Below are 57,371 nucleotides of genomic sequence, written 5' to 3'. Positions count from 1 at the left end.
ACTAGGCATAAACTTACCAAAAATGTTAATAAAAATAATCCAAAACAAAAATTTTGAAACTAAATTAGACTACCCTATCAGTAAAATCTATGTAAGATTTGTTGATGAAACTATCGATGATTTTGATGAATATAAGAATTTAATTCTAAATAAAGAAACAAAAGAAAAATGAAAAAAAAATACTCAAAGCCTATAATAACTAAATTAGATTTTACAATGGCATCCAAATATGGAGGCTCTTTTTTTAAACAAAAAATAAGAGAAACTATCGATGATGTAAGTATAAATAAATTAGTTGAAGAATTTGGTAGTCCCATCTTCGTTTTTTCACAACAGCAGATAGAAAAAAACACAAAACCCTATATGAAGCATTCAGCTCAAGATACCCGAAAGTAAAATTTAGCTGGAGCTATAAAACTAATTACCTGAATCAAATATGTAAAATTTTTCATAACCTAGGATCTAGTGCTGAAGTAGTAAGTGAATTTGAATATCAAAAAGCAAGAAACCTTGGTATCAGTGGCAAAGACATTATCTTTAATGGACCATACAAACCCAAAAAAGATTTAAAAATTGCTGTTAAAGAAGGCGCAAAAATACATATAGATAATTTATTTGAATTAAACGATTTAGAACAAATAGCTAATGAACTACAAATAAAAATACCTGTTGCCATTAGAATCAATATGGATACAGGCATATATCCTCAGTGGAGTAAATTTGGTTTTAATTATGAGAATGGCGAGGCTTTAAATGCCATCACAAGAATACATAAAAATAACAAACTTCTTTTAACAGGTCTTCATACTCATATTGGTACTTTCATACTAGACACAAACGCTTACAAGCTAGCAACAAAAAAATTAATGCAACTCAAGTATGAAGTAGAGCAAAAATTTGATAGCAAAATAGAATACATCGATATAGGTGGTGGCTTTGCTAGCAGAAATAATCTAAAAGGTATTTACCAATCTCCTGATGTTATAGTACCTACTGCTGATGATTATGCTTGTGCCATAATAAATACAATCTATGAACAAAACAGATCTCAAGATTTACCAGAGCTTTATTTAGAAACAGGTCGTCATCTAATTGATGAAGCTGGATATCTTCTTACATCTATATGTGGCTGGAAAAGACTACCCGATGGTAGAAAAGGATATACCCTAGATAGCGGAGTAAATAATCTGTACACATCAACTTGGTACAATTTCAATATCGAAACAGATAAGGATTATGGTGATATTACTGAACCTTCTGAACTAAATGGTCCTTTATGTATGAATATAGACATTATTGAAGAAAATATAATGTTACCACCCTTAGATAGAAATTCAGTTTTATCAATTTCTCCTATTGGAGCCTATAATTATACCCAAGCAATGCAGTTTATAAGATATAAGCCTGCTGTAGTTTTAATTGATATAGATGGTCAACCTAGACTAATTAAAAAAGTAGATAACCTTGAGACAGTTAATTTTAGAGAAGTTCCATAAATGATAAAATTAAAAAATTTCTTAAAACCTTATAGCTCTATACTTTTTTTGGATAGTCAATTAATTTTTTTGGTCGTAGCATTATCCTTATTTATAAACCCTTCTATGACACTATGTGGGATAATAGCAATCTTAGCAAATATTATTTTTATAAAAATAATTAATATCTCAAATAATAACCTAATAAAACATGACTCTTACGATTGTAACGCCCTATTAGTAGGTTTATCTATAGGTTATCTATTACCTCTTTCTATTACCACTATCTGCCTTGTAGCTACTTTAACAGTTTTAACATTTATTACTTGCTATATTTTTGCAAAAATATTTAATAATTACCAATTACCTATACTATCACTACCCTTCTCAATAGTTGCAATAACTATCTATATAGCCTCAATAAAATTCTTAGGGCCTAATAATCACTTATTAAAAGATCTAACAAGTTTTGATATTAATTTGCCTATAGCCATCAATAGCTTCCTAAAAGTTCTTGGAAGTATATTTTTTCTCCCAAGTAATATTGTCGGATTAATAATATTATTTGTAATTTTCATTTCATCAAGAATAATGTTTTTCACTGCTATATTTAGTTACTTTTTCGGAATTTATTTTGAGTTTATCCTAAGTGGATCCTTTAGTCTAGCACTAAACGATTTATATGCTTTTAACTATATCCTCACGGGAATAGCTCTCTATGGAATATTCTTAGTTCCAACATTTAGAAGCCTTTTAATAACACTTTTTGCAATAGCTTCAACAGTTATTGTAACTAACACTTTTGAAATAATCCTAAACTATTACGCTACACCAGTATTTACTCTACCTTTTAGCATCGTAACTATAGCTTTTGTATTCACCCTCAAAAGCTTAGGGTACAATGATATTAACTATACTATTAAATCAACACCTGAAAAATCTTTTTTAAGCTATCTAAATAGAATCTATAGGTTTGGACAAGCCCCTAAAATTAGCTTACCATTTAGTGGGAAATAGTATGTTTATCAAGGCTTTAATGACAAATGGACTCATAAAAGAAAATATCAATTTGCTTATGATTTTGTAAAAAAAGAAAATGGTAAAACATACGTCGGTGAGCAAAATTCTTTACAAAACTATCTATGCTTTGGTGAAAGTATCTTATCTCCTGTAGAAGGTTATATTGTTGACTATAGGCATGACTTAATAGATAAACTGTCCCTGTTATTCAATACCACTTTATAAAATATTTTTATTCCTTGCTTTTATGCAGCATCTAAAATACCAGAATATACTTCATCAGGAGTCATATATCCAATACTAGAATGTAGTCTTTCATCGTTGTAAATATCAATATATTCTTTGATACCTACTTTAGCCTCTTTCATAGTTATATATGATGCCGGATAAACATTTTCATATTTCAGTGTTCTCCAAAATCTCTCAATTGCAATATTATCTATAGATCTTCCTTTAGCATTCATAGATATATTTATTTTATTATCAGATAATATTTTAATATGCTCTTTTGCTGTATATTGAGTTCCTTGATCAGAGTTAAAGATATCAGGTTTACCATATTTAAATAACGCTTCTTTTAACACACTAGTTGTTAGATGTGTATCCATAGTATTAGAAATCTTCCAAGCTAGTATTTTCTTGCTATGCCAATCTATTATGGCTGCTAAATATGCATACCCACATTCTAGTCTAATATACGTGATATCAGCACTCCATACCTTATTAGCTTTATCTATAACAACCTGATTCGTCTCATTTTTAAATACATTAAGTAAGTATGGATATTTCTTGTGTTGCTTATTAATGACAGTTGTCTTTTTTTTAGGATACAATGCCTTAATACCCATAAATTCCATAGCACTTTTGATTAGCTTCCTTCCAACTAGAAATCCTAATCTATTTAGCAACTTTACTAGCCTTCTCGTACCATAATATGGATGTTTAGTATGTATCAAATCCATTGCATTTAATAGTCTAATATCATCATTACTACTAAATTTTGATATTGGTGTATAATAGTACACACTCTTAGATACAGATAATAGTTTAAGCTGATTATTTAAAGATAATTCTAGCTTAGTATCTACAGAGTTTACTCTATCATTTGATGATACCAAGCTTTTTAGCTTTCCCATTAAAAAATCCCTCTCTACTATTACCTCGACTAGTTTTTTACTTGTTGCATCTTTATCTTTTCTAAGCTCATCTATTTCCTGCTTATACTCCTTAACAACAGAGCTTTTATCAAATGCTAAGCAAGCATTAGATAAAAATTGCTGCTTCCAATTATGCACGTTTTTAGGAAGTAAATCATACTTACTTGCTATCTCATTAACTGTCATATCGCCTTCTAGCAATTCTATAATTACTTTAGCTTTAAAATCAGCTGTATACGTTACTCTTTTTTTACTCATTTATCTATTTCCTAATTTATCTAGTTAAGTTTAACATCTAGGAATAAAAATCTTTCTAAAATCAGTAGCTTTTTCTGGGAACATTATACTCTCTATCCATAGCTTCTTTGAGAGAACTACACTAGGAATATCAGGTTGAGTATTGTTTTTTACCGTATTTACTTCAATTATTGCTCATAAAGGCTATTTTGCCCTATCTATATTCTAAGGTTATATTTTATTAAGATCGTAATGCTAAACTAAAATAGATACACTTGAGTTTAAATAGTTTAGAATATCTATTAGTATAAAATTCTAAAGTATAAGTTTAGATGTAGACACTAGACCCATCAAAACTCAAAGAGGTATTTATGTCCTTTCACTCTATCCAAGATGAGCTTCTAGAGAACTATAAATCTAGAGTTGAACTTAAATATAAAATGCTAAATGGCCTTTTTTTAAGTACTCCTTTTGATAAAAAATATAATGCAAACTTTAAATTAGCGACATTCTCTAATATTTGTAAAAATGAGCTAAAGAATGGTAAAGATCCCATAGAAATTATTGAAAATATATACCCCGAGATGTCAGATGAGGAAAAGCTCGAAACATTTATAAAATTTATTCGTTATATAGAAAGACAAATTGTTCTAATAGATGCACTTGAGGAAGCTGCTTATGCCAAAACACATGACCTAAATGGTGAATATAGTATAACCAGATTAGTTAGAAGAGTTGAAAGACATGATAAGCAAAACTCTTTAACTAGGGCTTTAAAAGAATACAAAACAAGACTTGTACTCACAGCACACCCAACTCAGTTTTATGCAAAGCTAGTATTACCTATCATTCACGATCTTAAAAAAGCTATCATAGATAACGACATAAACAAAATTCAAGATATTTTCCTACAGATGGGGAAAACTAGGTTTAGTAATAAAACTAAGCCAACCCCTGAAGGCGAAGCAATATCAATCATATGGTACTTAAATAACATTTTCTATAACACCATTCCCAAAGTTCAAAATAAACTAACTAATGATAATACTAATATTGAAATTGGGTTTTGGCCTGGAGGTGATCGGGATGGTAACCCTTTTGTTACAGCAAATGTTACCAGAAAAGTCTCAAAACATTTAAGAATAAATATTTCAAATTGCTATAACAAAGATCTAAAAAGACTTATTAAAAAACTAACTTTTGAAAATGTTCACGATGAACTCACGAAGATTAGAAAAAAATTAAAAGCTAATAAGTATTTATCCGCACAAGGTTTTCTAAGTGAAATAATTAAAGTAAAAAATATTGTAGATACACAGTACGACTCGCTATTTGTTGATAGGCTTGATAATCTGATTTTAAAAATAAAAATCTTTGGTTTTCATTTTGCAAAACTAGATGTTCGTCAAAATGCTAAAATACATAACCAATTTTTCACTGAAATTTTTAAAGAAAACTACAATTTAGACTATCAGATACTAAAAGACTCAGAAAAAATCAAACTTCTAGTTAAGCTTGCTGAACAAAAAAGTCTCGTAAATTTAAAAACTAATAGTGAACTAGCTAAAGAACTTCTAGAAACTATTGCTACCATACAATATATCCAACAGCAGAATGGCTATGAAGCAATTGAGAGATACATCATCAGTAATGCTGATTCTACTGTAAGCATATTAGAGGTTTTAACAATATTCGAACTTTTCAATAAAAATACTAAAAATCAGGATAAAATAAAAATTGAAGTTGTTCCATTGTTTGAAACCATGGAAGATCTGAAGAACTCAACACAGATTCTCGATGATTTACTTAAAATAAAACTCTATACAGATAACTTAAAAGCTTGGCAAAATATTCAAACAATTATGCTCGGCTTCTCTGATGGGACAAAAGATGGTGGTTACTTTATGGCTAACTGGTCAATCCTTGAAGCAAAGCGCGCGCTTAGTAAATATCTTAGTTCTAAAGGAATCAAACCTGTCTTCTTTGATGGTCGCGGTGGCCCACCTTCACGTGGAGGCGGTGATATGTTTTTATTTTATAGAGGTCTATCAAATGTGGTTTCAAATCATGATGTCCAGGTAACTATCCAAGGGCAAAGTATATCTTCAAAGTTTGGTAACTCCGATAGTGCTCAATATAACCTAGAACAGATACTAACATCAGGTTTATATGGGAAACTAAATCTACATAATGCACATAAATTAAGTTCTACAGAACTTGCTCTTATAAATGAATTAGGTAAGTTATCTTTTGAGACATATATAGAACTCAAAAATCATCCTCAGTTTATAAACTACCTTACAGAAGTAACCCCTCTCAAATATATTAGTGAAATGAATGTCGGATCTCGTCCTTCTAAAAGAAACTCTGGCAATAAGATTAAACTAGATGATCTTCGTGCTATTCCATATGGTGCTGCTTGGACACAGATGCGACAAAGTATTTTAGCCTTTTACGGTCTTGGAACGGCTATAGATTCTGTAATTAAAAAGGATCAGAACAATTTAGCTTTAATCCAAAAGATATATAGACGCTCACTTATAATTAAAGGAATCTTTGATAATGCATTACAAAGCATTGCCCAAACAAACTTCAATATGACTAAACATATAAGTAAAGATCCTAAATATAGAGATTTCTGGCAACAAATATTTAATGAACATACTCTAGCAAAAGAGTATTTATTAACAGTAACAGGTAAAAATGAAGATTTCCTACATGCTAACCCTATCAAAGAAAGATCAATAAAAATGCGAGATGATATTACTCTACCTTTAGTTATATTGCAGCAATATGCTCTTAATTGTTTAAGAGATAATCCAAACCATAAAAATAAGAAGCTTTTAGAAACTATAATTAAAAAATCTCTAGCTGCGAATATAAATGCAAATCAAAACTCTATATAAGCCTTTTACTATCTTTAAAACCATCTATGTATGCTTTCAATTACTGCAGGAGCCATAAATTCAATGTCATTTAGATCAAACCACTTTATCTCAGAGATTTCAGCGCATGGTTTGATTGGCTTAGTAATATTACCGGCATAACAATGTACTGATACAGTGTCTGTTCTATCATGATTATCTGTAATAATTTCACCAAGATACTTTAGTTCAGATGATTGCATTTGTATATCTAACTCTTCATCAAGTTCACGGAGAATTGTTTGTAGATGAGTCTCACCCTCATCTATCTTACCTCCTGGGAAATACCAAATAGTATTATCACGCACCCTTACAAGAAGCATCTTGCCATCATTAACACAAAGTAAAGCTGAAGTTCTTATCATTATCTGCCTACCTATTTCTATATTTTTCATATTCCAAACAGATATGATTACAAAAAAATAAAAATATATCTAGCTAAAAATATTATAGATCCTTAAGCTTATACCAGTATAGTCCGACTATGATCGCCATTAATACCAAATATATAGCTATAATATTAGTGATAGTATGAGTATGCAGATACCCTTGGATAAATGAGGTTATGCTTGATATAGCCATATTTATAAAATACATAACTGCAGCTGCAGTTCCTGATATATGTCTAAACATTGAGATACCCTTACCCATAGAAAGTGGAAATACTACTCCACAGACAAAATAAACAGTCATTGTAGCTACAATAAGCAAACTAATACTATTCTGCATAAAATAACTAAATATAAAAAATAGTAATATTAAAAACATAAAAAAGTGAGTCACTGTAAAAAATATCTTACTTACAGAATAATAATCAAGTAACTTACGCGTAATTATCGGAGCTGGTAAAAAAGAGCATCCCAGAAAGATTGCTAACTTACCGAAATAGGTTGGTGAATAACCCATTACATCTTGGATCAAAAACGGTCCTAAAGTATTAAAACTTATCACCATAGAGTATGGCTACCCCCATTACTATGCATAGACTAATAAATTGTTTATTAGATACAACCTCAGCAATATTTATATATATTTGTGACAATTTTAACTCTGATTTTTTTACAATAGTCTCTGGAATATATATAAAAACAAGTATCGTTATTACGAATGTAATTATAGCAAAAAAATAAAAACCAGATTTCCAACCAAAGTACTCTTGTAGAAAACCTCCAATTATAGGTCCTATAATTGGACCTACTCCCCAAAGAAAACCAATGGTTGGGCCAAATCTCAAAAGCCTCTCAGGGGGTAAAATATCTGAAAAAATTCCTCGACTTAGCACCCCCATAGCTCCCATTAAAAACCCTTGAAAAAACCTTACTACCAATAGTACATATTCATTAGGTATTAACGGGGGTAAAACACTTACTATAATAAACAATACACATGAAGCTCTTAATAGGGTTCTACGCCCTATAGCATCAGTTATGATACCAATGATAAAATTTCCTAAAGCATAGCCTATCAAATACATTGAAATAACCATCTTTGAGGTTGATGCACTAATGTTTAATGAAGAGCTAATTCCAGGCAATGATGGAGCAAATAAATCAATACTCATCCCCATTAAGATAAAGAATGATAAGAGTATAATTATTCTTATTTTAATTTTATCAATATTGATAGTGGACATTATTTTTTTATTAAAAAGATCTAAGAAGATGACAATTCTATCAAAAATCAAGCTAATAATAGTTATTTAATACATAGTAATTATAAAATTTTGTATATTTAGCGTTAAATAAAATATCTTAAGCTACAAAAAAACCTTGTTGGAATTTTTTATATAAAATATAATATAATTTTAATAATTCTACTTTTTCTCTATGAATATAGTCAACTATGCTAAAACTCGTTATACAACTAAATCTTATAATCAAACAAAAAAATTAACAAAACAACAAATACAGCAAATAAAAGATATTCTTAGGTTTACACCATCAAGTGTAAATTCTCAACCTTGGCATTTTATCCTAACCACTTCTGATCAAGCAAAATCTAAAATTGCTAAAGCTGCTGAGAATATTCATCCTAAGAATGTAGTAAATATCAATGATTGTGCTTTAGCTATTGTACTTTGTTTTAAAACAAATATCGATGATAACTATCTAGAAAAGCTCTTAGATCAAGAAAGGAAAGATGGTCGCTTCCCTACTCCTGAATTTGAAAATATGCAAAGAGATGTACGTAAAAAAATTGCATTAGCATACAAAGATATGCCCCAAGAGTTACAAAACTGGGCAGAAAAGCAAGTTTACATTAGTCTTGGCAATCTCCTACTTGGATTAGCAGGCTTAAAACTACACGCCACCCCAATGGAAGGTATTGATCCACATATCATAGATGAAGAATTTAGCTTAAGAAAGAAAGGTTTTAAAACATCTTTAGTTGTAACAGTTGGCTACAGCTCAGAAGATGATTTTAATGCTAAACTACCTAAATCAAGACTTCCTGAAAAAGAAATATTTACTGAAATTTAGTTATTTAAATATTTTTTCTAATATTTTGATGTAAAATCACTCCTCTTGAGATCCGTATAATTTATCTATTTTTTTAAAATATTTAGAGATATATTAGGGGTTCTATTCAGGAAGGTACGGAATTTCCGCGAGCATAGCTGTAACTACTGATATATCTAGTTTACAGCTGACAAATTGATTTTAGAATTACTAAGCAAAGATTCTATAATCCCTTGTAAATCAAGGCTTTCAGTACCTTTGTTAAATTCATACATTCCAATCAAATTAATATGTTGCCACGCTACAGGTGAAAATCTTATGATTTGTTCACACTTATCTTCCATTCCTTTATCTTTATAATAGCTATAGATACCCGACAAAATCGATGCGTTATAGAAAATAATGCAATTTGCTATTAATCTAGCACTTTCATTATTGATGATTAACTCTTTTTCAGTTTTACCAGTAAGTTTACGTGAGCTAACCTTAGCAATTGCTGACCTTAACTGATGATATGATTCTCCTCTATTAAGAGATCTATGAACATTTTTTCTAATTTGTTCATCATCTATGTAATCTAACATATATAAACTCATTATAATTTTGTTAAGTTCCACCAAAGCACGCAATGTATCATTTGACTTATATGATGATAACTTTCTAACTATATGACTTTGGGTATTTTTCTTAAGTCCAAGAGTGGTTAAAATCCTAAGAATATTATCCCACTCTTTTATTATTAGCTTAGCATTAACCTGCTTCGATGGTTTGACAGTATATTTCTCATATATTTCTATCTTATCAAAAGAAACTAAGTTAATTTTAGCTTTTTCATCTAATTTAGTAAATCTTGGCATGAAACGATATCCAAAGAAATGTAATAGTGCAAAATTAAGTCTGTTTATACTATGCATATCACCAGATACCGCTGAGATTCTTACATCAGTAGTATTGCTGTTTAAAATATCAAATAAATAGTGGCTTTCATGTTCATTAGCACCAATAATTTTGGAGCACAAAGGAAGACAATTTGCGAATAATGTATATGCTGATATACCTTTTCCAAAGCCAAAATATTTTGATGAATGTCTTGCTTTAATAGTGTTATATTTAGTTTCCAGCTTCTGCCCATCAACACTAGCATGTATTCCATAGTCAGCTAATGTATATTTCTCAAAGATAGGTAACTTTTCTACTTTGTTCATAATTACATCGTTGGCTTCAGATAGGGTTTTAATACGAATAAAGTCATTAGACGCTGATTCTAACTCATGTTGCTTGATATCACTTATATCTTTCATCCTATAAATATCACTGCCTGTACCTTTAGCAACAATGCATGCGGATATTGCTGACTCCGTGGCATGATTCTTAGAATACTTAGGTAGGACATGAGTGAATTTTTTTATAAATCCAGAGGCTTTTATAGCGTGAGATATTACATCGCTAATGCTTACTGTTGCAAGGTTTTCATAGAATGGGTTATTAACTCCATCATCTATCTTCTTGTATGGTAATCTCCACCTTAACAACTCCCCCAGCTTATTATATTTAATTTTTATTTTCTTATTAACGCCAGTACTTATATTTTTATTAATGTCGTGGTATTTGCTACTTAACTCTTTTTCAAACTGTTTAAGAATAGTGTTTATATCCGTCTGAAGTAACTTATTTCCGAGCTTTTCAACCAATTTTGACTTATGTTTGTTCCAGTCATCATCTTGAATTAATTCATCATTTAATGATTTGTAGCTTAAGCTATCTGCTATGGTAATAGTACCGTTACTAATACCTTTTTCTATAAGCATGTATAACATAAACTCATAACGATCTGCATTTATTTTCTTGATTTTTTTACTGCTATTTTTGAGCCTTATTTTCTCAATCACATAACGCCTTAATGCTCTAGGTATAAAAGATATACAAAACTCATCAAAGGTATATTCTTTAAAAGAGTTATTGCTATTAAGATGTGCTTTAAAAAAGTTTATAGCTTCCGATAATTGCTTATCTTTAGATTTGAAATTAATAACCTTAAAACTTGCTCTAAGATTCTGTTTAATTGATGCTGATGATTGAGCATAATATTCCCAGCGGTGAAATTCAGCATTAAATTGAGGCTTCCTAAACTTTCTAATTAAATTGGGTAAGAATTCTTTTGGGACAATATCATAGGCTTTATGTCTAAGTTCATTATCCATTATATTTTTATTGCCAAGTAAGGCTAAAATATCTGCCGCTGAGTTTCTATCTTTATTTTCATCATATAAAAACTCTTCATATGCTTTATTTTGATGCTCATCAGCATCTGCTATATAACGATTAACTTTATGGTTGAAACTAAATATTAAATAATCATTTATTTTTTGATAACGATGGAAGGCATAACATATAAGGTACAATCGAGCTAAGTTCTTTTTTCTCATATGCTTTAAACAATATATAGTATGGTACTCTGCTAAATCAGCATAATATAAAATATTTTGTTCAGTTAAATCCAATTTCTTTATGATATGAATGGCTTTATGATATATTTCAATTAAAAACTGATGCTTCTCAACTGTACTTTTAATATCTCTAGTAGCAAAATCTTTTTGATCTTTTTTGATGATCGTTAATTGATAATAATCATCATTTTTTTCTAAGAGTTTTTGAAGCTCTACTCTTAATGGTTTATCCATTAACAAATATAGCTTATTACTCAACCGATTCTTTTCATTTTCTAAAGCTTGTGAAACAATTTCTTGAAGTACACTATACCCAGGTCTAACCACTTTATTTTGATGGCAAAAATCTAAAATTGAATCAAATATGTATTTTGGTACTACATGTTGTTTAGCTAGGTTCTTCGCATGTTTCTCTAGTTTTTTTCTAAAATTATTTTCATATGAGAACATTCCATATTTTTGTAGGATGGCTTGCCGATTTTGATATATAAAATGCTTACTTGGGCTTTTCATAGGGAACTTAGAGCCTGGATAGTAAGTTTCAATTATATGCCATACATCTTGCCTTACTCCATGTAGTGTAAAGCTAAAAAAATACTGGGATAATCGGAAATATTCCACCTGCAGTATATAATCAATTTTAGATGATAAGTCTACTAGAGAATTTAAATATAAATGATCAGCTTCATCCAACTCAAATAAGAAATCACGATCTTGCTTCTCTAATTTTGGGAGAGAGTATAAATTATCGAATTCATCTGCAGATAAAATTTTAAGTCTTGCCATATTTGATAGTTTTTGTACCAGTATAAACGTCCGTTAATTCTAAACTTTTTTGTTATAGATATATATTTATAATTACCTGGCTATATTGTATAATTATAAGTAATATTTTACATTAATCCTTACCAGTAGTTAAAATGTCTCAAATTATTGCTTATATTAGGGTCTCTACTAGCAAGCAGGATATCAAGAATCAAAAGCTTGAAATTTTTGAATATGCTAGAAAGCATAATTTAAATATAACCAAATTTATAGAAGTTGAAGTTTCATCAAAAAAATCAATTAAGAGCAGAAGGATAGAGGAACTATTAGAAAAGCTGAAAGAGACTGATACCTTGATTATTACTGAATTAAGTAGATTAGGAAGAAGCACATCTGAGGTTATTGACTTAGTGAATCAGCTTATTAAAAATAAAATACGTCTAATCGCTATCAAACAAGGTTTAGATATAACAGCTCATGATATGGCTTCTAAGGTAATGGTCACCATGTTTTCTCTATTTTCGGAATTAGAAAGAGATCTTATTAGTTCTAGAACAAAAGAGGCTCTGGCAACCAAAAAGTCACTAGGTATAAAACTAGGTAAGCCAAAAGGAACAATTCAAAGAAGTAAATTTGATGATGACATTGATAAAATCAAAGAGTTACTTTTATTAGGGCTTTCAGTTAGAAAAATTGCTAATTACTTAGGATTATCTAACCATATAGGACTAAATAACTATGTAGTTAGTCGTAAATTAAAACAAAATCTCCATGTATAAGATAACCTAAGTATAAAGTATGAAAACCCGAAGAACTGTAAAGCCTTTGTTTATAAGGGGTTATGAGATTATAGTTTTATGTTGATAAAATCAATTTGTCGGCTGTAAGCTATGTATAGCAGTAATTACAGCTATGCTCGCGGAAATTCCGTACCTTCCTGAATAGAACCCCTAAATCAAAACTTCCTAAAGAAAAAATCTTCACTGAAATCTAATCATTAAAACCTATCCGAGAAATATTTGATGGTAAATCATCTAAAAAACTGTCTCTCTTGATGAACTCACAAGCTTTATTATCCTAAAATTTTTGTTGACTACTGTAGATCATATTTATGGAGACAGCAAACCCTAAAATATAATTAAAAAGATTTTGATAAATATCTTTTTAAATAAAAAATGCTTACAAATATACAACATCTCTCACTAAAACTAAAATTCTAGGACAAGAGTATAAAATGCCTTTAGCATTTGCTCCAATAGGTTTACTTGGAATTCAACATGCTGATATAAAAAATGGTTTAACTGTACCACCAAAACCAACTGTTAAAAATCTTATTAATTTAAGTACAAAAATCCCTTGGTGTTTAAATATTCTAAAAAGCAAAAATAGAACCTTTGGCAATATTCTAAACCTCATAGAAAATAAAGATGGTTTTGCATCTTTAGGAAAATAGACAAATAAGCAATTTGATCTAAGCCTAAACTGACATAATGTTGAATGGGTAAAAAACAATGGAATGGACCGATGATTATAAAGGGTATTATGTGACTCAAAATACTGGCTTGATGCAATTATTCGTATCAAATCATGGTGATCGTCAACTAAACGGTGCTCCATCAAGTATATCTGTACTAGAAGAAATCATTAACTCTATAGGTACTAAGCTTGAAGTACTCACTGATAGCAGTATTCGTTCTGGACAAGACCTACCTAAAGCAAAAGCTCTAGGCGTTACGGCTGGCTTAATCGGCAGACCTATGGCTTATGGTGTTGGTGCCCATGGTGAAAAAGGTGCTCAAAACCTTTCATGAAGAAATAGATAACACTATGGTATTTTGTGGTCATACATGTATTGACAAATTGATACTGATAAGTACTAATTAAGACCTTCTACGGATGAGTTAACATCCACATATCTCTCAAACAAAAGGAGATCGTCATGCTAAATTCATTTCAGCATCTCACTATTAAATATTAATTTTATTGAGATCTGTCAAATAGATTCAGGATGACCATATGCTCAGATAATTGTTCTAACATAGTCTCATGCAAAACAACCTAAAATACAATAAGCCAACAAATGCTGAATAAAATATAAAACTATTACAGTTACTATCATTGGAACAATCAAGAACTTTTTATTTTCATCAAATATCGCAAAGATAATTGCAAATATAATAGATAATAATCCAGAAACCTTTATTGCTCCATAAATTGATGTCCAAATAAACCCATGTCCTTTTAAGATATTATAAACATGTTCAGATGACGTTAAATATACCGTTATATAGCCAATTATAAGACCCGATACAAACCAAAATATCGCCATAAATAAGTTTTTTAAAATATAATCAAGTAATATATATATCTTTTTCATACTTAATCCTGTGCCCTAAAAGTTTAAATTATCATATAAATAGGTTTTTTAGATTAAACTAGAAAGCAAATTGTTTCAATATAAAAATTAGTTAGATAACTTTTTATATAAGATATTATTCTAGATATAAAGAAATATAAGTGAAACTAAACTTATAATTTTGATAAATTATTTACGTAAATAGACTAAAGCCTTTTTCTTCTCAAGTGTTTTAATATAAAGTTCTTGATACTTAGCAAGTTTACATTTCTCTGCAGCAACTACAGCTTCTGGAGCATTTGAAACAAACCTTTCATTTGACAGTTTCTTCTGTACCCTCGCAACCTCTCCTTTTAGTTTATCTAGCTCTTTATCTAGTCTATCTTTCTCAGCTTCAATGTCGACTAAACCTTCTAATGGGATATTTAATTCAAGCCCTTCAATAATCTGCGATAAAGATGTTGGCTGATTATCATTAAACTCAATATTATTTACTCTAGCTAACGCTTTTATAAAACCTTCTGTTTGCGACAAATATTCTTTGTCTTGTTCAGCAACATCTTTAACAATCAAAGAGATCCCTAAAGATGGTTTAATACCTACTTCACTACGCATATTACGCAGAGTTGTTACAACACTTTGTAGCCATGTAATAATCTTTTCAGCCTCTGGTGCTTCTAAATCTTGAGTAACTACAGGGTAACCAACATCCATAATTGTTTCTTGAGCATTATCAAGATGAGTTTTTAGCTGTTTATAAATACTCTCTGTAATAAATGGAATTAATGGATGTGCTAAAGCGAGAATATTCTCTAAAACCTTAGTAAGCGTATATTTAACACCATTTTTTTGCTTCTCAGATAGTGAGCTATCTTTTAAAGCAACTTTTGCAAACTCAACATACCAATCACAATAGTTATTCCATACAAGATAATAAATAGTATTTGCCACCATATCAAAGCGATAGTTAGCAAGTTGTCTATGTATATCAGCTACTGCATTATTTAAAACACTCCAAATCCATTTATCAGCAACACCTAGCTCATAATTATCACAAACCTTGTAATCATCAAGATTCATCATCACGAATCTTGAAGCATTCCATAGCTTGTTACAGAAATTACGATAGCCTTCTACTCTAGCAGTATCAAAGCTAATATCACGTGAAGTAGACGCTAATGCTGCATAAGTAAATCTTACAGCATCTGACCCATAAGCATTTATTCCTTCTGGAAATTCTTTCTTAGTAGCTTTTTCTATTTTAGCTTTCATCTGTGGTTGCATTAGACCAGTTGTTCTTTTCTTCAGAAGATCATCTAATGTAATACCATCAATTAAATCTACAGGATCTAAAACATTACCTTTAGATTTCGACATTTTTTGACCTTCACTATCACGGATAAGCCCCGTGATATAAATATCTCTAAATGGTACATCATTCATAAAATACATACCAAACATCATCATTCTAGCAACCCAAAAGAATATAATATCAAAACCAGTCACAAGTACGCTTGTTGGATAATATTTCTCTAATTCAGAAGTCTTCTCAGGCCAACCTAAAGTACTAAATGGCCATAATGCTGCTGAGAACCATGTATCAAAGACATCGTTATCTTGCCTAATAGCCACATCATCAGCTAAATTATATTTTGCTCTAATATCTACTTCATTTTCACCAACATAGGCATTACCAGCATCATCATACCAAGCTGGAATTCTATGTCCCCACCATAGCTGTCTAGATACACACCAGTCTTGAATATCTCTCATCCAAGAAAAATATGTATTTTTCCAATTATCTGGTACAAATCTGACTGTACCATTCTCTACAGCTTCTATTGCTGGTTTTGCAAGCACATCTGCTTTAACAAACCATTGCTTAGTTAAATACGGCTCTAAAACTTCTCCAGTTCTATCACCAGTTGGCACTTTAAGAGCATGTGGATCAATCTTATCTAGAAGACCTAAAGCATCCATATCAGCTACTATCTGCTTACGCGCTACAAATCTATCTAAACCTTGATACTTTGACGGTACACTTGTGTTTAGTGCTGCATCATCAGTCAATATGTTTAACATTGGTAGATCATGTCTTTTACCCATCTCATAGTCATTAAAGTCATGAGCTGGGGTAATCTTGACACAACCGGTACCAAAATCTTTCTCAACATAATCATCAGCAATAATTGGAATCTGTCTATTTGTAAGTGGTAGATTTATCATCTTACCTACTAGATGGGTGTATCTTTCATCTTCTGGATGAACTGCAACAGCCATATCTCCAAGCATTGTTTCAGGACGAGTTGTTGCAATTATGATTTTCTCATCACTATCAGCTACTGGATATACGAAATGCCATAGTGAACCGTGGCTTTCTATCTGAGCAACCTCTAAGTCAGAAACGGCTGTTTTTAGTTTAGGATCCCAGTTTACTAGTCTCTCACCACGATATGCTAAACCATCCTCATATAGCTTGATAAAACATTTCTTAACTGCATCAGAAAGGCCATCATCCATTGTAAATCTCTCACGACCCCAATCTGGAGATGCTCCGATTCTACGCATTTGTGATGTGATAGTACCACCAGATAGCTCTTTCCATTCCCAAACTTTACTTACAAAATTCTCGCGACCTAAATCATGTCTTGATATACCTTGAGCATTAAGTTGTCTTTCAACAACCATTTGTGTCGCAATACCTGCATGATCTGTGCCTGGTTGCCAAAGCGTATCTTTACCTGTCATACGATTGTAACGAGTAAGGATATCCATGAGTATCATTTGAAAGCCATGGCCCATATGTAATGTACCTGTAACATTAGGAGGTGGAAGCATTACTGCAAACGTATCTTTTGATTCAGAATTACTACAAGCAAATTTACCTGCAGATTCCCAGTTTTGATAATTAGATTCTTCTATCTCTTTTGGATTGTAGTTTTTATTCATTTCTTGAGTCATTTATAACGCCGTAAATATTTAAGTTTATAGAGAAATTTAATGTTGGTAATTTTAACAATATTGTCCCTAAAAATATATATGTATAAAACTACAAATTAAATATTCTTTTAGAGTTTATGATATTTCCTAGAAAAACAGCAAGATCTTTGTCAAACTCATAAGTAGGTGTCTGTTTTATAGTTCATAAAAAATGACTACAAAAAAGTATAATGTCTCCAGAAAAAGCTACTGATTTTAGAAAGATTTTTATTCCTAGATGTTAAACTTAACTAGATAAATTAGGAAATAGATAAATGAGTAAAAAAAGAGTAACGTATACAGCTGATTTTAAAGCTAAAGTAATTATAGAATTGCTAGAAGGCGATATGACAGTTAATAATACCCCATGAAATTTTAACAACAATTTTGAGAATTTAGTTCCTAAAGTAGCTAAACTATAAATGAGCAATTTAGGATAAATGTAAATGAGTAATAAGAGAAAAATATATACCGTTGAATTTAAGACTAAAGTTGTCTTGGAAGTATTGAGGAAAGATCAAACAATCACACAGTTATCAGTAAAATATAATATTACGCCCAAAAACATAAATAATTGAAAAACAGCCTTTTTAGAAAATGCTGAGTTGGCAATGGATCCATCCAAATCAGTATCACAATATAAAAAAGACAATGCAAAGCTTATACAGATACATGAGGAGATTCCCTGCTACGGCTATATAAAAGCTCATAAGCAATTAATAGAAGATGGGTTTAGCATCTGTGAGAACACAGTACAAAAGTATCGTAAAGAGTTAGGCATCAAAGCTATATTGGCGGTGAAAAAACCAAACTTAAACTTATCTGAACCTAACAAAGAGCATGCTATTTATAGTTACAAACTAAAAGGTTTAAGCATATTGAGACCTAATCAAGTTTGGTCTACAGATATTACATATATTAAGACTGATGCTGGCACAGTTTATATGGCAGCTATTATTGATTGGTACTCTAAGGCTGTACTAAGTTGGGAGATATCCAACACTATGGATAGTAGTTTAGTTATGAAAGTTTTAAATGAAGCTCTGTATAAATATGGAGTACCAGAAATATTTAACACTGATCAAGGTAGCCAGTACACATCTAACATTCATATCCAAACATTATTGGATAAAAAAATTACTATATCTATGGATGGTAAAGGTAGAGCAACTGATAACATTTGCATCGAAAGATTTTGGAGAAGTGCTAAATGTGAGAGATTTTATTTAAATCAATATCCTGGCATTGTTGAACTAAGAAACGATGTGGATGATTATATAGATTTTTATAATAATAGAAGATTTCATGAGTCTATCAATTATAAAAAACCTATGGAATTTTATTACGATAACTTATTGGAAAAACGGGCGGCTTAGATGGGAACTAAATAATTGAAAATATTGTTTAATTTATTGGGGTAGTATAAATCAGCGAATTTAGATTCTGAGATAGCCGCGGCTAAAGCAGAAGTAAATGCTCAAGCTTCTTAATAAACTTAGAGCAATTTAGCCCCATTTTTCTTCGTATTCTTTCTTATTCCAACCAGTTATAGCATAACTTCCATCCACAACTAAAGGTCTCTTAAATAATAAAGCATCTGTAACTAATAATTTAAAAGCTTCTTCCTCAGATAAACTATTAAACTTCTCTTTTAACTCCATCCCTGTAAAAAGTTTACCCTTTGAGTTAAATAAATCGATAGTATCAAAATTACCAATTTGTTTTATTTTTTGCATTTCTTGCCATGTAGGCTTTTCTTTCCTTAAGTCTATATACTCTATTTTTTTACCCTTTCCTTCAAAAAAATTAAGAGCATTTCTAACACTTGTACAATTATTTATCCCAAATACTTTTATCATTATTTCTCCCTATAAATTGGACTTTGACCTACTAAAAGAAAAAGAAATCATCAACTCCATCAAACATTATCTCAACAGCAAAAGCACTTAAGAATAAGCACAGTAAATTAATTGTCATTTTCATAATTTAACATACCCCTTTCACGCCTAATACAACTAACCATTTTCATAAGCTTTTAAAATAATGTCAAGTCTTTTCAGCTAAATTTAAACTCTAAAAAAAGAACTTTTTTATACCGTCAAACATCATCTCAACAACTAATACTGTCAAAAATAGTCTCATTAGCTTAGCAATAATATCCAGAGGCAATAATTTTTGTTTCTGATGTTATAAAGTAAACATGGACAGCTGAAATTGTAGCAACTAATGATCCAGAACCTGCAATTAAAGGAATAGTAAAAGCAAAATTTTTTTGTTCTTTTTTACTTAGTGAATCTACCATATCTAAGTATATCCCAGAAATAGAAGAAAGATTTATTATAGCTAAAAAGTCACTATTAGCTTTATAATTATCGTTAGATGTACACCACTTTTACTAAATTAGTACAGATGGTATTTATCTATAACTAAAATGTGAACCCTACTCATAATATATTTGTTTATTTTTATAAGTTTCCAGAATAATATCTAACTCTTTTTTAGTTAGTTTATGTGATAATTTAGGTAAGTTATCGATCTCAAAAAACTCAACTCTATCAACTTCAAAATTAGGATTATTTTCACCCCCTATAATCTCGGCTAAAAAAACTAAGCTATAGACATTATAAATTTCACTTTGGGTATACTTATTTCGATCCATCAATGCTAAAAACTTTGTAACTTCAACATCATACCCAGTCTCTTCTTTTACCTCTTTGACACAAGTCTCAACTGGAGAAAGATCAATATCACACCACCCACCTGGTATAGTCCATTCATTTGGAGTATCTACATCTTGAGCCATCAAAAGCTTGTCTTCTTTAAATATGACTACTCTAACTCCTGGTTGAGGAGTTGGATAATGAGTTCCCAAATAAATATCATATGGTTGAATATCTGATCTTATATATTCATGAAGCATTTTGGCACTTAGCTCAAGAAGCTCATGATAGTTATCTAGTGCATATTCACATTTTGAATAAACCACTCCAGTATGAGCTATTGCTTGAACTTTTTTTATAAACTCAAAGATATTATCTTTATTCATTACTTTATCTTTTTCAAAATCAAATAAGATAATAATATATCATATAAATAGATTAAGATTAATGATAAGCAATAACTACTAGGAAAATATAATCAGTATGAAAATTGAACATATTGCAATTTGGGTCAGAGATATTGAGGCAATGAAAGATTTTTATTGTAAATATTTTGATGCTATTGCTAACAATAAATATATAAATGATACAAAGGGGTTTTGTTCATATTTTATTTCTTTTAATTCTAGCTCTAGACTAGAAATTATGCACTCAAAAAGTATGGATAATTTAAATTTTCAAAACTCTTTTCAAAAATTTGGGCTAATTCATTTTGCCATATCTGTAGGTAGCAGAGAAAAAGTTAATAAGCTTACTGCGCAATTAAAAAATGACGGTTATAAAGTAGTTGAACAACCCAGAACCACAGGAGACAGGTATTATGAAAGTATTATATTAGACCCGGAAAATAACCAAATCGAGATTACAATTTAAATAGTAAAGATTTGCTTAGTAACCTTTCTCCATCAATTCATAACAGTTTTAACCAACTAAATTAACAATAACTTTTCTCCAGAAAATAGTTGTATAACCTATCTCTTGTATTCATCTAACTTGCTAACACCTTTTATATCTTAAAAAATATCTTGAGCAAATCTTAAACCAACCTTATGTCTTCTAAAGACAGATAGTATAAAAAAATTCTGCGACATCAAAAACTTTAGCTAGGCCTTTAATAACCATAAAGCCAATAGATACTTGCTTGAGATATTTTAACCATAAACATTTTCAACACCTACAACCTCTGTTTGAATCTTATACAAGCCATTTTATCTGGGGATTATCCTGTTTAGAGATACAAACTCTGCTTCATATACCTGAGGTAAATTATAGTAGACATTATTATTACTATGATCTGTTTTTTTTAATAATGCTCATAAACTTAACTTAAGAAACTTAATCTTTGGTACTTTTATTGACTATATTTAGATCATTATCCTGTTTAGGCTTCCTAATAATTATCTTTGCTAATATGCCTATTACAGATATCGCCAAAATAACAAAGAATATTTTTATAATAAGAAATATTATCTCTTGCATAAATTAAACCTTTTTTATTTTAGACTTTTTTTAAAAAAATTCTGAAATTTCATATAGCTTTTGTTATTGAGGTTTACAAGCCTTTATAGCATCTTTTGTAGTTGCTTTATCAACGCATGACTTTGCTTGTTACATTTTATATAGCTTCTGTTGCATTTTTGTAATTCTACTTTGCATTTTTTCACTAATTTTTGCTTTTCTTGCTTCAAATTTTTGTTGCTGTTGATCACTAGAATTAGCATTCCCAGAATCTGCAAAAATTACAAAAGGTGCGAGTAATATAGTTGCTAATAATATTTTCTTCATTTTCAATATCCTCTTAGTTTTGAATCCAATATCAATAATATCACAAATAATCCACAAATTTATTTCTTAATCTCAGCTATTTTTGCTTTCCATAGTTTAGGACCTTGTTGATGTGCCGACACTCCAAGTAAATCAACTGCTACTGTTACAGGCATATCTTCAACCTCAAACTCATAGATAGCTTCCATACCAAGATCAGCAAATGCCACTACTTCAGCCTTCTTAATTGATTTAGATATTAGATAAGCAGCTCCACCAACACCCATAAAATATACAGCCTTATTTTTCTTAATAGAATCAATAGTTGCTTGACCTCTTTCAGATTTACCTATCATACCTGCTATACCAGCTTTTTCTAGCATGAAAGGAGTAAATTTATCCATACGTGTAGCTGTAGTTGGTCCAGCAGGACCCACAATCTCATCACCAACTGGATCAACTGGACCCACATAATAAATAAACCTATCGTTTAAGCTCACGGGAAATTCTTGGCCAGCTTCATACATATCTTGTAAACGTTTATGAGCTGCATCACGACCAGTTAAGATTTTACCACTTATTAAAACATTATCTCCTGACCTTAGAGACTGGATTTCATCTTTGGTGACAGTATCAAGATTTATTCTTTTAACATCATCATTTTGATCTTGCTTAATTATAGGCCAATCTTCTAACTTAGGAACAGGCAAATCTACAGCACCAGAGCCATCTAATGTAAAATGTATATGGCGTGTGGCAGCACAATTTGGAATAAGTGCTACAGGCTTACATGCTGCATGAGTCGGATATTCGTTTACTTTAACATCTAAAACTGTTGTTAAACCACCAAGACCTTGTGCTCCTATCCCTAAAGCATTAACACGATTAAAAATATCAAGCCTTAATTGCTCTGTATCATTTTGTGGACCATTTTTAATAATATCTTGCATATTAATCTCTTCACCTAGAGACTCTTTTGCTAAAAGCATAGCTTTCTCAGCAGTACCACCTATACCTATACCTATAATTCCAGGAGGACACCAGCCAGCACCCATAGTTGGTAACATTTCCTCTACCCAATCAACGATACTATCGCTAGGGTTTAATACCTTAAACTTTGATTTAAACTCTGATCCACCACCTTTAGCAGCAATATCAACTTCAATCTTATCACCATGAACTAAATCGATATGTACAATTGCTGGAGTATTATCTTTGGTATTTTTTCTAGCTCCATGCGGTGAAAAAACCATAGATGCTCTAAGTGGATTATGCTCATCATTATATCCTCTACGAACACCTTCATTTATAAGCTCTGTAATCGTTCTATCTGTTTTATCAAGCTTAGCTTCCATCCCGACTTTGACAAATGCACAAACCATACCAGTATCTTGACAAATTGGGCGTTTACCAGTTGCCGACATTCGTGAATTTATAAGAATCTGAGCCATCGCATCTTTTGCTGGTTTTGACTCTTCATGTTGATATGCTTCATACATTGCATCAACAAAATCCTTAGGATGATAATAAGAAATATATTGAAGTGCTTCTGCAACACTGCTTATTAGATCTTCTGTCTTAATAACTACCATTTTAGAAATCCTCTCATTGGAAAATATTAAATTTCAATGAATATTATAACAGTAATAATGCTGTTTTTAAGCTAGATTATTTTGTGATTTAATGAAAGATCTAATTAAGGATATTATATTATAACCAATAACGGCAACCAACAACCAATGTAAACCATTTACCGATAGCATTGTAACAATATTAACTCCAATAAATACACCAATAATTCCAAAACAACCTACTATTAAAACTTTCTTAATAGGTATTGTGTTATTTATTAAAAAAGCAATCGTAGTAACTGGTTGTTGAATAGCTCCTGCTGTTGTCATAATTGGAAAAGCTACTTTGGGGGACATTCCCAATAAAAACAATATTGCCTCAACTAAAGCAAATAGCCAACACCAAAGCAAACTAGAAATCCTGCAAAAAGCATCCCAACAAACCCAACAACAAGCTTAATACCTGATAGTTTTAATAGATTCCCTCCTACAGGCAAAATATTAAACAAGTTACCAAGTAATAAAAACACAACTCCCACAAAAGCAAATATCATTATAAGCCTAACGGCTGTAGCATTAATTCTTGAAGCAAATATCCCACCTATAAATAGGACTTTTGATGTGTAGTAATCTCTTCCACCTATCAGCTGAATCTCAAATACTATATAATTTTCAAAAATCTGCCTAATTTATATAGGAATTTAACAAATTAGTTTGATGATTTGTTAGTTCTAGAACACTAATTATTTCATTTTTAGACTTTTTCAAAACTATCTTAGAGTCTGGTATTTTTTGTTTTTTACCATACTCACTATTTTCTGATTTTTTATAAGACTGATAAGAAGCTCTTTTATTTAAAACTAAACTGTCCCTGTTATTCAATACCACTTTATAAAATATTTTTATTCCTTGCTTTTATGCAGCATCTAAAATACCAGAATATACTTCATCAGGAGTCATATATCCAATACTAGAATGTAGTCTTTCATTGTTGTAAATATCAATATATTCTTTGATACCTACTTTAGCCTCTTTCATAGTTATATATGATGCCGGATAAACATTTTCATATTTCAGTGTTCTCCAAAATCTCTCAATTGCAATATTATCTATAGATCTTCCTTTAGCATCCATAGATATATTTATTTTATTATCAGATAATATTTTAATATGCTCTTTTGCTGTATATTGAGTTCCTTGATTAGAGTTAAAGATATCAGGTTTACCATATTTAAATAACGCTTCTTTTAACACACTAGTTGTTAGATGTGTATCCATAGTATTAGAAATCTTCCAAGCTAGTGTTTTCTTGCTATGCCAATCTATTATGGCTGCTAAATATGCATACCCACATTCTAGTCTAATATACGTGATATCAGCACTCCATACCTTATTAGCTTTATCTATAACAACCTGATTCGTCTCATTTTTAAATACATTAAGTAAGTATGGATATTTCTTGTGTTGCTTATTAATGACAGTTGTCTTTTTTTTAGGATACAATGCCTTAATACCCATGAATTCCATAGCACTTTTGATTAGCTTCCTTCCAACTAGAAATCCTAATCTATTTAGCAACTTTACTAGACTTCTCGTACCATAATATGGATGTTTAGTATGTATCAAATCTATTGCATTTAATAGTTTAATATCATCATTACTACTAAATTTTGATATTGGTGTATAATAGTACACACTCTTAGATACAGATAATAGTTTAAGCTGATTATTTAAAGATAATTCTAGCTTAGTATCTACAGAGTTTACTCTATCATTTGATGATACCAAGCTTTATATTGTCGAGTAAAAAATGGGGATAAAGATAGCTCAACAGCAGTTTTAGCATTTGATGATGATAAAGCATCTATTAATTCAAATGTGGTATCAGCATAAGTTTCAAAGCTATCATATAACTCTTCTCTAAATGAATTTGTATAGGCAAGATTACCAAAAGGAAAGGACATATAATGATCTATTTCAAAATTATTTACATGGAGATTATTATAATTTATTCAATGCCCAGACATCAAAAGTCCCATATAAAACCGCCCAGTGTAGCTTCTAAAACAAGCACTACTAAAGTAACAAAATCAACATGTAGTGCACCCAAAAAGAAAACTGCATCAATAGCCCCTGGTATAATTTGAGCTCCATTTACAACCCCAGGAAGCTCAACATCTTTTACTAGTTTAAAAGTTTTTGCAATAGCGATATTAACAGCAAAACTACCTACACCTATAGTATCCGCCACAAAAGAAATTACTCCAGCACAGGCTAAAGCTATTTTTTGAAATAAAGTTTGCACTGGATACTGATCTTGACCTCTTAAAAGCTTATATAGCATATAAGCCATACACAAAGCAGATAGAACTATAACTAAAAAAATAACAATAAAATACATATTCACAGAAGTATAAAAAAATAATTAACGCAAATATTAAGCCTTTTTTACACATTTAGACAACAAAAAAATCAATAAATAATATTCAATAAAGTAACATAAATAAAACTACTTATACAAAAAAATATAAAAGCTATGATAATTCCATTAATAACATAATCTTTTGATGAAGCTAACTTATTGCTCTTAATGCTAAACTTATAAAGAGCTCTAGCTATCAATAAAGTAAATAGCAAAGCTACAATTACAGCCACTATACTTGCTAAAATCATTTTCTAAACATCCACATAATTAACTCTTTTATTAAACCATTTATTTACTATTTTTTTTGCAACATCTGGATTACTTTTAACTATCATTTCTGCTAGCTGAGCAACTCTTTCATAATTATCATAATATTCATTTATGTCAAAAGTTTTAAATGTTGAAACTCCAGACTGCTCTTTTCCTAAGATATCTCCCGCACCACGAATCTCTAAATCTTTTTCTGCAAGGTAAAAACCATCTTGAGACTCTCTAACTAGTGACAATCTTTTTTTACCAACTTCACTAATTTTATCACTATACAAAAGCACACAAAAACTCTCTTTTGCCCCTCTACCAACCCTTCCTCTAAGCTGATGAAGTTGAGATATACCCAGTCTCTCTGCATTATCAATTATCATAATACTCGCATTTGGTACATCTACGCCAACTTCTATAACAGTAGTTGCAACCAGCACATCATACTCAGCAGATTTAAAAGCATTCATTTCTTGGAGCTTTTCTTTAGACTTCATGCTACCGTATACAAGCCCCACTTTCTCTTGGCCTAGACAAACTGATAATTCTTTATATAAAGTTTTAACATCTTGTAAAAAATCAAGATCTTCAGATTCTTCAACAAGTGGACAAACCCAATAACTCTGCTCTTTTCTTACCACAGCATCTTTAAGCTTTGTAATTAGATTTTCTTTTTTGGCTCTATTTAGCACAATTGTAACAATTGGTTTGCGATTAGGGGGTAATTCATCAAGTATAGATAGCTTGAGATTACCATATAGTGTCATAGCTAATGTCCTAGGAATCGGAGTAGCTGAGATTATAAGTTGATGCGGAGCTAATTTATTACCATTAACTGAGGCTTTATTTATTAATGCTAAGCGTTGCTCAACACCAAATCTATGTTGCTCATCAACTACAACCAAGCCTAAGTTACAGTAATCTACTTTATCTTGGAAGATTGCATGCGTACCAACAATTACACATTTTTTAAAAATCTTTATTTTCTCAAGACTTTCTCGAGTCTGCTTTGCTGTCAACTTGCCAAGCAAAGGTACAACATCAATACCAAAGCCAGAAAAATAATCTAATAAAAAATTATAGTGTTGTTCAGCTAAGATTTCCGTTGGTGCCATTATTGCTGCTTGATATCCTGATTTTACAGCCGCATATAAAGTCATAGCTGCCACAATAGTTTTACCAGCACCGACATCCCCTTGAAGAAGTCTTATCATAGTGTTTTTTTGATCAATATCAGTCAAAATTTCATCAATTGCTCGAGACTGTGCATCTGTAAGGCTATAGGGAAGTTTATTAAGAAAGCTTTGCTTTTCACTCAAATTCAAAGAAAGTCTTGACGATAATGGCTTAGTCATATCTTTTTTAATACTTTCTTCAGCTAGTTTATAAGCTAGCATTTCTTCAAATTTAATCGATGATCTTGCTTTTTGTAAATACTTATCATCAATCGAATTTGTTAATGCATGAACATAGTAAAGAGCATCTATAAAACTCATCAAACCATACTGTTTCAAATATTCATAAGGTAATATATTTACAACTTTTTTCTCATATAAGATTTTAGATATCATCTTTGCTATAAGCTTATCAGAAATTTTTTTAACCTTATAAACTGCAGATAATTTCTGTTCTAAGGAGCTATTACCATTATTTACTACTGCCCACTCTGGGTGTACCATCTGTGGATTCAAAGATAGCTCAGCCTTATCAGCCTTACCATAGCATCTAATAAACTCCGCTTTTTCTAACATCGCTATTTGATTAGGATAAAACTTGAATAACATGATAGTACAAAAACCAGTTTCATCACTTACAATAAAGCGTAAAAACTTCTTACCAAACTTTTTATAGCTTACATTACTAACTCTACCTTCAATTAAAAATTTTTTATCGCTTACCAAATCCTTTATTAGCGTAATATGACGCGTATCTTTGTATTCTTTAGGAAAAATAGTTAATAGATCTTCTGGAGTATTTAAATTATATTTAGCAAGTACTTTTACAGTTGCATCACCAACCCCACTAAAATCAACAAATTCCATGAATTGTAACGAAAAAACAAAATTTATAAAATTCTAACATTTTAATCTTTAAATAGATAATCCAATTGCTAATATCGATATTTATTGTTAAATTTAAAACTAATAAATATCTATAAAATCTGTATAAGAATGAAAAAACTGCTACCTTTAATATTTATTTCAACTGGCATTATATGTCTATCAGCATGCGGTCAAACAGGTGATTTATACTTACCCAAAAAAGACACTAAAATCGCTTCTGGATCAACAATGCTAATTTCTGGATCTAGTGCAAAACAAAGTGCTCAAAATAATATATCAGAGATTCAAAAGCAACCTATTAATACTAGCTCAAATTCTCAAAATTAAACATCAACTACAACACAGCAAAATACTGTTCAACAACAAACTATTTCCAAAAACTATACATTAACTAAGCAAATACCTAGTGCTAAGATAGCTTCATCTAGTACCGTACAAAACTATCCACAAAATACTCAAGTTAATAATCAGCAATCTTATCAATCAAATAACAAAACCACAAAAGTTGATAATGACCTATCTCCTCCTGCAAGAGACTTTAACCCAAGCCCTAGTCAATTGATAAACTCCGGTGATAATTTTGCTTTTGATCAAAATATTCAAGATTCTTCAGAGGCAGGAGGCACTCCAAGCTAAAACATTTATAGTTAGATTAAAGCATCAACAAAATTTAACTTAGTTTTCAGTTTACTTTTTATGAAAAAAACACTAGAATTACCAAGATATTGTATTAATAATAGTTAAATTAATGCCCAGGAGGGTTTCTAATGTCTAAAGTTTGTATAGTTACAGGTAAAAGACCTGCTACTGGAAATAATGTATCACATGCTCAAAACAAAACTAGAAGAAGATTTTTACCTAATCTTCATACTCATAGATTTTGGGTAGAAAGTGAAAATAAATATATAAAACTTAAAGTTAGTTCTAAAGGTATGAGAATTATTGATAAAAAAGGTATTGACACTGTTCTTGAAGACCTTAGATCTCAAGGTCACAAAATTTAATAAGCTTCTAAAGGGAAATAAAATGAGAGAAAAAATAAGATTAGTTTCTTCTGCTAAAACAGGACACTTTTACACTACTACTAAAAACAAAAGAGAAATGCCAAACAAGATGGAAATCAAAAAGTTTGATCCAGTAGTTCGTAAGCACGTAATGTACAAAGAAGCTAAAATAAAATAATTATAATTTATCCTAATTTAAGGCCTTACGCATGAAGCAAGCTTTTCATTTTAAAGGTGGTAACTATACAATCAGTGCCATTAATATTAATGTTACTGAGTTTACTCAGATTGAAAGTTTATTAAATTCTAAAATTTCTCAATCTGAATCTTTTTTCCATAACACTCCTTTTGCTATAGACATAAGAGATATAGATGAAGATGAAAAGTGCATATTAAGCTTCTTAGAAAAAGTTATTGATACTTTTAAAACTAATGGAATGATTCCAGTGGGTTTTGTAGTTAATAATAAAGAGCTAAAATCTCAGTTAGCAAAAGCTGGTTATAATATCCTCAAAAATGGCAGATCCAAAGAAGCTATAGATAGTAAAGAGACTCATACATCTGCTAAAATAATCACTACGCCTGTACGTACAGGTCAGTCTATAAACGCTCGCGATACTGATGTAATAATAACAGCCAACGTTAATAATGGTGCTGAGGTCATTGCTGATGGAAGTGTTATAGTATATGGTCGAATAGGTGGGAGAGTTATCGCAGGTAGCTCGGGAAATAAAAATGCTAAAATAATCTGTAAAGATCTAAAAGCTGAACTTGTTTCTATTGCAGGTAAATATGTTACTCTAAATAACGAAACTATTGCCGATGATAAAAATACAGATGGGTATATAGTTTACTTACAAAATGATAAAATTCATATTGAAGGTTTTTAAATAATAAAGAGGCTTAAAAATGAGTGAAAAAAAACAAGGCAAAGTATTTGTAGTCACCTCGGGTAAAGGTGGTGTTGGCAAAACTACATCAAGTGCCGCTATTGCATATGCTTTTGCTAAAAGAGGCCTAAAAACTGTAGTTATTGATTTTGATGTAGGCTTAAGAAACCTAGATCTTATAATGGGTTGTGAAAGAAGAGTTGTTTATGACTTAGTAAATGTTGTTAAAGAAGAGGCAACTATAAACCAAGCAATCATAAAAGATAAAAGAGTTGATAATCTATACATAATACCAGCTTCACAGACTAGGGATAAAGATGCTCTAACTGAAGATGGTGTTGATAGAGTTATAGATGAGCTTAAAAACTCCTTTGATATTATTTTATGTGATTCTCCAGCGGGTATTGAAAAAGGCTCTTTAATGGCTATGAGATGTGCTGACGCGGCAATTATAGTCACAAACCCAGAAGTATCATCTGTAAGAGACTCTGATAGAATATTAGGAATGCTTTCTAGCAAAACGCTTAAAGCTCAAAAAGAAGGTGAATTCAAAGAAGTTCATCTAATACTTAATAGATATGACTCTGCTAGAGCTAAAGCCGGGGCTATGCTTAAAGCTGAGGATGTAAGTGAGATTTTATACACCCCTATAATCGGCATAATTCCTGAATCTAGAGATATTCTAGAAGCTTCTAATAGTGGTCATCCCATAACTTTCTTAGAGGACACTATTGCTTCTAAGGCATTTTATGATTCTGTAGATAGAATCCTTGGCAAAGATATCCCAATGAGACATACAGAACAAAAAATAAGTTTCTTTAAAAAATTAATAGGTAAATCTTAGTTATGTTAGCTAGACTTTTTGGATTAAATAAAAAACAAAAGAGTGCCTCATTAGCAAAAGAAAGGCTACAGATAATAGTTGCTCACCAGAGAAGTGAACTACAACCTAGATCCTCTAGAATAAGTAGTCATTTGTTGGCTGAACTTAAAGATGAGATTATTGAAGTTGTAAAAAAATACATTGCACTATCTGAAGAAAATATTAGAGATATAGATTTAAAAGTTGAAGATAGCAGTAAAAACTCAACTATAGAAGTTAATATACCTTTTAATTAATTTCTTAATCATGAGTGATATCAGCTTTAATAATGTCTCTTTTTATAGAGATGATCGTTGTATCTATAATGATATTACTTTTACTATTCCAGCAAATAAAATAACAGCTATCCTTGGTCCTTCTGGAGCTGGAAAAACCACTCTTCTTCAACTAATAGCCGGACTTATCAAACCAATCAATGGTACAATTAATATAAACAATGCTGTCATAAAAAGAAATAGTAAAGAAAAAGAACTTGAAAGACTGCGCCGTAAAATGGGATTCCTATTTCAGTCTGGTGCTCTTTTTACACATCTAAATGTATATGACAATATAGCATTTCCATTAAGGAAAAGTACAAACTTGGATGAGAGGCTAATAAGAAGTATTGTTTTACTAAAACTACAAGCCGTGGAATTAGTCCATACAATGAATATGATGCCAAGTGAGCTATCTGGTGGAATGGCTCGCAGAATTGCATTAGCTAGATCTATCACTATGGATCCTGATATTATGATGTATGATGAACCTTTCACAGGTCAGGACCCTGCATCATTTAATAAGCTTTTAGAACTAATAACTACATTAAATGAATCATTAAATATGACATCTATTATAGTTTCTCATGATATTCAAGAATCCTTAAGTATTTCGGATCACATTATCATTGTTGGCGATAAGAAAATTATCGTGAGTGATACACCGGAGAATATAAAAAACAGTTCTGATAAAAGAATTATAAATTTCCTAGCAGGCAAACCACTGGATAGCCATAATAAAGATCAAAATAATCTTAACAAAGCTTTCTTTGAAAAAGAAATTTTAAGGAATTAATAATGTCTATTTTCAGTAAGATTTATAAAATAACTATCTCTCTAATTTACGACACCCTAAAATCTATTCTTCTAATAATAAACATAGTCGTCAATAAATTCAGCATAAGAGATTGTATAGTACAAATTAAATATGTTGGTGTCGATTCTATTATAATTATAGTGACATCAGGAATATTTATTGGTTTAGTGTTAAGTTTGCAAGGGTATTATACACTAGCAAAATTTGGCGCTCACTCCCTACTAGGAGTTATGGTAGCCCTAAGCGTGCTTAGAGAACTTGGCCCTGTTGTAACTGCTATGTTATTTGCAGGTCGAGCATGTAGCTCTATTACATCTGAAATAGGGTTAATGAAAGCTACTGATCAGATAAACAGTTTAAAAGTAATGAATGTTAATCCCATAAGCTTTATTTTATCTACTAGATTCTGGGCATGTATGATTAGTGGACCCATATTATCGCTAATTTTTTGTACAGTAGCTATTTTAGCAGGCTTTGCATTGGCTGAGGCTAGTCTTGGTATAAGCTATGAAGGGTTCTGGAGTAATATACAATCATCAGTTACGTTATCAGATATATCAAATGGTATCATTAAAAGTGTTGTGTTTGCTTTTATAACAGCATGGATAGCTTTATATCAAGGATATTACTGTACAGCTAACTCAAACGGTATCGCCAAGGCAACCACAAGAACAGTTGTTTACTGCTGTATGAGTATCTTAGGAGCAGATCTTATTTTAACATCAATTATGTTTGGAGGAGTTTAATGAAGAATAAATATTTTGAGATCTCTGTTGGGATATTTATAGTAATAGGTGTTTTATGCTTACTCTTTCTAACGTTTAAAGTTAGTGATACATCTTTAAGGTCATTTACTGAAAAAGAATATACGATACAAGCCCAATTTAAAAATATTGGATCATTACGTACAAATGCATCAGTTAAAATATCTGGTGTTGAGGTTGGTAGAGTTACAAACATTTCATTAGAAAAAACCTATAATGGCTTTATGGCTGCAGTTAGTATATCAATAAATGATGCTGAAAAAATTCCGGCAAACTATTCTGCAGCAATATCAATGTCTGGTATCTTAGGTGATAATTACATCTCACTTAGTCCTCCTAAGGAAAATATTATGGCAATAGCAGGTCTAAAAAATGACTCTAACACATCTAAAAAAGATAAATACTTACATCAAGGAAGTGTTATTTCCTTAGAAAATACTCAATCTGCAATTGACCTAGGATCATTAATAAACACCTTTGTAGCAGGTAAAAATAGTGATTCTAATAGCAAATAACAAGTCTTATTTCTTTCAAATTTAGATTTTTTATATTAGAATTTAGCCCAACAAGTATTAATTAACCTTTTGAGATTTTCAAATGATTCGTAAAACTTCACTTCTTGTATTTCTACTAATTTTAAGTATATCCAGCGCTTGGGCTATAGAAAACCCTGTAAATATGCTTAACAGTACTATTGTCAAAACACAAAACAACCTTATTAAGAATGCTAATGAATATAAAAAAAATCCATATAAACTATTACGCCTAGTTGATAATAAGATTATTCCAATAGTTGCGCCTAAGGTAATCGCTCAGCTTATAGTTGGTACTGCAAAATGGAAAAAAGCCACCCCTGAAGAACAAAAACAATTTATCAAATCTGCAACTGAAATGCTTACCTTTATGTATGCTAAAAATATTGCCTACTCAGGTAAATATAAAATAACCCTATTCCCTTTCAATAAGAATGATAAAACTTGGCAAAAGAAACCTATTGTTGTTGCAAATGGTAAAATCACAAACATTGATAATAATCAAAGCTCTGATTTCGCTATTAAAATGTTCCAAAAAAATGGTAAATGGCATATATATGATTTTGATGTAGCTGGTGTGAGCATACTAAGAACATATCAACAGCAGTTTACCTCTTATGCAAATGTTGCTGATATGACAAAAGCTGCTGAAAAAGTTACAACTAGGATTAAGAAGAAAAACTATCCAAAACTGCTAAATAAAAATTATAGCCTTCAGAACGTAAAATGATAAAAATAAACAATAATTTCTGGGCTATTGATTCAGATTTAACATTAAAAACAGTTGCATCAATATATAAAAAATTCAATAAGAGTCTTAATGACATATCTAATACATGGATAATTGACTTTAGCAACTGTAATAAAATTGATAGTAGTGGACTTGCATTGATAATCGAATATATCAAACACGCTCAGAAAAACTCTATTAAACTTAAGCTAAAAAATATTGATACAAAAACATTATCCTTAGCTAAAATACATGGCGCAAAAGATATTTTAGAGCAGTTTATAAGTAAAACATAACCAAAGAGAGAAAACATGACAAACAAGCAGTTAAAAGATATTTTAGAAAATTCATTAAAAAATTGTACAGTCTATATTCAAAGTGATGACAATGTACATTTCTCAGGAACAATAATTGCAGAAGAATTTAACGATATTAAAAGTAAAGTTAAAAGACAGCAACTTGTGTACTCTAAAATAAATGACTATATTGCGTCTGGAGAACTACATGCTTTTTCAATGAAAACTATTGCTAAAAATGAAATTTAAAAGTTTTACACAGAAACAAATAAAAATATTTCTAGTGGGCTAGCTAACCCTGTTCTTTTAGAGTTTGTATGGATGATGGTAAAGAATTTGCATCACCTGGTAAAGCGGCTTTAGTATCTCTTATTTGAGTTTTTATTTTGCTTGCTTCACTCTGTGTTGTATTATCTTTATCAACATTAGCCAGGTCAATTGCAGTACTGTCATTAGAATAAGCTTGATCAAATTCTTCTTCAACCTGGGTAGCCTTGTTAATTGTATCAAGACTACTTTTTAGTAATACTGGAGGCTGAGATTTTTTATTTGATCTAGGTCCGCCTGTTGAAGCAACTTGAGAAGCCACATCATCATTATCTAATCCTAAAACACCCAATACAGCTTGATCTGTTTGTAAAGTTGCATCATCTGTACGTAAATCTTGCTTAAGAACTCTAGCCATACCATAATCATAGTTTTGCAGATAAGCATTTCTCATCGCTATATATGGATCAATAGAAACTTCTTTTAAGTTTGAGTATGCTGGCAAATATGATACACCTTGATTAACATAATATGATCCTGTTATACCAGCAGTAACTCCCCAAGAAACTGCAGCCCCTATTGGAGCAAAGAAAAACACATATGTTAAAGGATTAAATAAGGCATCTACTCCCTTAGTTACATCTTCTAATGTTCCTGGACCTAAAAGAGGCCAAACGACATAAGGAGATGCTTCACCTTTACCATAAGCACCCCATTTATGTAATGTTACAGCAAAACTTTGATGATATCGCATTGGTTTACTAAACCAGCTATCAGCTACATCAAAATATCCAGCTATACCAAGAGTTGTATTTGTTAAAAATCTAACACTATCATCGCCAGCATAGTCCCACTCACCCTGAAACATATCATTTACGACTCTAGCTGGCTCAGCTAAATTATTAAATATATTAAAAATACCACTCTTTAGAGTGTCAGGAACTACCTTATTATATGCGTTTGCAGCTGGTGTTAAAGTTTTATATGCCGTATCATTAAAAGAATACATCTTTCTATTGTAATTTTCAAAAGGATCTCTTTTTTTGGTAGAGGTTTTTAAGCTAGAGCAACCACTTAATGTTATACTAAAGATCGATAACCATACAATATAATTAGTTTTAAACTTCATTAAAATCATCTCTTTTTTATTTAAATTAAAAATTATTTAAATGCAATTATAATGAATTCTCCTATAAAACTCTAATAAATTTTTTTTAAGCATATATCTTTGATATTATTTACTAAATAAGATTTAAACCTCTTAATTATAAATGAACAAAGTAAATATAGATAATAATGAAGTTAATAAATTTTCATCCCTAGCAAAAACTTGGTGGGATACAAATGGTGAACTAAAAACCTTACATCAAGTAAATCCATTGCGCTTAGAATTTGTTAAAAAATTTACAACTTTAGATAAAAAAAATATTATTGACGTTGGTTGTGGTGGTGGAATACTTACAGAATCACTAGCTACTCAAACTAATAATGTCTACGGACTAGATGCCTCTTTGGAAGCTATTGATGTAGCTAGAGAACACTCTAATCTAAATATTGAATATATAAACTCAACTATTGAAGATTTCGTTGATAATAATACCGTTAAATTTGATATTGTGACTTGCATGGAGATGCTAGAACATGTGCCAGACCCAGAAAGTATTGTAGCATCGATAGCTAAAATCATCAAAAAAGATGGTGTATTTTTTGCGTCAACACTTAATAGAAACCTTAAATCATATTTATTGTCTATAGTTGCTGCTGAACACATTTTGAAAATGGTTCCTCAAGGAACTCATCAATATAGCAAATTTATTAAACCTTACGAGCTTATTAAAGTTGCTGAGAAATATGGTTTTACTGCCCTGAAGATAACAGGTGTTCATTACAATCCTATTTTAAATAATTTTAAATTAGGTAGAAATGCTGATATTAACTATATTATCGCGTTTAAAAAGGTATAACATGCAATATAATTATTTCCACTACCCTAATGATATGCTTCCTGCTTACGGTTCAGTGCTATATTTTGCTTACCGTAAACTAGATAACAAGAAAAAAGAAATTCTTTATCTACTTGACCAAATAAAATCTCAGATTATTTCTTGTACAGAGCTATATAATAATGTCGAAGTAGCTAATGAAAAAATGAACTGGTGGTTAAAAGAACTAAACAACCTAAAAAACTCTAAGCCCATATCCTCACCTCAACTAAAGAAACTAGTCGAAATATTTGATAATAATTTACTCTATAATTATCTTGTTGGTGATATCAGCCATTCAATTGATAATAGTAGCACTACAGAGAGAAATTTTGAGGATCATATTTCAAAAAACTTTTTAGGAATTGAAATACTTAAAGCTAACTATCTAAATAATTTCTCAAAAACTGATGAAGACACTATAAAACAGCTAAATATTAATAATGAAATAGTCAGACATGTTTTCTGCATGCCTAAGCACTTTTATAACCAAATATCTTTTAATAATAAAATAGCCTCTAATATGTCGGATGAAGATTTTAAAAATATAACATCACAATGGCTAAAATCATATAAAAAACAACTTCTTGAGAAATCACTCAAACCCTTAGACAAAATAGGTAGCATCCATTATAAAATGTTGAAAAAATATTTGAAAAACATTAACAACCCTTTTAAAGAAACACTCGAATTTTCACCATTAACTCTACTATTCTATTCAATGTAAAAGATATCTAAGTTCCAGCTATAATTTCACTCTAAAAACCACACTAGCTAAATCAAAATATAAATAACATACTTATATAGAACAAAATATTCAAAAGAATCACAAAACTAACTTCAAACATATTAATAGTAAAGAAACTTTCTTAAATTTAGATTAAACATCTTTAAAAGAAATATCTTTTTAGTTATTTTAGTTAAATATTTTATTGCTAATCCTATTAATCTACGTGTATATTCTAGTTGTACTACTTATTTAATATAGGGGAATTTATGAAGATTAATAGCTCTAAAAAAATGTCTTTGGTTAGTGCCATTTTGATAGGTGTGACCTCAATGGTTGGATCAGGATGGTTGTTTAGTGCTCAGCTTACAGCAAAAAGTGCTGGTAATTGGGCGTTTTTAGCATGGATTTTGGCTACTATTGTAGTAATGATGGTTGGATTATGCTTGGCAAAGGTGGTCTCTGTTTATCCTGTTAGAGGTGCCACAACTAGATCCAGTGCTCTATCTCATAATAGTGTCTTCGCTATGCCATTTGCTTTCGCAAACTGGTTTGGAATTGTTGTAATGATATCAACTGAAGCTCAAGCAACTACACAATATCTTGCTGGCATAAATGATTTTGGTTGGTTAATGCATAATGGTATCATATCTATGTATGGCATGATGTTATCTTTATTTATATTATTTCTTTACCTTGTTATCAATTTCTATGGTGTAAAACTACTCGCTAGTGTTAATAATGGCATAACCATATTTAAAATGTTCGTTCCTGCAATTATTGTTATAATTTTTATTGTATATGCTTTCACACATAGTGCAAATCATCATAGTTTAATGTCATCAAAAATACCGAACAACAATTTCTCCATGAGTGATGCCTTAACTGCTATTGTAGCTGGTGGTCTAATATATACATTTAATGGTTTCCAGATTGTTGTAGCATATAGTAGTGAAATCAAAAACCCTTCTAGAAATGTGCCACTGGCAATCATTTTATCACTATCTCTAGTTCTAATACTATATATGGGACTACAATATGCATTCATGCAAGCAGTTCCTCATGACTATCTAATATCAAAAGGTGGCTGGGCTGGACTTGATTTTGAATCTCCCCTATTACAATTAGCTTCACTTATTGGTCTAGGATATATAGCTTTCTTACTCATTATTGATAGTATTATTAGTCCATCTGCAACTGGATATAGTTATCTTGGAGCTTCCTCTAGGATGCTATATGCAATGTCTGCAGAAGGTCAAATGCCAAGATACTTTGCTAAAATTAACAAAAAAGTTAATATCTCACGAAGATCACTAATAGCTAACTTCTTAATATGTACTGTTTTTCTGATGTTTTCAGATAACTGGGCTGCTTTAATGCTTATCGTTACAGGCTTTAATATAATAGGTTACATGGCTGCCCCAGTAAGTATGGGAGCTATTGCGCCAAAACTACGAATATTTGGATTAATAGTATTTGTGGTATTAGCACTACTTTTAAATACTGTTGAAGTTACGACAAATATTCACCTAAGCATTATATTGGTAGTGCTTATGACTGTTTTTGGAGCTTTTGAATATAGAAGAGTAGGATTTAGGAATCTTTTCATATTAATAGCTCCTTTTATTATATTTGTATGTACAGTATCTCCTTTTGATAACTATATTCTTCAAGGAGTTGTAGGGGCTATATTTTATCTAATAGTTACAGACAAACGTTACGTCGCTTTCTGTAAAAAAACTGCTAATGAAAAGAATTTAATAGAAGATTAAATCTATAACTTATATTATTTGTAACCTTTAGAAAACAGTGTCAATAGGCATTGAAAATTGACCCCGATAGGCACCGAATTTTTGACCCCCTAGAGGACCTAAAATGACTGATTTTTAGTCAGTCAAAATCATCTGTTTTATTTCCTATTTTTAAGTCTAAAACTATCATTGCCAGTTTCAATAATTTCATAGTTAAAAGTTAAACGATCTAGCATAGCTGAAGTCATCTTCTTATCACTAAAAATCTGTGTCCATTCTCCAAAAGATAAATTTGAAGTTATAATCAAAGATACATTTTCATGTAACTTACTCAGAAGGTGGAATAATAAAGCTCCTTCAGACTTTGAGAAAGGTAAATAGCCCAATTCATCTAAAACAATCACATCCATTGATTTTAACTTTTCCGCAAGCTTTCCCGAGTTATTGTTTAACTTCTGCTGCTCTAATTGGTTAACCAAATCAACGATATTGTGAAATCTTGCTTTCCTACCTAATTTGACTATTTCTCTAGCAATGGCTATAGCTGTATGAGTCTTACCAGTGCCAGTAACCACCAACTAAAATAATGTTACGCTTACTATCTACCAAACCTGTGCTTTGTAAGCCTATAACAAGCTCTTTGTTGATTACACTCTTATCAAAATCAAATTCATCCAAAGATTTAGCTGTAGGGAACTTAGCCAATTTAATTTGATTATTAATTGATTTAACAGCTCTATAACTGACCTCTTTCTCAAGTTGCTCCTCTAACCACTTATAATATTGAGTATCATCCTTATCAATCTCTTTAAGACCATCTAAAACTGTACTTAGATGTAACTTTTTTAAATACTCTTGAAGTTCTATCATATTTATAGACCTCCTAATAATTGATTATAATTATTACAGTTAGCTATTGGTGGATTCTTAAGCTTTAGACTATCAGCAACATCAACTATAGGTGCACCTTTCTCACATTTTAAACGTATTATTGAGTTTATAATATGCTGAGAATTTATAACATTACTACCAATATCTAAGTCACATGCTATTTCAACAGCCTCAATGCCATAATCTCTCAAAGATAATAGAACCTCAACAGCTTGCCTATCTCCACCGTTCTTAGACATCAAAAGATCTTTAACTTTTAAAATACTTTTAGGTAAAACCCAATCTTTAAAAGGTTCTCCATTTCTCAACGCTCCTGGCTTTCTTTCCAAAAGGTTTAGATAATGATATGGGTTAAGTATCCTTTTATTTCTATCTAAACATATATCATGTGTAGCAATCTTGTTACCATTACAGAAAATTCTTATTTTGCTTGGATAAGCTCTAACATCTACAGATCTATTAGCATATTCACAAGCGACACTATATCTATTACTATCGTAGCTAACCAAACAGGTCTTATCTACCTTGCGTGTAATTTCTTTATACCCATTAAAGGGGGAACTAAAGTCTCGCAATAAGCTTTTTTCTTGTCTAAACACATCATAAATAGTTTTATCTCTTATTTCTGTATGTTTGCGTTGTTTAGATATATCTAATACTCTTTGTTGTAAATGTCTATTAAGCTCCTCCAATGTATCAAATTTCAACCTTGGCTTGAATAGCCAATCTCTGATATTATCAACTTGGTTTTCTACTTGTCCTTTTTCCCATCCTGAAGCTGGGTTACATGCTGTGGGCTCTATAACATAATGCTTTAACATACATAAGAAGTTTTGATTGAACTTACGGTTGGATTTGCTCACAAACACTTTATCTACTGCTGTTTTCATATTATCATAGATACCTCTTTGAGTTACTCCACCAAAGAACTCAAAATGGGACTTTTGATGTCTGGGCATTGAATAAATTATAATAATCTCCATGTAAATAATTTTGAAATAGATCATTATATGTCCTTTCCTTTTGGTAATTTTGCCTATACAAATTCATTTAGAGAAGAGTTATATGATAGCTTTGAAACTTATGCTGATACCACATTTGAATTAATATATGCTTTATCATCATCAAATGCTAAAACTGCTGTTGAGCTATCTTTATCCCCATTTTTTACTCGACAATATAGCAGCATATCTTAGATACTAAAGATAGAATCACAATCATCGATATTGGGTAAAGTGGGAACAAAATTGATTAATGAAATAAAATTAAACAATTCATCCAACATACATTTTTATGCTCTAGATGAAACATCAATCTTAAAGCCTAACTCAAAAAGCATGGATAGAAGAAGATTTGTTTATGGATTGACTAATGGTACGGGTAAAGTTGGCATAGGTCATTCATACTCTTATTTAGTATACTTAGGCAGGAGATGGGGCAATGGGTGGTACCTGTTAATTTGCAGCGAGTGACTGCTGCTGATTCTGGTATTAGTGTAAGCTTAGATCAATTCCATAAATACATATCTAATCAAGAGAATTCAGGAGATATTAATGTTCTGATTGGTGACTCAAAATACAGTTCAATGGAATGTATTCATAGAGTTTACTCAGAACATAATAATACATTATTGTTAAGCAGGCTTTATAATACCCCATGAAATTTTAACAACAATTTTGAGAATTTAGTTCCTAAAGTAGCTAAACTATAAATGAGCAATTTAGGATAAATGTAAATGAGTAATAAGAGAAAAATATATACCGTTGAATTTAAGACTAAAGTTGTCTTGGAATAGGACTTTTGATGTGTAGTAATCTCTTCCACCTATCAGCGGAATCTCAAATACTATATAATTTTCTAAAATCTGCCTAATTTATATAGGAATTTAACAAATTAGTTTGATGATTTGTTAGTTCTAGAACACCAATTATTTCATTTTTAGACTTTTTCAAAACTATCTTAGAGTCTGGTATTTTTTGTTTTTTACCATACTCACTATTTTCTGATTTTTTATAAGGCTGATAAGAAGCTCTTTTATTTAAAACAGTACCTGGAGCTCGTCCATATCCATGAGATTTATATACACAATGCTTTGCTGGTGAACCAATCTCTTGTAATATGGTTGATAGATTCCTTTGCACTTGATAAGGCGTGGAAATACTATTGTTTTTACGCATTTGTTTTTGCCAAGGATGTAATAAATCCGTATCCAATAAACTTGCACATGCAAGTGAATTTATGTAGGCAAGTACACTAACTTGATTCCAAATATCTAGTGTTGGAGTATCTGGAGTTTCATATTTACCTAAAAGTAAATGTTGCTTAGAAAACCTAAAGAAATGCTCAATATTAAATCTACTTGAATATCTAGAAAATATTTCAAAACTAGTCAGCTTTCCTCTATCTTTGCCAGCTAACATCAACCACATATTTTTGTAGTATACTGGATCTCCATTGTCTTTAAAAACTTGAACTTTAACAATATCAAAACAATTCTCATGCATTGGCATGTTCCTTTTTCCATGAATAATTAAATTATTCCAACGAGTCAATTTTACAGTATATACTTTTCCTCGTGTGGTAACTATTTCACATTGTTCAGAATCAGATGGAGCTGTAGTCCATGTTGATTCATCATTTAATTTAAAAGACTCACCATATTTTTTGAGCTTATTATCACTATGATCTTGAAAAGATAAATTTCTAACAGAGTTAAGCCTGCTTAACAATAATGTATTATTATGTTCTGAGTAAACTCTATGAATACATTCCATTGAACTGTATTTTGAGTCACCAATCAGAACATTAATATCTCCTGAATTCTCTTGATTAGATATGTATTTATGGAATTGATCTAAGCTTACACTAATACCAGAATCAGCAGCAGTCACTCGCTGCAAATTAACAGGTACCACCCATTGCCCCATCTCCTGCCTAAGTATACTAAATAAGAGTATGAATGACCTATGCCAACTTTACCCGTACCATTAGTCAATCCATAAACAAATCTTCTTCTATCCATGCTTTTTGAGTTAGGCTTTAAGATTGATGTTTCATCTAGAGCATAAAAATGTATGTTGGATGAATTGTTTAATTTTATTTCATTAATCAATTTTGTTCCCACTTTACCCAATATCGATGATTGTGATTCTATCTTTAGTATCTAAGATATGCTGCTATATTGTCGAGTAAAAAATGGGGATAAAGATAGCTCAACAGCAGTTTTAGCATTTGATGATGATAAAGCATATATTAATTCAAATGTGGTATCAGCATAAGTTTCAAAGCTATCATATAACTCTTCTCTAAATGAATTTGTATAGGCAAAATTACCAAAAGGAAAGGACATATAATGATCTATTTCAAAATTATTTACATGGAGATTATTATAATTTATTCAATGCCCAGACATCAAAAGTCCCACTTAATGAACTAGGAGTCATGGAAAGATACGATATAAACCCTATAATCATCTGCATTAACAATAATGGCTATACTGTTGAAAGAGCTCTAGAGCTTGATCCTGATCCTGATCCTGATCCTGATCCTGATCCAAATTATGACGATATAGCACAACTAAACTACACTTTATTGCCCAAAGCCTTTGGATGTAAAGACTGGCTATCTATCAAAGTAAGTACAGAAGTTGAGCTAGCTGATGCTTTAAAAGATGCTAGAAAACATACTAAAGGTGTTTACATCGAGGTTATAACAGATAAATATGACTACGGAGAGACGCTTGATTTTTATAATCTCAAACAGATGTACGGAGATAGCTAAAAAGATAATTATTTATATAATTTATCAAGAACTGGCTTAAATGTAATACCTTGTATAAAAATAGATAGCAATACTGTTAAGTATATAATCGAGAAAGCTATTGAATGTTTTTCATCAAGGTAACCAACTGCGTTGGTAACTTAAATCTTAACCAAACTAGGGTTTTTTGATACAATATAAATCAACTTCGTTTGATTTATATTTGACCAATTAGAACACCAACTAAAATCCAAGAGCTACTGCAGTATAAAAATGCTTGGTGGGATTATTATCAAACATATAAAGATATCATCAGAACTGAGGTAGTTGAGACAATAGTTAAGATGCTTAGCTGTGGCATCCGTGCCAGAGGTTTTCATCACTACAGCTGCTCTAACCCCAAATGCTTACACTCCAAGAATGTCACTCATAGTTGCTCATGTAGATATTGTCAAACATGTGGAGTTAAACCAACCAACGATTGGATTAATGAGCAATTAGAAACTTTGCCTAATTGTGACTGGCAACATATAACTCTAACAATGCCTGATACTTTATGGCCATTATTCAAAGATTGGAAACTTCTTAACAAACTTCCAAAGATAGCTGGCGATATTTTCAATGAAATTGCCAAGAAACAAAAAGGTATTCGTATTGGGATGTTTATGGCTATCCATACTTTTGGTAGAGCTCTTAATTGGAATACTCATCTACACATGTCAGTAACTATGGGCGGTATTAATGATAAAAATGTTTGGAAGAAAATTAGGTTTGTAAAAAAGGTGATTATGCCTATGTGGCGATATAGAGTTTTAAACTTACTCAGAGAGCATCTTACACAAACTGAAATTGACGAACAGTTTAATAAACAGTGGGTTATACATTTTGCAGAGCCTACAAATAATCCAAAAAACACAATAGCATATCTTGGTAGATATATCCGAAGACCACCTATATCAATGTCTCGCTTAAAGCATTATGATGGTAAAGAAGTTACATTTAGATATTTAGATCACAAAATATCTAAATTCAAAAATGAAACTCTAGATATGAATGATTTCTTAGATAGATTTACTCAGCATATACCTCCCAAAGGATTTAGACTCATCAGATACTTCGGCTTTCTCGCAAACTGTGTTAGAGGTAAATTGTTGCCGAAGATATATCAGATATTTAAGCAAGATCCTAAAGCTACCACTAAAACCAAATGGGCTGAGCTGTACAAAAAATCTTTTACTGTTGATCCTTTAGAATGCATATTGTGTGGTTCGCAACTACTACTCACAGGTACTGTAATTGGATTGAGCTCAAAAGATTTTATGAATCACCATGAACATCTGGCAAAAAGAAAACGAATTATTTAGCACTACAGGGATTAATTCGTCTGGAATATGGAATTGGTTAAGAATAACTTTATTTTAGTATCAAATAACTATGATAAGTGTATTTTTGTGAGCATATGAGTTTTGTCATTTTTTGATTATCTGAAATTTGGATTTTTCAGCATTTTTTACGCAATATCGAAATCGCTATTCATCAATATCGAAATCGCTATTCATTAAAAGGAATTGATAATGTCAATGCAATAGATACACCTCCTCTTAAACCTCCCCATGTCATTGCAAAGCTATTTTTCCAGAAAGCATTATCCATTTTCCTTTCTAGAACAAGCATAGGTAAGATGATACTAATATATCGAGAAACTACCGTAACAAAAAAACCTACTAGTCCAGCAGTAATCAGACCTATTGTATATTTCATTTCTAATACTTCAATACCAACTAAAACAAATAAAAATGCATTTAATAGCTCATCAATAACAAACCAGAAGCTATTCAGAGTGTGTTTTGATCGTCTTGAAAGTTTGTTTCGAAAATTACTATTACCTATTATTAGACCTGTCACAACCATAACTAAAGGGCCTGAAACAGCAACTTGCTCAGCCAGCCAAAAACCAAAACTTACTAAGGCTAGAGAGATTATAATTAAAGTTTGCCCATCATCTGCCCTATGCATAAACCAGATACCTACATAGCCAATTACAATACCTAATACAATTCCTCCTAACCCCTCTCGTAAAAATAACATAATAATTTTATTCGTTGTCAAATGATCTCCTGTACCAAATATCATAGAGACTAGTACCACAAATAAAATTATAGATACAACATCATTAAATAATGATTCACCTATTAAAGTTGATTTAACCTTATCAGGAATATTTTCATTTTTCTTAAAGATAGCAAAGACCGTTACAGGGTCTGTTGGTGATATTATAGCTCCAACAAGAAGACAGACTGGATAAGGTATATAATCATTTAAAACAATAGATGCTACTAACCAGAAAATAGTTCCAATAATAAAAGTGGATATCAAAACTCCAACGCTTGCTAAAGTAAGTATCCTAGATAAATGTTTCTTAAGATCTACAAAGCTTAAATGCATCGCTGAAGCAAAAAGAAGATAGCCTAGCATACCTCTAAGTACAACCTCTTTAAAGTCCACACTATTAAGCATACGATACGCATGAGTAAATAATTGAGGGTATATATTTATTGCTCTAATGCACTAACTATTATTAGACCAATAGATTTAGGAAGCTTTAAGTATCTAAAATTAAGATAACTAGATATAGCTGTTATAACCAAAGCAAAACAAATAAAGTATAGTGACTCAAAATATTACCTTCTTAAATATACTTCTCTTTAAGGTAAGTATATTTGTTAAATAAACTTAATTACAAATTTTATTAAATTTAGGGTATTAATTCAGCAAAAAACAGGAGTATAATTCATATTCAAGATCTATTGTGATATACTCTAGTTTAGAAGTCTTCAGGGCAGGGTGTGATTCCCTACCGGCGGTAACTGTTAATACAGAAGCCCGCGAGCGCTCTCTAATATTATTTAGAGAGGTCAAGCAGATTTGGTGAGAATCCAAAGCCGACAGTATAGTCTGGATGGAAGAAGATTTGGTAAAACTCATACATATTTTGATACTTGGGCCAACGTAATTTGATCTTTAGTGTTATACCGTGTTTTCCTTCCCTGCCCTAAATGTAAACTATAAAATTTAGATGGGCAAATGAAAAATATTGACAGATACTATATGCAACAGGCTTTAACCTTGGCAAATAGGGGTAGACTTTCAGTTTCTCCAAATCCAATGGTAGGCTGTATCATAGTCAAAAATGGTACTATTATTTCTGAGGGCTGGCACTCTATGGCGGGTAAATCCCATGCTGAAATATATGCTTTAAACAAAGCTGGCACCCAAGCAAAAGACTCAACAGTATATGTAACTCTTGAGCCATGCTGTCATCAAGGCAGAACTGCGCCATGTACCGATGCACTCATTAAAGCGAGTGTAAAGAAAATTATAATTGCAACTTTTGACCCTAACCCTAAAGTAGCCGGCAACGGTATTAAAAAACTTAAAAATGCTGGCATAGAGGTTAAGGTAGGACTTTTAGAAAAAAAAGCTCAACAGTTAAATAAGATATTTTTTCACTATCAGAAATATAAAACACCTTTTGTATATGCTAAATGGGCAATGTCTTTAGATGGTAAAATAGCTGTCAATGCTGGTGATTCTAAAAAGATAAGCTCCAATAAAGCCTTTATCAATACTCATCAATTACGTAATATTTGTGATGCTATCCTGGTTGGCAAACAAACTCTTATTGAAGATAATCCAAGTCTAAATGTCCGCATAAATATTAATAAGCTCAAAAACCCTACAAGATTCATTCTATTTAATAAAATTGATGAAATTGATAATAACTGGAAAATCTTAGATCAAAATATTGCTAAAACTATTTTTGTTTGCTGTGATATTTCTGACAAGGCAAAATCTCAACTTAATCAATCTGGTATTGAATATTGGATATTATCACCTGGTGATGAACAAGTTTGCTTAGAGAGCCTATTGGAAAAAATGGGAAATATGGGAATAACAAGTCTTCTTATTGAAGGCGGTAAAAAAACTCTTGTGAGCTTTATTAATAAAAAGCTTATAAATGAGTTTGACACTTACCTAAGCCCAGTAATAATAGCTGACCATAACCATAAAGAAAAACTATGTTTTAATAAAATAGCAAAAATAGGTAATGACCTTCTTATAAACTCTAGCTTTAAGGAAAATAAAAATGTTTAGTGGCATTGTACAACAATCAGGCGAAGTAAAAAAAATATCTACTCAGAGAAATGTTAAATCTTTTGAAGTAGCATTTAACAATAGTCAAAAATGTAAAATAGGTGATAGTGTGGCAATAAATGGTGTCTGCTTAACTATTACAAAGCTAAAAAATGATGAAAATATAGCTACTTTTGACGCTGTACCGGAAACTCTTGATAAAACAAATCTAGACTTACTTCAAGTGAATGATCACGTTAATACCGAACTTGCTCTTTGCTATGGAGATGTTGTCGGTGGCCATATGGTTCAAGGCCATGTTGATGAGAAAAGTATGATTAAAAACATCACAGATGTTAGTGGTGCTTGGATGATTGAAATATCAGCTTCAAAAGATTTTCTAAAATATCTAATAAATAAAGGTTTTGTAACTATTGATGGTATGAGTATAACAATAGTTGAAATTTTGGATGAATCTTTCACAGTAACGCTCATACCACACACTATTAATGCAACTATCGCAAAAGACTATATACAAGATTCCGTAGTAAACCTTGAAGCTGACGCAACAGGTAAATATATTTATAAGTACATACAAGGGTTTAAAGAAAATGTTTAAAGAAATAAAACATAATGTTGAAAATGCTATAAAAGCCCTTAAACAAGGGATTCCTATAGTTGTACTTGATGACCATGACCGAGAAAATGAAGGAGATTTAGTAGCTATAGCAGAGACAATAACCCCCGAAACTGTGAACTTTATGATCACACATGGCAAAGGTCTTGTATGTACCCCTCTAACTCAAGCTAGGTGTGAAGAGTTAGGTCTAACTCCAATGGTAAGCAAAAATACCGAATCTATGCAAACTGCTTTTACGGTATCAATAGATTTAAAAGGTAATGGCGTTACAACGGGGATATCTACTTCTGATAGAGCAAAAACAATAAAAGCATTAACTGATGCTCAAATAAAAGCTTCAGATCTTGCTCGCCCTGGCCATATATTCCCACTAGTTGCCAAAGATGGTGGTGTTTTAAAAAGAGTCGGACATACCGAAGCCTGTGTAGATCTTGCTCGACTTTCTGGTTTTACTCCTGCTGGAGCTATTTGTGAAATTATTAATGATGATGGAACCATGACAAGAGGTAAAGATCTTGAAAATTTTGTCAAAAAATATGATTTGCCTATGTTAACTATTGCAGATCTTTATCAATATAGACTAGCGACTGAGATTTTTGTTACAAAAATGGCAAGCTCAACTATACCGTTTAAGAAGATTGGCAAACTAGAAATGAGCGTATACAAAGATAATTTTAGTGAAGATGAAGTAATTGTTCTTTCAAAACCTTATTCTGGTGATAATCCTTTAGTAAGAATGCACTCCTCTTGCGTAACTGGAGATATTTTTGGTTCTTTACGTTGTGACTGTCAAGCTCAGCTACATAAAGGTATCGAAATGATTAGCGAAGAAGGAGGCATCTTCATATATCTTGATCAAGAAGGCCGAGGAATTGGATTAACAAATAAACTCAAAGCATATAATTTACAAATAAATCAGAATATGGATACAGTCGAGGCAAACATTGCTCTAGGACTGCCTATTGATGCCAGAAAGTATGATTTAGCAATCCAAGTTTTGAAATACAACAAAGTTAATAAGTGCCGACTCATTTCAAATAACCCTAAAAAACTAGAGGCTCTTAGGAATGTTGACATCAGTGCAGAGCCTGTATATTGTGAAGCATTCGTAAATTCTCACAATAGAGATTATTTAATAACTAAACAAACTAAAACAAAACATACAATCAAAGGATTATAGGCATAGACATGAAAAAATTAGCTATTGTTGTAAGTGAATTTAACTCTTTAATTACAGATAAAATGTTAGAAGGTGCTTTGGAAGAAGCTTATTCTCAAGGCTTAAAAGATAGTGAAATCTACATTAGAAAAGTTCCGGGTGCCGTTGAGCTTCCGTATGCAGCTAAGCTTTTAGCTGAGACTTCTAAATTTGATGCTATAGTGCTGTTAGGCTGTGTAATTCGTGGACAAACAGATCACTATGATTATGTTTGTGATCAAGTAAGCTACGGCACCCAAAGAGTTATGCATGAGTATAATTTACCGGTAATTTTTGGTATATTAACTACACATAACAAAGAGCAAGCCTTAGAAAGAGTTGGTGGTAAAAAAGGTCACAAAGGTAAGTACTGCGTGCAAGCTGCACTAACTATGGCAAAAATCAAGAAAGATATATTAGAACAAGGAGTATAAATATGTCTTTGGAAATCTTAAAATATCCTCACTCAATCTTAAAAGAGGTAGCTGAGGAGCTTAAGAAAGAAGAAATAAATAATCAACTACGTACAACTCTAGATGAAATGCGTGAGATGATGCTTGATGCAAATGGTGCTGGACTAGCAGCTATACAAGTAGGTATCAAAAAGAGATTCTTCATAATGTTTGATAATTTAGATGATTCATCTCCAGAAATTATTGCTATTATAAATCCCAAGATAATAGCGCAAGATGGTGAAGTGATTGATGAAGAAGGTTGTCTTTCCTTTCCTGGTGTCTCTGCAAAAGTAAAAAGGGCTACAAATGTTAAGATATCTGCTTTAAACGAGTTTGGTAAAGAAGTTATAATTCAAAAAGATGGATTCTTAGCTCGTTGTATTCAACATGAGATAGATCATCTAAATGGTATAACATTTTTTGATCACCTAGGTTCTCTTAAGAGAAAAATGATAGAAAAAAAGTATAAGAAACTTATGAAAGAAAATTCTAATTATCAAGTATAGTTTTTTTAACCATTTTGGTAAACAAGACTTTACTTTTGATAGCAACTAGGCAAAATTTCTTTTGTAAAAGTATAAAACGGAATTAATATGCACAATTTTTTAAAAAAGACATCATTACTTTTATTTGTTCTAATAATAGCATCATGTGGCATGCTAACTGGCGATAAATTTGTTTATATTGGACATAGCAAAAACACTCCTGACTATCAGCTATATTATGATAAAACTCGTAAAATGTTTGTTCTTATAGATAAGCGAAATGGCTGCTTCCAGAAAAATGATACAGGAACATGTTTTGCCTTAACATTACAGCAAGCAAGAGAGTTCAGGCAAAAAGTATTAGTCAAGATGATTGAAATAGATCTAAGACTAGCAAAAGATAATTACGGTAGTTACGCTATTGCTGAATTACAAAAAGCCGGGATAACAACTGTTAATAAACCAATTAAAATCAAAAGTGTATATGCAACACCTATTAGACAAATTGTTATTGATAGAAAACAACAATACCACTTAGTCAGAAAAAAATATAAAGTACAGGCTAATCTTGTTGCAATGGTCATGACAGATGATAATGGTAAAAGACGCATTAAAGTTGCTTATACTGTTGATTTCCCTGGGCTAGAAAAACGCTATGGCACTGAACTTAGACCATTTGTTATAGATCCTGAATACCTATATACTCACATGACTATAGATACTGTACATGAAGCACACTATATGCAAAAAGATGTACTAAATAATCAAAAAGAAGTTAAAAAAGAAATTGTAAGCTATCTTAACAATGTTGTAGATCAAGATAAAAAAGCTAATGGTAGTAATCCTGAAGAAAGTATGGCTAATGAAATAGCTGCTCAAGATAGTGACATAGTAACAAAAAGTGATCTTGAAAAAGATAAATCCAAGAAAATAAATAGTGGTAGCTCCATGACTACTGCTAAAAACAATAATAGTATTTCTAACTCAACTAATAGCAATAACCCTACAGCTAAAAAATTAGATGATGAAAATGCAAATAGTGGTGTCTCTAGCTCAATAAATAGTGGTGTCTCTAGCTCAATAAATAGTGGTAGCTCCATGACTAAAAACAATAACAGTATTTCTAACTCAACTAATAGCAATAACCCTACAGCTAAAAAATTAGATGATGAAAATGCAAATAGTGGTGTCTCTAGCTCAATAAATAGTGGTAGCTCTATAGCAAGCAACTCCGGAGAGAGCAACAGTGATTTTGGTTCAGTAAATCAAAAGAATACTGCTATTATTGGAAAACTAGATAGTGAATAAATAACTACATAATCTAAATCAAAATTTATATTTCCTAAATTATAACTCCGCCTCCAAGACAGATATCTTCATTATAAAAAACCACTGATTGACCTGGAGTAATAGCTCTTTGAGGCTGGTCAAAAACCACATTGATTAAACCATCTTGTATTACATTTACTTCACAAGGCTGATCCTTCTGTCTATAACGAACTTTAGCTTTACATTTAAACTTATCTGCTGGAGGATTTCCTGCAACCCAACTTAAATCAATAGCTTCTAAGGAGTCTCTAAACAGCATTGGATGATCATGACCTTGTACTGCAATAAGTACATTATTTTTCAAATCTTTTTTTGCGGCAAACCAAGGTATTTCCGGACGATTTTTTACACCTCCAATACCTAAACCTTGCCTTTGCCCTATTGTGTAGTACATAAGCCCATCATGCTCACCAATCTTGATACCATTTTCATCATGAATTTCACCTTTTTGAGCTGGCAGATATTTGGATAAAAATTCTTTAAATTTACGCTCCCCAATAAAACAAATACCTGTACTATCTTTCTTATCAAATGTGACAAGATTATTTTCTTTCGCTATTTGACGAACTTTTTCTTTTTCAATATCCCCTATTGGAAATATTGTTTGCCTTAGTTGCTCTTGACCAAGAGTATATAAGAAGTATGTTTGGTCCTTATTATCATCCAAACCTTTAATAAGCTCTACAGAACCGTCTTCTAATGCTCTTGTTCGTGCATAATGGCCTGTTGCTATATAATTCCCTCCAAGCATATGAACATAGCCTAGAAAAGCTTTAAACTTGATTTCTTTGTTACAGAGAATGTCTGGGTTAGGCGTTCTTCCTGCTTTATATTCAGTCAAAAAATGCTCAAAAACATTATCCCAGTACTCTGCAGCAAAATTTATTTTCTTAAAGGGAATGCCTATAGAATCACAAACTGCTTGAGCATCAGCAATATCTTGCTCAGCTGAGCAAAACTCCTCAGTATCATCCTCTTCCCAATTTTTCATAAAAACGCCGGTTACATCATAACCTTGCTGTTTTAGTAATAATGCTGAAACTGATGAATCAACACCACCTGAAATACCTACTACTATTTTTTTTGACATAATCTATTTCTTTAACACTGATAAGAAAGCTTCTTGAGGAATTTCAACTGAACCAATATTTTTCATTCTTTTTTTACCTTCTTTTTGTTTCTCCAAAAGCTTTTTCTTACGTGACACATCTCCGCCATAACATTTTGCTAAGACATTCTTACGTAAAGCTTTAACTGTACTTCTAGCAACGATAGTACCACCAACAGCCGCTTGTATAGCAACCTCAAACATCTGCCTAGGAATAAGCTCTTTTAGCCTTTCAACTAGCTCTCTACCTTTATATTTAGCTTGATCTTTATGCACAATACTTGCTAGAGCATCAACTTTATTCCCGTTGATAAGCACATCTAGGCGCAGCATATTCGCAGCTTCATAACGAATAAGTTCATAATCTAATGAACCATAACCTTTAGTTACAGATTTTAAAGTATCAAAAAAGTCAGATACAACTTCGATCATTGGTAAGTCATAAGTTATTGAAACTTGACTACCAACATAGTTTAGATCAACTTGCACACCCCTTTTCTCAATACAAATTGTAATTACACTCCCAACATAGTCTTTTGGTACAAGAATGTTTGCTCTTACTATTGGCTCATGAATTTCCGCAATAGCTCCTGGTTCTGGTAGCTTAGATGGATTATCAACCTCAATCATTTCACCATCTTTTTTGACTGCTTTATAAACAACTGTTGGTGCTGAAGTAATTAAATCAAGGTTATATTCTCTTTCTAGCCTTTCTTGGATAATCTCCATATGTAACATCCCAAGAAAACCACACCTAAAGCCAAAACCTAGAGCTTGAGACACTTCTGGCTCAAAAAATAACGATGCATCATTTAAGCTTAACTTTTCTAACGCTTCTCTAAAGTCTGGATAATCATCAGAACTTATAGTAAACATTCCAGCATAAACTTGTGGCTGTACTTTCTTAAACCCTGGTACTGGCTTATCTGTAGGATTATGAGTATGTGTAAGGGTATCACCAACTGGAGCACCATGAATATCTTTAATACCAGCAATAATAAAACCAACCTCACCTGCTTTTAGATGGTCAAGGTCTTTCATTTTAGGCGTAAATACACCTACTCTATCAGCTTGATAAGAAACGCCTGTTGACATAACTTTAAACTTCTCACCTTTCTTCAAGGTGCCGTTTTTAATCCTAACTAATGAAACAACTCCTAAATAGTTATCAAACCATGAGTCAATAATCAAAGCTTGCAATTTATCATTAACATCACCTTCTGGTGCTGGTACTTTAGCAACGATTGTTTCTAGTACATCCTCAACACCTATACCAGTTTTAGCACTACAAGTAGTTGCCCCTGTTGCATCTATGCCGATTATCTCTTCAATCTCTTCTGCCACCCTATCTGGTTCAGCAGATGGTAGATCTATCTTATTTAAAATAGGAATCACTTCTAAGTCTTGTTCTATTGCTGTATAGCAGTTAGCAACAGTTTGTGCTTCAACCCCTTGAGCTGCATCCACGACAAGTAAAGCCCCTTCGCAAGCAGCTAATGAACGCGAAACTTCATATGAGAAATCAACATGTCCTGGAGTGTCAATAAAATTAAGTTGATATGTCTGACCATCTCTTGCTATATAATCTAATGTCACAGACTGTGCTTTGATTGTAATACCACGCTCTCTTTCTATATCCATAGAGTCCAGCACTTGTTCTTTCATTTCTCGTTCTGCCAAACCACTACACACCTGAATAAATCTATCTGAAAGTGTTGATTTCCCATGATCGATATGAGCTATTATTGAGAAGTTTCTTATATTTTTCATATATATGTATACTTTATTAGTTATTTATAATTTATAAATCTAGCTAACTATTATGCTACAAAATGATATTAAAATGTAGTGATAGAGACATTTAAATAACTAAATATTAATCAATTATCTTATAATCCTGTTGACAAAAAAGCTTAATGTATGCAAAATACTTTAGCTATTATATTTATATATTTGTGTTTCTCGATTTATCCCCCAGAGAAACTAAAGTTATAAAAAGTTAAAAAATTAAAACTGGAGAATAAAATTGGCTAACTCAAAACAAGCGAAAAAAAGAATTATTCAAGCTGAAAGAAACCGTCAACACAACGTTGCTCGTCGTTCAATGATGAGAACTTTTTTGAAAAAAACAGCATCTGCTATAGAAAAAGGTGATGTTGAAGCAGCAAAAGAAAACTTCACAAAAGTAGTTCCATTATTAGATAAATATGCTACTAAAGGTTTAATCCATAAAAATAAAGCTGCTAGACATAAGTCTCGCCTAAGTGCTAAAATCAAAGCCCGTTCTGCAGCTTAGTTATTTTTCCACTATCTATTTTTCTATCACATTTTTCTTATTTTTTGTGTTATTCTATTCTTTTAGAGTAACATAGAATTCCTTTATGCTATGCCGACAATTAAAGTTCACTATACAGATAATATTCAAATATCAGATAAGCTAGATAAGTTTAGTAGTAACTTACACACGACTCTTGTCAAGATCATTAAAACAGATATTCATACTTGCAGAACCCTAATCTACCCGTGTAAAAACTATGTATCTGGTGATAATTCTAGTAATTTTGATGGTTTTATCCAGCTTGAAATTGATATTCTTCCTGGTAGAGTCCCTGAACTACGTAAAAAACTAGGTAATACTTTACTAAATGATTTAAAATCCCTTTGTAGCAGTTGTAATATTTCTGTAGATTATCGTGTTATCGTAAGAGAAATAGACACTGAATTCTACTTTGGTCTTTAGAACACAGGTTCTTTAGTCGGTGGAGCATAGTTTCCATAAATTCCAATTAATTTATCTTGGTTATTGAAAGTTAATATTAGTTTTGATTCACTAAATATACTCGACTGCATATCTTTTTTATAAGTATTTATATAAATAAACTGATTAGGGTTAAAAGTATCTATGATATCTGGAGAACCTAATATATATATGACTTCACTTTTTGTCATATCTGGTTTAATTTCAAGAAGTTCCTTGTTTAATATTTTCTTACCTTGAGGGACTGGAGCTGTATACGGCTCTATACATCCTGCTATAAAAAAACTAATCGTAGCCAAGATAATAATTTTAGTTAGTTTTTTTGAACTCATTTTATTAGTCTTCTAGGCCTGCAAATAATTTTTGATCAATAATATCACATAAGCAGTGAATTATAAGAAAATGATTTTCTTGTATACTTGCAACACTATTAGATGGGACTCTTAATTCAATATCTTCAGGGTTATACATATTTTGCAGTCTCCCTCCACTTGCCCCTGTTAGAGCTATAACTTTCATTTCTAAATCATGAGCTTCCTCAACTACCTTAAGTATATTCTCTGAGTCACCAGTAGTAGATACAACTAACAATATGTCATCCTCATTACCAAGTGCAGCAACTTGCTTAGAAAATATTTCAACAAAACCATAATAATTGCCTATTGCTGTAATAGTTGCCATATCTCCAGTCAAGGAAACTGCTGGTAAAGGAGGTCTTTCCATTTCAAAGTGATTTAATAATTTTGATGAAAAATGCTGTGCTATAGCCCCAGAGCCTCCATTACCGCATGCTAATATTTTACCACCATTCTCTAAGCAAGAAACCATTGCTTTCGCAGCTTGTACTATCGCAGGAGGCAAAACATTAGCTGTCTCTATTTTTGCTTGTATACTATTCTCAAAATAACTATTAACTTTATCTAAAGAAGTCATTGTTTTCTCTATATTTAAGCCTTATAAAAATTTTACTATATTCGATTTTTGATAGCCAGTGTAATAGCTAGTATTTCAAACTAATCTAGTAATTATGTTAATTTTTGATTTTTTTATTACAATATCTATGAGGTTTTTTGGTAGATTAATTACTTATATTATAATGTCCTCAGAAAAAGCTACTGATTTTAGAAAGATTTTTATTCCTAGATGTTAAACTTAA

67 protein-coding genes, 4 pseudogenes and 1 riboswitch (1 of these 72 only partly in view) are annotated in these 57,371 nt (G+C 31.3%); of the genes and pseudogenes, 40 read left to right on the top strand and 31 right to left on the bottom strand.

Features of this window, described 5'->3' with window-relative positions:
• The 5 genes and pseudogenes from CDV26_RS12645 to CDV26_RS02155 form a co-directional block, all read left to right on the top strand.
• Positions 1-172 carry the final stretch of an ATP-grasp domain-containing protein gene (locus tag CDV26_RS12645; protein WP_211276379.1) on the top strand. It extends 389 nt beyond the left edge of the window, so 172 of the gene's 561 nt are visible here — the last part of the coding sequence; its start codon lies off the left edge, out of view; its stop codon occupies positions 170-172.
• Positions 169-396: a hypothetical protein gene (locus CDV26_RS12640; protein WP_211276378.1), complete on the top strand. Its 228-nt coding sequence runs from the start codon at positions 169-171 to the stop codon at positions 394-396. Before CDV26_RS12645 ends, CDV26_RS12640 begins: the two co-directional genes overlap by 4 nt.
• A gap of 26 nt (positions 397-422) precedes the next feature.
• Positions 423-1,031, top strand: a pseudogene (locus tag CDV26_RS12840) (alanine racemase); the annotation flags it as partial.
• Positions 1,017-1,496, top strand: coding sequence for a type III PLP-dependent enzyme domain-containing protein (locus tag CDV26_RS12835; RefSeq protein WP_245806541.1), 480 nt, complete (start codon positions 1,017-1,019; stop codon positions 1,494-1,496). The pseudogene CDV26_RS12840 and the gene CDV26_RS12835, both read left to right, overlap by 15 nt.
• Positions 1,497-2,492 (top strand): urea transporter, encoded by a 996-nt coding sequence (locus CDV26_RS02155; RefSeq protein ID WP_088771902.1) that lies wholly within the window; start codon positions 1,497-1,499, stop codon positions 2,490-2,492.
• Positions 2,493-2,740: 248 nt separating this feature from the next.
• On the opposite strand, the gene CDV26_RS02150 is transcribed toward CDV26_RS02155, so the two are convergent.
• On the bottom strand, positions 2,741-3,910 hold the full coding sequence (locus CDV26_RS02150; protein WP_088771901.1) for an IS3 family transposase: 1,170 nt from the start codon (positions 3,908-3,910) through the stop codon (positions 2,741-2,743).
• A gap of 350 nt (positions 3,911-4,260) precedes the next feature.
• Between CDV26_RS02150 and CDV26_RS02145 the strand changes: the two genes are divergently transcribed.
• Complete coding sequence (locus tag CDV26_RS02145) at positions 4,261-6,795, top strand: phosphoenolpyruvate carboxylase (protein ID WP_088771900.1); 2,535 nt, start codon at positions 4,261-4,263, stop codon at positions 6,793-6,795.
• A gap of 14 nt (positions 6,796-6,809) precedes the next feature.
• Here the strand turns inward: CDV26_RS02145 and CDV26_RS02140 are convergent, their stop codons facing one another.
• From CDV26_RS02140 to CDV26_RS12825, 3 genes are all read right to left on the bottom strand, one after another.
• A complete protein-coding gene (locus tag CDV26_RS02140; RefSeq protein WP_088773428.1) occupies positions 6,810-7,178 on the bottom strand; it encodes an NUDIX hydrolase in 369 nt (122 codons plus the stop codon).
• Positions 7,179-7,260: 82 nt separating this feature from the next.
• Entirely contained in the window at positions 7,261-7,767 is a 507-nt protein-coding gene (locus CDV26_RS12830) for an MFS transporter (protein ID WP_245806483.1), read from the bottom strand.
• Positions 7,751-8,446, bottom strand: coding sequence for an MFS transporter (locus CDV26_RS12825; protein ID WP_245806482.1), 696 nt, complete (start codon positions 8,444-8,446; stop codon positions 7,751-7,753). The genes CDV26_RS12830 and CDV26_RS12825 overlap by 17 nt, the downstream gene beginning before the upstream one ends.
• A 193-nt stretch (positions 8,447-8,639) precedes the next feature.
• Between CDV26_RS12825 and nfsB the strand changes: the two genes are divergently transcribed.
• On the top strand, positions 8,640-9,293 hold the full coding sequence (gene nfsB / locus CDV26_RS02130) for an oxygen-insensitive NAD(P)H nitroreductase (protein WP_088771899.1): 654 nt from the start codon (positions 8,640-8,642) through the stop codon (positions 9,291-9,293).
• A 155-nt stretch (positions 9,294-9,448) separates the two neighbouring features.
• Here nfsB and CDV26_RS02125 read toward each other — a convergent pair whose 3' ends face one another.
• Positions 9,449-12,505 (bottom strand): Tn3 family transposase, encoded by a 3,057-nt coding sequence (locus tag CDV26_RS02125; protein WP_088771898.1) that lies wholly within the window; start codon positions 12,503-12,505, stop codon positions 9,449-9,451.
• Positions 12,506-12,639: 134 nt separating this feature from the next.
• Between CDV26_RS02125 and CDV26_RS02120 the strand changes: the two genes are divergently transcribed.
• Positions 12,640-13,263, top strand: a complete 624-nt coding sequence (locus CDV26_RS02120) for a recombinase family protein (protein WP_088771897.1) — start codon at positions 12,640-12,642, stop codon at positions 13,261-13,263.
• A gap of 285 nt (positions 13,264-13,548) precedes the next feature.
• Positions 13,549-14,368: pseudogene (locus CDV26_RS02115) on the top strand (alpha-hydroxy acid oxidase); the annotation flags it as partial.
• A gap of 160 nt (positions 14,369-14,528) precedes the next feature.
• Here the strand turns inward: CDV26_RS02115 and CDV26_RS02110 are convergent.
• Together CDV26_RS02110 and CDV26_RS02105 are read right to left on the bottom strand one after the other, a co-directional pair.
• Entirely contained in the window at positions 14,529-14,861 is a 333-nt protein-coding gene (locus CDV26_RS02110) for a hypothetical protein (protein WP_088771896.1), read from the bottom strand.
• Positions 14,862-15,029: 168 nt separating this feature from the next.
• Positions 15,030-17,801, bottom strand: coding sequence for a valine--tRNA ligase (locus tag CDV26_RS02105; RefSeq protein ID WP_088771895.1), 2,772 nt, complete (start codon positions 17,799-17,801; stop codon positions 15,030-15,032).
• Between the two features lie 464 nt (positions 17,802-18,265).
• Between CDV26_RS02105 and CDV26_RS13470 the strand changes: the two genes are divergently transcribed.
• Both CDV26_RS13470 and CDV26_RS02100 read left to right on the top strand, forming a co-directional pair.
• Entirely contained in the window at positions 18,266-18,397 is a 132-nt protein-coding gene (locus CDV26_RS13470) for a transposase (RefSeq protein WP_169709692.1), read from the top strand.
• 33 nt (positions 18,398-18,430) lie between these two features.
• Positions 18,431-19,195: an IS3 family transposase gene (locus tag CDV26_RS02100; protein ID WP_245806481.1), complete on the top strand. Its 765-nt coding sequence runs from the start codon at positions 18,431-18,433 to the stop codon at positions 19,193-19,195.
• 129 nt (positions 19,196-19,324) lie between these two features.
• On the opposite strand, the gene CDV26_RS02095 is transcribed toward CDV26_RS02100, so the two are convergent.
• The 3 genes from CDV26_RS02095 to CDV26_RS02090 form a co-directional block, all read right to left on the bottom strand.
• Entirely contained in the window at positions 19,325-19,678 is a 354-nt protein-coding gene (locus CDV26_RS02095) for an arsenate reductase family protein (protein ID WP_088771894.1), read from the bottom strand.
• Between the two features lie 287 nt (positions 19,679-19,965).
• On the bottom strand, positions 19,966-20,121 hold the full coding sequence (locus CDV26_RS11865) for a hypothetical protein (protein WP_157671383.1): 156 nt from the start codon (positions 20,119-20,121) through the stop codon (positions 19,966-19,968).
• Between the two features lie 138 nt (positions 20,122-20,259).
• Complete coding sequence (locus CDV26_RS02090; protein WP_088771893.1) at positions 20,260-20,865, bottom strand: NUDIX hydrolase N-terminal domain-containing protein; 606 nt, start codon at positions 20,863-20,865, stop codon at positions 20,260-20,262.
• 97 nt (positions 20,866-20,962) lie between these two features.
• Here CDV26_RS02090 and CDV26_RS02085 point away from each other — a divergent pair, with 97 nt between their 5' ends.
• Positions 20,963-21,352: a VOC family protein gene (locus tag CDV26_RS02085; RefSeq protein WP_088771892.1), complete on the top strand. Its 390-nt coding sequence runs from the start codon at positions 20,963-20,965 to the stop codon at positions 21,350-21,352.
• A 462-nt stretch (positions 21,353-21,814) separates the two neighbouring features.
• Here the strand turns inward: CDV26_RS02085 and CDV26_RS12365 are convergent, their stop codons facing one another.
• The 9 genes from CDV26_RS12365 to CDV26_RS02045 form a co-directional block, all read right to left on the bottom strand.
• Positions 21,815-21,958, bottom strand: a complete 144-nt coding sequence (locus CDV26_RS12365; RefSeq protein WP_169709701.1) for a hypothetical protein — start codon at positions 21,956-21,958, stop codon at positions 21,815-21,817.
• Between the two features lie 129 nt (positions 21,959-22,087).
• Positions 22,088-22,264, bottom strand: coding sequence for a hypothetical protein (locus CDV26_RS02080; RefSeq protein ID WP_157671381.1), 177 nt, complete (start codon positions 22,262-22,264; stop codon positions 22,088-22,090).
• A 59-nt stretch (positions 22,265-22,323) separates the two neighbouring features.
• Positions 22,324-23,835, bottom strand: coding sequence for a fumarate hydratase (locus CDV26_RS02075; RefSeq protein WP_088771890.1), 1,512 nt, complete (start codon positions 23,833-23,835; stop codon positions 22,324-22,326).
• Positions 23,836-23,901: 66 nt separating this feature from the next.
• A complete protein-coding gene (locus CDV26_RS02070) occupies positions 23,902-24,171 on the bottom strand; it encodes a hypothetical protein (protein ID WP_157671379.1) in 270 nt (89 codons plus the stop codon).
• A 26-nt stretch (positions 24,172-24,197) separates the two neighbouring features.
• A complete protein-coding gene (locus CDV26_RS11860; RefSeq protein WP_157671377.1) occupies positions 24,198-24,368 on the bottom strand; it encodes a hypothetical protein in 171 nt (56 codons plus the stop codon).
• 361 nt (positions 24,369-24,729) lie between these two features.
• Entirely contained in the window at positions 24,730-25,602 is an 873-nt protein-coding gene (locus tag CDV26_RS02060) for an IS3 family transposase (protein WP_088771887.1), read from the bottom strand.
• Complete coding sequence (locus tag CDV26_RS11855) at positions 25,578-25,778, bottom strand: hypothetical protein (protein ID WP_157671374.1); 201 nt, start codon at positions 25,776-25,778, stop codon at positions 25,578-25,580. Before CDV26_RS11855 ends, CDV26_RS02060 begins: the two co-directional genes overlap by 25 nt.
• Before the next feature lie 62 nt (positions 25,779-25,840).
• A complete protein-coding gene (locus CDV26_RS02055; protein ID WP_157671371.1) occupies positions 25,841-26,167 on the bottom strand; it encodes a hypothetical protein in 327 nt (108 codons plus the stop codon).
• Between the two features lie 323 nt (positions 26,168-26,490).
• On the bottom strand, positions 26,491-28,539 hold the full coding sequence (locus CDV26_RS02045; RefSeq protein WP_088771884.1) for an ATP-dependent DNA helicase RecG: 2,049 nt from the start codon (positions 28,537-28,539) through the stop codon (positions 26,491-26,493).
• Between the two features lie 129 nt (positions 28,540-28,668).
• Here CDV26_RS02045 and lptM point away from each other — a divergent pair, with 129 nt between their 5' ends.
• The 12 genes from lptM to CDV26_RS01985 all read left to right on the top strand — a co-directional run bounded on the left by lptM (position 28,669) and on the right by CDV26_RS01985 (position 34,980).
• Positions 28,669-28,887: an LPS translocon maturation chaperone LptM gene (lptM, locus tag CDV26_RS02040; RefSeq protein WP_088771883.1), complete on the top strand. Its 219-nt coding sequence runs from the start codon at positions 28,669-28,671 to the stop codon at positions 28,885-28,887.
• Positions 28,888-29,327: 440 nt separating this feature from the next.
• A complete protein-coding gene (gene rpmB, locus CDV26_RS02035; RefSeq protein WP_088771882.1) occupies positions 29,328-29,564 on the top strand; it encodes a 50S ribosomal protein L28 in 237 nt (78 codons plus the stop codon).
• Between the two features lie 22 nt (positions 29,565-29,586).
• Positions 29,587-29,742 carry a 50S ribosomal protein L33 gene (gene rpmG, locus CDV26_RS02030; protein ID WP_004286519.1) on the top strand — a complete coding sequence of 52 codons (156 nt, stop codon included), beginning with the start codon at positions 29,587-29,589 and terminating at the stop codon, positions 29,740-29,742.
• Between the two features lie 31 nt (positions 29,743-29,773).
• Positions 29,774-30,454: a septum site-determining protein MinC gene (gene minC / locus CDV26_RS02025; RefSeq protein ID WP_088771881.1), complete on the top strand. Its 681-nt coding sequence runs from the start codon at positions 29,774-29,776 to the stop codon at positions 30,452-30,454.
• Positions 30,455-30,473: 19 nt separating this feature from the next.
• Positions 30,474-31,298, top strand: a complete 825-nt coding sequence (gene minD, locus CDV26_RS02020; RefSeq protein WP_088771880.1) for a septum site-determining protein MinD — start codon at positions 30,474-30,476, stop codon at positions 31,296-31,298.
• A gap of 2 nt (positions 31,299-31,300) precedes the next feature.
• On the top strand, positions 31,301-31,573 hold the full coding sequence (minE, locus tag CDV26_RS02015) for a cell division topological specificity factor MinE (protein ID WP_088771879.1): 273 nt from the start codon (positions 31,301-31,303) through the stop codon (positions 31,571-31,573).
• 10 nt (positions 31,574-31,583) lie between these two features.
• The gene (locus CDV26_RS02010) at positions 31,584-32,387 is read left to right on the top strand and encodes an ABC transporter ATP-binding protein (RefSeq protein ID WP_088771878.1); all 804 of its coding nucleotides are present in this window, start codon (positions 31,584-31,586) and stop codon (positions 32,385-32,387) included.
• A gap of 2 nt (positions 32,388-32,389) precedes the next feature.
• Positions 32,390-33,154 (top strand): MlaE family lipid ABC transporter permease subunit, encoded by a 765-nt coding sequence (locus CDV26_RS02005; protein ID WP_088771877.1) that lies wholly within the window; start codon positions 32,390-32,392, stop codon positions 33,152-33,154.
• Positions 33,154-33,687, top strand: coding sequence for an outer membrane lipid asymmetry maintenance protein MlaD (gene mlaD, locus CDV26_RS02000; RefSeq protein WP_088771876.1), 534 nt, complete (start codon positions 33,154-33,156; stop codon positions 33,685-33,687). The genes CDV26_RS02005 and mlaD overlap by 1 nt, the downstream gene beginning before the upstream one ends.
• Positions 33,688-33,769: 82 nt before the next feature.
• Positions 33,770-34,435 carry an MlaC/ttg2D family ABC transporter substrate-binding protein gene (locus tag CDV26_RS01995; RefSeq protein ID WP_088771875.1) on the top strand — a complete coding sequence of 222 codons (666 nt, stop codon included), beginning with the start codon at positions 33,770-33,772 and terminating at the stop codon, positions 34,433-34,435.
• Positions 34,432-34,731, top strand: coding sequence for an STAS domain-containing protein (locus CDV26_RS01990; protein ID WP_088771874.1), 300 nt, complete (start codon positions 34,432-34,434; stop codon positions 34,729-34,731). The genes CDV26_RS01995 and CDV26_RS01990 overlap by 4 nt, the downstream gene beginning before the upstream one ends.
• A gap of 15 nt (positions 34,732-34,746) precedes the next feature.
• Positions 34,747-34,980, top strand: coding sequence for a BolA family protein (locus CDV26_RS01985; protein ID WP_088771873.1), 234 nt, complete (start codon positions 34,747-34,749; stop codon positions 34,978-34,980).
• A gap of 43 nt (positions 34,981-35,023) precedes the next feature.
• Here the strand turns inward: CDV26_RS01985 and CDV26_RS01980 are convergent, their stop codons facing one another.
• On the bottom strand, positions 35,024-36,127 hold the full coding sequence (locus CDV26_RS01980) for an MlaA family lipoprotein (RefSeq protein WP_088771872.1): 1,104 nt from the start codon (positions 36,125-36,127) through the stop codon (positions 35,024-35,026).
• Positions 36,128-36,269: 142 nt separating this feature from the next.
• Between CDV26_RS01980 and ubiG the strand changes: the two genes are divergently transcribed.
• The 3 genes from ubiG to CDV26_RS01965 all read left to right on the top strand — a co-directional run bounded on the left by ubiG (position 36,270) and on the right by CDV26_RS01965 (position 39,479).
• Positions 36,270-36,962 (top strand): bifunctional 2-polyprenyl-6-hydroxyphenol methylase/3-demethylubiquinol 3-O-methyltransferase UbiG, encoded by a 693-nt coding sequence (gene ubiG / locus CDV26_RS01975; RefSeq protein WP_088771871.1) that lies wholly within the window; start codon positions 36,270-36,272, stop codon positions 36,960-36,962.
• A 1-nt stretch (position 36,963) separates the two neighbouring features.
• On the top strand, positions 36,964-37,707 hold the full coding sequence (locus CDV26_RS01970) for a hypothetical protein (RefSeq protein WP_088771870.1): 744 nt from the start codon (positions 36,964-36,966) through the stop codon (positions 37,705-37,707).
• Between the two features lie 269 nt (positions 37,708-37,976).
• The gene (locus CDV26_RS01965; RefSeq protein WP_088771869.1) at positions 37,977-39,479 is read left to right on the top strand and encodes an APC family permease; all 1,503 of its coding nucleotides are present in this window, start codon (positions 37,977-37,979) and stop codon (positions 39,477-39,479) included.
• Positions 39,480-39,616: 137 nt separating this feature from the next.
• Here the strand turns inward: CDV26_RS01965 and CDV26_RS01960 are convergent, their stop codons facing one another.
• Genes CDV26_RS01960 through CDV26_RS01950 form a run of 3 tightly spaced genes read right to left on the bottom strand, consistent with a single transcriptional unit; the run spans position 39,617 to position 41,308 of the window.
• Positions 39,617-40,033, bottom strand: a complete 417-nt coding sequence (locus CDV26_RS01960) for an ATP-binding protein (protein WP_157671368.1) — start codon at positions 40,031-40,033, stop codon at positions 39,617-39,619.
• A complete protein-coding gene (locus CDV26_RS01955; protein ID WP_088771691.1) occupies positions 40,014-40,328 on the bottom strand; it encodes an ATP-binding protein in 315 nt (104 codons plus the stop codon). The genes CDV26_RS01960 and CDV26_RS01955 overlap by 20 nt, the downstream gene beginning before the upstream one ends.
• A gap of 2 nt (positions 40,329-40,330) precedes the next feature.
• On the bottom strand, positions 40,331-41,308 hold the full coding sequence (locus CDV26_RS01950; protein ID WP_157671365.1) for a Mu transposase domain-containing protein: 978 nt from the start codon (positions 41,306-41,308) through the stop codon (positions 40,331-40,333).
• A gap of 51 nt (positions 41,309-41,359) precedes the next feature.
• Between CDV26_RS01950 and CDV26_RS01945 the strand changes: the two genes are divergently transcribed.
• Genes CDV26_RS01945 through CDV26_RS01940 form a run of 3 tightly spaced genes read left to right on the top strand, consistent with a single transcriptional unit; the run spans position 41,360 to position 42,009 of the window.
• Positions 41,360-41,545: a hypothetical protein gene (locus tag CDV26_RS01945; RefSeq protein ID WP_088771866.1), complete on the top strand. Its 186-nt coding sequence runs from the start codon at positions 41,360-41,362 to the stop codon at positions 41,543-41,545.
• A 51-nt stretch (positions 41,546-41,596) separates the two neighbouring features.
• Positions 41,597-41,821, top strand: coding sequence for a hypothetical protein (locus CDV26_RS11850; protein WP_157671353.1), 225 nt, complete (start codon positions 41,597-41,599; stop codon positions 41,819-41,821).
• Positions 41,782-42,009: a hypothetical protein gene (locus CDV26_RS01940; protein WP_157671359.1), complete on the top strand. Its 228-nt coding sequence runs from the start codon at positions 41,782-41,784 to the stop codon at positions 42,007-42,009. The genes CDV26_RS11850 and CDV26_RS01940 overlap by 40 nt, the downstream gene beginning before the upstream one ends.
• 208 nt (positions 42,010-42,217) lie before the next feature.
• Here the strand turns inward: CDV26_RS01940 and CDV26_RS01935 are convergent, their stop codons facing one another.
• Genes CDV26_RS01935 through CDV26_RS11840 form a run of 3 tightly spaced genes read right to left on the bottom strand, consistent with a single transcriptional unit; the run spans position 42,218 to position 43,698 of the window.
• A complete protein-coding gene (locus CDV26_RS01935; protein ID WP_157671356.1) occupies positions 42,218-43,276 on the bottom strand; it encodes a hypothetical protein in 1,059 nt (352 codons plus the stop codon).
• On the bottom strand, positions 43,237-43,461 hold the full coding sequence (locus CDV26_RS11845) for a hypothetical protein (protein WP_157671353.1): 225 nt from the start codon (positions 43,459-43,461) through the stop codon (positions 43,237-43,239). Before CDV26_RS11845 ends, CDV26_RS01935 begins: the two co-directional genes overlap by 40 nt.
• 51 nt (positions 43,462-43,512) lie before the next feature.
• Entirely contained in the window at positions 43,513-43,698 is a 186-nt protein-coding gene (locus CDV26_RS11840; RefSeq protein WP_088771866.1) for a hypothetical protein, read from the bottom strand.
• A gap of 65 nt (positions 43,699-43,763) precedes the next feature.
• Here CDV26_RS11840 and CDV26_RS01930 point away from each other — a divergent pair.
• Both CDV26_RS01930 and CDV26_RS01925 read left to right on the top strand, forming a co-directional pair.
• A pseudogene (locus CDV26_RS01930) lies at positions 43,764-44,129 on the top strand (thiamine pyrophosphate-dependent enzyme); the annotation flags it as partial.
• Positions 44,130-44,338: 209 nt separating this feature from the next.
• On the top strand, positions 44,339-45,472 hold the full coding sequence (locus CDV26_RS01925; protein ID WP_157671630.1) for an IS91 family transposase: 1,134 nt from the start codon (positions 44,339-44,341) through the stop codon (positions 45,470-45,472).
• Between the two features lie 187 nt (positions 45,473-45,659).
• On the opposite strand, the gene CDV26_RS01920 is transcribed toward CDV26_RS01925, so the two are convergent.
• The gene (locus tag CDV26_RS01920) at positions 45,660-46,625 is read right to left on the bottom strand and encodes a cation:proton antiporter (protein WP_157671350.1); all 966 of its coding nucleotides are present in this window, start codon (positions 46,623-46,625) and stop codon (positions 45,660-45,662) included.
• A gap of 309 nt (positions 46,626-46,934) precedes the next feature.
• A riboswitch (FMN riboswitch) is annotated at positions 46,935-47,083 on the top strand.
• Between the two features lie 109 nt (positions 47,084-47,192).
• On the opposite strand from CDV26_RS01920, the gene ribD reads away from it, so the two are divergent.
• From ribD to CDV26_RS01890, 6 genes and pseudogenes are all read left to right on the top strand, one after another.
• The gene (ribD, locus tag CDV26_RS01915; RefSeq protein WP_088771862.1) at positions 47,193-48,263 is read left to right on the top strand and encodes a bifunctional diaminohydroxyphosphoribosylaminopyrimidine deaminase/5-amino-6-(5-phosphoribosylamino)uracil reductase RibD; all 1,071 of its coding nucleotides are present in this window, start codon (positions 47,193-47,195) and stop codon (positions 48,261-48,263) included.
• Positions 48,256-48,861 (top strand): riboflavin synthase, encoded by a 606-nt coding sequence (locus tag CDV26_RS01910; protein WP_088771861.1) that lies wholly within the window; start codon positions 48,256-48,258, stop codon positions 48,859-48,861. The genes ribD and CDV26_RS01910 overlap by 8 nt, the downstream gene beginning before the upstream one ends.
• Complete coding sequence (gene ribB / locus CDV26_RS01905; protein ID WP_088771860.1) at positions 48,854-50,062, top strand: 3,4-dihydroxy-2-butanone-4-phosphate synthase; 1,209 nt, start codon at positions 48,854-48,856, stop codon at positions 50,060-50,062. Before CDV26_RS01910 ends, ribB begins: the two co-directional genes overlap by 8 nt.
• 8 nt (positions 50,063-50,070) lie before the next feature.
• A complete protein-coding gene (gene ribH / locus CDV26_RS01900) occupies positions 50,071-50,514 on the top strand; it encodes a 6,7-dimethyl-8-ribityllumazine synthase (protein ID WP_088771859.1) in 444 nt (147 codons plus the stop codon).
• Between the two features lie 2 nt (positions 50,515-50,516).
• Positions 50,517-51,041, top strand: a complete 525-nt coding sequence (def, locus tag CDV26_RS01895) for a peptide deformylase (RefSeq protein WP_169709700.1) — start codon at positions 50,517-50,519, stop codon at positions 51,039-51,041.
• An 87-nt stretch (positions 51,042-51,128) separates the two neighbouring features.
• Positions 51,129-52,037: pseudogene (locus tag CDV26_RS01890) on the top strand (FTN_0109 family protein); the annotation flags it as partial.
• A 325-nt stretch (positions 52,038-52,362) separates the two neighbouring features.
• Here CDV26_RS01890 and mnmA read toward each other — a convergent pair.
• Together mnmA and lepA are read right to left on the bottom strand one after the other, a co-directional pair.
• On the bottom strand, positions 52,363-53,439 hold the full coding sequence (gene mnmA / locus CDV26_RS01885) for a tRNA 2-thiouridine(34) synthase MnmA (RefSeq protein ID WP_420809888.1): 1,077 nt from the start codon (positions 53,437-53,439) through the stop codon (positions 52,363-52,365).
• Between the two features lie 3 nt (positions 53,440-53,442).
• Positions 53,443-55,227, bottom strand: coding sequence for a translation elongation factor 4 (gene lepA, locus CDV26_RS01880; RefSeq protein WP_088771856.1), 1,785 nt, complete (start codon positions 55,225-55,227; stop codon positions 53,443-53,445).
• Between the two features lie 256 nt (positions 55,228-55,483).
• Here lepA and rpsT point away from each other — a divergent pair, with 256 nt between their 5' ends.
• Together rpsT and CDV26_RS01870 are read left to right on the top strand one after the other, a co-directional pair.
• Positions 55,484-55,753 (top strand): 30S ribosomal protein S20, encoded by a 270-nt coding sequence (rpsT, locus tag CDV26_RS01875; RefSeq protein WP_088771855.1) that lies wholly within the window; start codon positions 55,484-55,486, stop codon positions 55,751-55,753.
• 90 nt (positions 55,754-55,843) lie between these two features.
• Positions 55,844-56,197, top strand: coding sequence for a tautomerase family protein (locus CDV26_RS01870; protein WP_088771854.1), 354 nt, complete (start codon positions 55,844-55,846; stop codon positions 56,195-56,197).
• Here CDV26_RS01870 and CDV26_RS01865 read toward each other — a convergent pair.
• On the bottom strand, positions 56,194-56,547 hold the full coding sequence (locus CDV26_RS01865) for an outer membrane protein assembly factor BamE (protein ID WP_088771853.1): 354 nt from the start codon (positions 56,545-56,547) through the stop codon (positions 56,194-56,196). The two genes, CDV26_RS01870 and CDV26_RS01865, sit on opposite strands and share 4 nt — an antisense overlap.
• Positions 56,548-56,551: 4 nt before the next feature.
• Positions 56,552-57,148 carry an SIS domain-containing protein gene (locus CDV26_RS01860; RefSeq protein ID WP_088771852.1) on the bottom strand — a complete coding sequence of 199 codons (597 nt, stop codon included), beginning with the start codon at positions 57,146-57,148 and terminating at the stop codon, positions 56,552-56,554.
• Positions 57,149-57,371: the final 223 nt, after the last annotated feature.

The sequence above is a fragment of the Francisella halioticida genome (assembly GCF_002211785.1).
In the GTDB taxonomy this organism is placed as follows: domain Bacteria; phylum Pseudomonadota; class Gammaproteobacteria; order Francisellales; family Francisellaceae; genus Francisella; species Francisella halioticida.
The sequence above is the reverse complement of the archived record's forward strand: the minus strand, read 5'-3'. Positions and strand labels throughout refer to the sequence as shown.

Coding starts and splice junctions, on each gene's coding strand:
- lptM (WP_088771883.1), top strand. CDS start 28,669: ATGAAAAAACTGCTACCTTTAATATTTATTTCAACTGGCATTATATGT.
- CDV26_RS12640 (WP_211276378.1), top strand. CDS start 169: ATGAAAAAAAAATACTCAAAGCCTATAATAACTAAATTAGATTTTACA.
- lepA (WP_088771856.1), bottom strand. CDS start 55,227: ATGAAAAATATAAGAAACTTCTCAATAATAGCTCATATCGATCATGGG.
- CDV26_RS02095 (WP_088771894.1), bottom strand. CDS start 19,678: ATGATAAAAGTATTTGGGATAAATAATTGTACAAGTGTTAGAAATGCT.
- CDV26_RS01935 (WP_157671356.1), bottom strand. CDS start 43,276: ATGGGGCAATGGGTGGTACCTGTTAATTTGCAGCGAGTGACTGCTGCT.
- CDV26_RS11855 (WP_157671374.1), bottom strand. CDS start 25,778: ATGTCCTTTCCTTTTGGTAATCTTGCCTATACAAATTCATTTAGAGAA.
- CDV26_RS01990 (WP_088771874.1), top strand. CDS start 34,432: ATGATAAAAATAAACAATAATTTCTGGGCTATTGATTCAGATTTAACA.
- CDV26_RS02155 (WP_088771902.1), top strand. CDS start 1,497: ATGATAAAATTAAAAAATTTCTTAAAACCTTATAGCTCTATACTTTTT.
- CDV26_RS02045 (WP_088771884.1), bottom strand. CDS start 28,539: ATGGAATTTGTTGATTTTAGTGGGGTTGGTGATGCAACTGTAAAAGTA.
- CDV26_RS02110 (WP_088771896.1), bottom strand. CDS start 14,861: ATGAAAAAGATATATATATTACTTGATTATATTTTAAAAAACTTATTT.
- CDV26_RS02090 (WP_088771893.1), bottom strand. CDS start 20,865: ATGAATAAAGATAATATCTTTGAGTTTATAAAAAAAGTTCAAGCAATA.
- CDV26_RS01965 (WP_088771869.1), top strand. CDS start 37,977: ATGAAGATTAATAGCTCTAAAAAAATGTCTTTGGTTAGTGCCATTTTG.
- CDV26_RS12365 (WP_169709701.1), bottom strand. CDS start 21,958: ATGCAAGAGATAATATTTCTTATTATAAAAATATTCTTTGTTATTTTG.
- CDV26_RS01920 (WP_157671350.1), bottom strand. CDS start 46,625: ATGCTTAATAGTGTGGACTTTAAAGAGGTTGTACTTAGAGGTATGCTA.
- ribD (WP_088771862.1), top strand. CDS start 47,193: ATGAAAAATATTGACAGATACTATATGCAACAGGCTTTAACCTTGGCA.
- CDV26_RS02150 (WP_088771901.1), bottom strand. CDS start 3,910: ATGAGTAAAAAAAGAGTAACGTATACAGCTGATTTTAAAGCTAAAGTA.
- CDV26_RS01860 (WP_088771852.1), bottom strand. CDS start 57,148: ATGACTTCTTTAGATAAAGTTAATAGTTATTTTGAGAATAGTATACAA.
- CDV26_RS02145 (WP_088771900.1), top strand. CDS start 4,261: ATGTCCTTTCACTCTATCCAAGATGAGCTTCTAGAGAACTATAAATCT.
- ribH (WP_088771859.1), top strand. CDS start 50,071: ATGAAAAAATTAGCTATTGTTGTAAGTGAATTTAACTCTTTAATTACA.
- CDV26_RS01945 (WP_088771866.1), top strand. CDS start 41,360: ATGTCCTTTCCTTTTGGTAATTTTGCCTATACAAATTCATTTAGAGAA.
- minE (WP_088771879.1), top strand. CDS start 31,301: ATGTTAGCTAGACTTTTTGGATTAAATAAAAAACAAAAGAGTGCCTCA.
- CDV26_RS12830 (WP_245806483.1), bottom strand. CDS start 7,767: ATGGTGATAAGTTTTAATACTTTAGGACCGTTTTTGATCCAAGATGTA.
- CDV26_RS01910 (WP_088771861.1), top strand. CDS start 48,256: ATGTTTAGTGGCATTGTACAACAATCAGGCGAAGTAAAAAAAATATCT.
- CDV26_RS01870 (WP_088771854.1), top strand. CDS start 55,844: ATGCCGACAATTAAAGTTCACTATACAGATAATATTCAAATATCAGAT.
- CDV26_RS02075 (WP_088771890.1), bottom strand. CDS start 23,835: ATGGTAGTTATTAAGACAGAAGATCTAATAAGCAGTGTTGCAGAAGCA.
- CDV26_RS11840 (WP_088771866.1), bottom strand. CDS start 43,698: ATGTCCTTTCCTTTTGGTAATTTTGCCTATACAAATTCATTTAGAGAA.
- CDV26_RS01985 (WP_088771873.1), top strand. CDS start 34,747: ATGACAAACAAGCAGTTAAAAGATATTTTAGAAAATTCATTAAAAAAT.
- ubiG (WP_088771871.1), top strand. CDS start 36,270: ATGAACAAAGTAAATATAGATAATAATGAAGTTAATAAATTTTCATCC.
- CDV26_RS11860 (WP_157671377.1), bottom strand. CDS start 24,368: ATGATATTTGCTTTTGTGGGAGTTGTGTTTTTATTACTTGGTAACTTG.
- mlaD (WP_088771876.1), top strand. CDS start 33,154: ATGAAGAATAAATATTTTGAGATCTCTGTTGGGATATTTATAGTAATA.
- CDV26_RS02100 (WP_245806481.1), top strand. CDS start 18,431: ATGGATCCATCCAAATCAGTATCACAATATAAAAAAGACAATGCAAAG.
- CDV26_RS01940 (WP_157671359.1), top strand. CDS start 41,782: ATGGGGCAATGGGTGGTACCTGTTAATTTGCAGCGAGTGACTGCTGCT.
- ribB (WP_088771860.1), top strand. CDS start 48,854: ATGTTTAAAGAAATAAAACATAATGTTGAAAATGCTATAAAAGCCCTT.
- CDV26_RS01995 (WP_088771875.1), top strand. CDS start 33,770: ATGATTCGTAAAACTTCACTTCTTGTATTTCTACTAATTTTAAGTATA.
- rpmB (WP_088771882.1), top strand. CDS start 29,328: ATGTCTAAAGTTTGTATAGTTACAGGTAAAAGACCTGCTACTGGAAAT.
- rpmG (WP_004286519.1), top strand. CDS start 29,587: ATGAGAGAAAAAATAAGATTAGTTTCTTCTGCTAAAACAGGACACTTT.
- CDV26_RS13470 (WP_169709692.1), top strand. CDS start 18,266: ATGAGTAATAAGAGAAAAATATATACCGTTGAATTTAAGACTAAAGTT.
- CDV26_RS12825 (WP_245806482.1), bottom strand. CDS start 8,446: ATGTCCACTATCAATATTGATAAAATTAAAATAAGAATAATTATACTC.
- CDV26_RS01865 (WP_088771853.1), bottom strand. CDS start 56,547: ATGAGTTCAAAAAAACTAACTAAAATTATTATCTTGGCTACGATTAGT.
- mnmA (WP_420809888.1), bottom strand. CDS start 53,439: ATGTCAAAAAAAATAGTAGTAGGTATTTCAGGTGGTGTTGATTCATCA.
- CDV26_RS01955 (WP_088771691.1), bottom strand. CDS start 40,328: ATGATAGAACTTCAAGAGTATTTAAAAAAGTTACATCTAAGTACAGTT.
- CDV26_RS02120 (WP_088771897.1), top strand. CDS start 12,640: ATGTCTCAAATTATTGCTTATATTAGGGTCTCTACTAGCAAGCAGGAT.
- CDV26_RS02105 (WP_088771895.1), bottom strand. CDS start 17,801: ATGACTCAAGAAATGAATAAAAACTACAATCCAAAAGAGATAGAAGAA.
- CDV26_RS02010 (WP_088771878.1), top strand. CDS start 31,584: ATGAGTGATATCAGCTTTAATAATGTCTCTTTTTATAGAGATGATCGT.
- def (WP_169709700.1), top strand. CDS start 50,517: ATGTCTTTGGAAATCTTAAAATATCCTCACTCAATCTTAAAAGAGGTA.
- CDV26_RS02140 (WP_088773428.1), bottom strand. CDS start 7,178: ATGATAAGAACTTCAGCTTTACTTTGTGTTAATGATGGCAAGATGCTT.
- CDV26_RS02005 (WP_088771877.1), top strand. CDS start 32,390: ATGTCTATTTTCAGTAAGATTTATAAAATAACTATCTCTCTAATTTAC.
- CDV26_RS02055 (WP_157671371.1), bottom strand. CDS start 26,167: ATGGCTTATATGCTATATAAGCTTTTAAGAGGTCAAGATCAGTATCCA.
- CDV26_RS02070 (WP_157671379.1), bottom strand. CDS start 24,171: ATGTCCCCCAAAGTAGCTTTTCCAATTATGACAACAGCAGGAGCTATT.
- CDV26_RS01980 (WP_088771872.1), bottom strand. CDS start 36,127: ATGAAGTTTAAAACTAATTATATTGTATGGTTATCGATCTTTAGTATA.
- minD (WP_088771880.1), top strand. CDS start 30,474: ATGAGTGAAAAAAAACAAGGCAAAGTATTTGTAGTCACCTCGGGTAAA.
- CDV26_RS01950 (WP_157671365.1), bottom strand. CDS start 41,308: ATGCCCAGACATCAAAAGTCCCATTTTGAGTTCTTTGGTGGAGTAACT.
- minC (WP_088771881.1), top strand. CDS start 29,774: ATGAAGCAAGCTTTTCATTTTAAAGGTGGTAACTATACAATCAGTGCC.
- CDV26_RS02080 (WP_157671381.1), bottom strand. CDS start 22,264: ATGAAGAAAATATTATTAGCAACTATATTACTCGCACCTTTTGTAATT.
- CDV26_RS02085 (WP_088771892.1), top strand. CDS start 20,963: ATGAAAATTGAACATATTGCAATTTGGGTCAGAGATATTGAGGCAATG.
- CDV26_RS02125 (WP_088771898.1), bottom strand. CDS start 12,505: ATGGCAAGACTTAAAATTTTATCTGCAGATGAATTCGATAATTTATAC.
- nfsB (WP_088771899.1), top strand. CDS start 8,640: ATGAATATAGTCAACTATGCTAAAACTCGTTATACAACTAAATCTTAT.
- CDV26_RS11865 (WP_157671383.1), bottom strand. CDS start 20,121: ATGGTAGATTCACTAAGTAAAAAAGAACAAAAAAATTTTGCTTTTACT.
- CDV26_RS01970 (WP_088771870.1), top strand. CDS start 36,964: ATGCAATATAATTATTTCCACTACCCTAATGATATGCTTCCTGCTTAC.